60 protein-coding genes, 1 riboswitch and 1 other annotated feature (2 of these 62 cut by a window edge) are annotated in these 57495 nt (G+C 42.0%); of the genes, 42 read left to right on the top strand and 18 right to left on the bottom strand.

Annotated features, from left to right (window positions below):
- On the bottom strand, positions 1-158 hold the 5' end (the start) of the coding sequence (locus NSQ25_RS13830) for an ABC transporter substrate-binding protein (protein ID WP_070326296.1). It extends 844 nt beyond the left edge of the window; the window shows 158 of its 1002 coding nt (coding positions 1-158); its start codon is at positions 156-158; its stop codon lies off the left edge, out of view.
- 174 nt (positions 159-332) lie between these two features.
- Here NSQ25_RS13830 and NSQ25_RS13825 point away from each other — a divergent pair, with 174 nt between their 5' ends.
- The 6 genes from NSQ25_RS13825 to NSQ25_RS13800 are packed head-to-tail and all read left to right on the top strand — an operon-like array spanning position 333 to position 5469.
- Positions 333-1061 (top strand): carotenoid biosynthesis protein, encoded by a 729-nt coding sequence (locus NSQ25_RS13825; RefSeq protein WP_046312165.1) that lies wholly within the window; start codon positions 333-335, stop codon positions 1059-1061.
- Positions 1030-1776, top strand: a complete 747-nt coding sequence (locus tag NSQ25_RS13820) for a lysophospholipid acyltransferase family protein (protein WP_326136132.1) — start codon at positions 1030-1032, stop codon at positions 1774-1776. Before NSQ25_RS13825 ends, NSQ25_RS13820 begins: the two co-directional genes overlap by 32 nt.
- Positions 1761-2888: a glycosyltransferase gene (locus tag NSQ25_RS13815; protein WP_326136133.1), complete on the top strand. Its 1128-nt coding sequence runs from the start codon at positions 1761-1763 to the stop codon at positions 2886-2888. The genes NSQ25_RS13820 and NSQ25_RS13815 overlap by 16 nt, the downstream gene beginning before the upstream one ends.
- Complete coding sequence (gene crtI, locus NSQ25_RS13810) at positions 2885-4366, top strand: phytoene desaturase family protein (RefSeq protein ID WP_326136134.1); 1482 nt, start codon at positions 2885-2887, stop codon at positions 4364-4366. The genes NSQ25_RS13815 and crtI overlap by 4 nt, the downstream gene beginning before the upstream one ends.
- Positions 4367-4392: 26 nt before the next feature.
- Positions 4393-5187, top strand: coding sequence for a prolyl oligopeptidase family serine peptidase (locus NSQ25_RS13805; RefSeq protein WP_041107366.1), 795 nt, complete (start codon positions 4393-4395; stop codon positions 5185-5187).
- A gap of 39 nt (positions 5188-5226) precedes the next feature.
- Entirely contained in the window at positions 5227-5469 is a 243-nt protein-coding gene (locus NSQ25_RS13800) for a DUF2584 domain-containing protein (RefSeq protein ID WP_025092385.1), read from the top strand.
- Positions 5470-5511: 42 nt separating this feature from the next.
- Here the strand turns inward: NSQ25_RS13800 and pckA are convergent, their stop codons facing one another.
- A complete protein-coding gene (gene pckA / locus NSQ25_RS13795) occupies positions 5512-7098 on the bottom strand; it encodes a phosphoenolpyruvate carboxykinase (ATP) (RefSeq protein ID WP_024424910.1) in 1587 nt (528 codons plus the stop codon).
- A gap of 226 nt (positions 7099-7324) precedes the next feature.
- Positions 7325-7459: riboswitch (SAM riboswitch) on the top strand.
- 195 nt (positions 7460-7654) lie between these two features.
- Here pckA and metK point away from each other — a divergent pair.
- Positions 7655-8857, top strand: coding sequence for a methionine adenosyltransferase (metK, locus tag NSQ25_RS13790; protein ID WP_034279424.1), 1203 nt, complete (start codon positions 7655-7657; stop codon positions 8855-8857).
- Positions 8858-9005: 148 nt separating this feature from the next.
- Complete coding sequence (gene asnB, locus NSQ25_RS13785; RefSeq protein ID WP_046312154.1) at positions 9006-10904, top strand: asparagine synthase (glutamine-hydrolyzing); 1899 nt, start codon at positions 9006-9008, stop codon at positions 10902-10904.
- Between the two features lie 142 nt (positions 10905-11046).
- Here asnB and NSQ25_RS13780 read toward each other — a convergent pair whose 3' ends face one another.
- The gene (locus tag NSQ25_RS13780; RefSeq protein WP_024426216.1) at positions 11047-11562 is read right to left on the bottom strand and encodes a gamma carbonic anhydrase family protein; all 516 of its coding nucleotides are present in this window, start codon (positions 11560-11562) and stop codon (positions 11047-11049) included.
- 45 nt (positions 11563-11607) lie between these two features.
- On the opposite strand from NSQ25_RS13780, the gene NSQ25_RS13775 reads away from it, so the two are divergent.
- The gene (locus NSQ25_RS13775; protein ID WP_024424906.1) at positions 11608-12387 is read left to right on the top strand and encodes an alpha/beta hydrolase; all 780 of its coding nucleotides are present in this window, start codon (positions 11608-11610) and stop codon (positions 12385-12387) included.
- A gap of 30 nt (positions 12388-12417) precedes the next feature.
- Complete coding sequence (locus tag NSQ25_RS13770; protein ID WP_024424905.1) at positions 12418-13497, top strand: tetraprenyl-beta-curcumene synthase family protein; 1080 nt, start codon at positions 12418-12420, stop codon at positions 13495-13497.
- A 177-nt stretch (positions 13498-13674) separates the two neighbouring features.
- Here NSQ25_RS13770 and NSQ25_RS13765 read toward each other — a convergent pair whose 3' ends face one another.
- Together NSQ25_RS13765 and NSQ25_RS13760 are read right to left on the bottom strand one after the other, a co-directional pair.
- The gene (locus tag NSQ25_RS13765; RefSeq protein WP_034279434.1) at positions 13675-14247 is read right to left on the bottom strand and encodes a class I SAM-dependent methyltransferase; all 573 of its coding nucleotides are present in this window, start codon (positions 14245-14247) and stop codon (positions 13675-13677) included.
- The gene (locus tag NSQ25_RS13760; RefSeq protein WP_003217704.1) at positions 14244-15209 is read right to left on the bottom strand and encodes a TIGR01212 family radical SAM protein; all 966 of its coding nucleotides are present in this window, start codon (positions 15207-15209) and stop codon (positions 14244-14246) included. Before NSQ25_RS13760 ends, NSQ25_RS13765 begins: the two co-directional genes overlap by 4 nt.
- A 152-nt stretch (positions 15210-15361) precedes the next feature.
- On the opposite strand from NSQ25_RS13760, the gene NSQ25_RS13755 reads away from it, so the two are divergent.
- The 7 genes from NSQ25_RS13755 (at position 15362) to NSQ25_RS13725 (ending at position 20239) form a co-directional block, all read left to right on the top strand.
- A complete protein-coding gene (locus NSQ25_RS13755; protein WP_214755470.1) occupies positions 15362-15637 on the top strand; it encodes a YtzC family protein in 276 nt (91 codons plus the stop codon).
- A gap of 141 nt (positions 15638-15778) precedes the next feature.
- The gene (locus NSQ25_RS13750; protein WP_024426213.1) at positions 15779-15958 is read left to right on the top strand and encodes a hypothetical protein; all 180 of its coding nucleotides are present in this window, start codon (positions 15779-15781) and stop codon (positions 15956-15958) included.
- Positions 15959-15975: 17 nt separating this feature from the next.
- A complete protein-coding gene (locus tag NSQ25_RS13745; protein WP_024426212.1) occupies positions 15976-16368 on the top strand; it encodes a GntR family transcriptional regulator in 393 nt (130 codons plus the stop codon).
- Entirely contained in the window at positions 16361-17239 is an 879-nt protein-coding gene (locus NSQ25_RS13740) for an ABC transporter ATP-binding protein (protein ID WP_034279440.1), read from the top strand. Before NSQ25_RS13745 ends, NSQ25_RS13740 begins: the two co-directional genes overlap by 8 nt.
- Complete coding sequence (locus NSQ25_RS13735; protein WP_061109506.1) at positions 17233-18219, top strand: ABC transporter permease subunit; 987 nt, start codon at positions 17233-17235, stop codon at positions 18217-18219. The genes NSQ25_RS13740 and NSQ25_RS13735 overlap by 7 nt, the downstream gene beginning before the upstream one ends.
- A 21-nt stretch (positions 18220-18240) precedes the next feature.
- Positions 18241-18939, top strand: a complete 699-nt coding sequence (locus tag NSQ25_RS13730; RefSeq protein WP_024424897.1) for an ABC transporter ATP-binding protein — start codon at positions 18241-18243, stop codon at positions 18937-18939.
- Positions 18929-20239: an ABC transporter permease gene (locus tag NSQ25_RS13725; RefSeq protein WP_061109505.1), complete on the top strand. Its 1311-nt coding sequence runs from the start codon at positions 18929-18931 to the stop codon at positions 20237-20239. The genes NSQ25_RS13730 and NSQ25_RS13725 overlap by 11 nt, the downstream gene beginning before the upstream one ends.
- A gap of 65 nt (positions 20240-20304) precedes the next feature.
- Here the strand turns inward: NSQ25_RS13725 and NSQ25_RS13720 are convergent, their stop codons facing one another.
- Positions 20305-21003, bottom strand: a complete 699-nt coding sequence (locus tag NSQ25_RS13720; protein WP_061109504.1) for a hypothetical protein — start codon at positions 21001-21003, stop codon at positions 20305-20307.
- Between the two features lie 86 nt (positions 21004-21089).
- Complete coding sequence (locus NSQ25_RS13715; protein ID WP_024426208.1) at positions 21090-21893, bottom strand: STAS domain-containing protein; 804 nt, start codon at positions 21891-21893, stop codon at positions 21090-21092.
- Positions 21894-22315: 422 nt separating this feature from the next.
- Between NSQ25_RS13715 and NSQ25_RS13710 the strand changes: the two genes are divergently transcribed.
- The 6 genes from NSQ25_RS13710 to NSQ25_RS13685 all read left to right on the top strand — a co-directional run bounded on the left by NSQ25_RS13710 (position 22316) and on the right by NSQ25_RS13685 (position 29919).
- Positions 22316-22645, top strand: a complete 330-nt coding sequence (locus tag NSQ25_RS13710) for a DUF4257 domain-containing protein (RefSeq protein WP_008343006.1) — start codon at positions 22316-22318, stop codon at positions 22643-22645.
- Positions 22646-22748: 103 nt separating this feature from the next.
- Positions 22749-22970 (top strand) — a binding site (T-box leader).
- Positions 22971-23067: 97 nt separating this feature from the next.
- Positions 23068-25482 carry a leucine--tRNA ligase gene (gene leuS, locus NSQ25_RS13705; protein WP_046312139.1) on the top strand — a complete coding sequence of 805 codons (2415 nt, stop codon included), beginning with the start codon at positions 23068-23070 and terminating at the stop codon, positions 25480-25482.
- Between the two features lie 130 nt (positions 25483-25612).
- Positions 25613-26515 carry a dienelactone hydrolase family protein gene (locus NSQ25_RS13700; protein WP_326136135.1) on the top strand — a complete coding sequence of 301 codons (903 nt, stop codon included), beginning with the start codon at positions 25613-25615 and terminating at the stop codon, positions 26513-26515.
- Between the two features lie 46 nt (positions 26516-26561).
- A complete protein-coding gene (locus tag NSQ25_RS13695; protein WP_070326307.1) occupies positions 26562-27314 on the top strand; it encodes an NAD(P)-dependent oxidoreductase in 753 nt (250 codons plus the stop codon).
- Positions 27315-27533: 219 nt separating this feature from the next.
- Complete coding sequence (locus tag NSQ25_RS13690) at positions 27534-28394, top strand: carbohydrate ABC transporter permease (RefSeq protein WP_087976618.1); 861 nt, start codon at positions 27534-27536, stop codon at positions 28392-28394.
- Positions 28395-28419: 25 nt separating this feature from the next.
- Positions 28420-29919 carry an extracellular solute-binding protein gene (locus tag NSQ25_RS13685; RefSeq protein WP_070326308.1) on the top strand — a complete coding sequence of 500 codons (1500 nt, stop codon included), beginning with the start codon at positions 28420-28422 and terminating at the stop codon, positions 29917-29919.
- A 45-nt stretch (positions 29920-29964) separates the two neighbouring features.
- Here NSQ25_RS13685 and NSQ25_RS13680 read toward each other — a convergent pair whose 3' ends face one another.
- A complete protein-coding gene (locus NSQ25_RS13680; protein ID WP_034279459.1) occupies positions 29965-30807 on the bottom strand; it encodes an aldo/keto reductase in 843 nt (280 codons plus the stop codon).
- 10 nt (positions 30808-30817) lie between these two features.
- Entirely contained in the window at positions 30818-32005 is a 1188-nt protein-coding gene (locus NSQ25_RS13675; protein WP_070326309.1) for an MFS transporter, read from the bottom strand.
- Between the two features lie 155 nt (positions 32006-32160).
- Here NSQ25_RS13675 and NSQ25_RS13670 point away from each other — a divergent pair, with 155 nt between their 5' ends.
- Complete coding sequence (locus NSQ25_RS13670; RefSeq protein WP_003217763.1) at positions 32161-32532, top strand: winged helix-turn-helix transcriptional regulator; 372 nt, start codon at positions 32161-32163, stop codon at positions 32530-32532.
- Positions 32533-32570: 38 nt separating this feature from the next.
- Here NSQ25_RS13670 and NSQ25_RS13665 read toward each other — a convergent pair whose 3' ends face one another.
- The gene (locus NSQ25_RS13665) at positions 32571-34871 is read right to left on the bottom strand and encodes a helix-turn-helix domain-containing protein (RefSeq protein ID WP_034280716.1); all 2301 of its coding nucleotides are present in this window, start codon (positions 34869-34871) and stop codon (positions 32571-32573) included.
- Positions 34872-35102: 231 nt separating this feature from the next.
- On the opposite strand from NSQ25_RS13665, the gene NSQ25_RS13660 reads away from it, so the two are divergent.
- The 7 genes from NSQ25_RS13660 (at position 35103) to NSQ25_RS13630 (ending at position 40384) form a co-directional block, all read left to right on the top strand.
- Positions 35103-36068: a sugar ABC transporter permease gene (locus NSQ25_RS13660; RefSeq protein ID WP_024424886.1), complete on the top strand. Its 966-nt coding sequence runs from the start codon at positions 35103-35105 to the stop codon at positions 36066-36068.
- 18 nt (positions 36069-36086) lie between these two features.
- A complete protein-coding gene (locus NSQ25_RS13655) occupies positions 36087-37199 on the top strand; it encodes a glycoside hydrolase family 105 protein (RefSeq protein WP_326136136.1) in 1113 nt (370 codons plus the stop codon).
- On the top strand, positions 37196-37720 hold the full coding sequence (locus NSQ25_RS13650) for a lipoprotein YteS (protein ID WP_326136137.1): 525 nt from the start codon (positions 37196-37198) through the stop codon (positions 37718-37720). Before NSQ25_RS13655 ends, NSQ25_RS13650 begins: the two co-directional genes overlap by 4 nt.
- Positions 37721-37737: 17 nt before the next feature.
- Entirely contained in the window at positions 37738-39027 is a 1290-nt protein-coding gene (locus NSQ25_RS13645) for a Gfo/Idh/MocA family oxidoreductase (protein ID WP_326136138.1), read from the top strand.
- 24 nt (positions 39028-39051) lie between these two features.
- Positions 39052-39735, top strand: coding sequence for a YesL family protein (locus NSQ25_RS13640; protein WP_326136139.1), 684 nt, complete (start codon positions 39052-39054; stop codon positions 39733-39735).
- A 54-nt stretch (positions 39736-39789) separates the two neighbouring features.
- Positions 39790-40101 carry a rhodanese-like domain-containing protein gene (locus NSQ25_RS13635; protein WP_065214504.1) on the top strand — a complete coding sequence of 104 codons (312 nt, stop codon included), beginning with the start codon at positions 39790-39792 and terminating at the stop codon, positions 40099-40101.
- A 100-nt stretch (positions 40102-40201) separates the two neighbouring features.
- Positions 40202-40384: a sporulation protein Cse60 gene (locus NSQ25_RS13630; protein ID WP_024424881.1), complete on the top strand. Its 183-nt coding sequence runs from the start codon at positions 40202-40204 to the stop codon at positions 40382-40384.
- A 44-nt stretch (positions 40385-40428) separates the two neighbouring features.
- On the opposite strand, the gene NSQ25_RS13625 is transcribed toward NSQ25_RS13630, so the two are convergent.
- The 4 genes from NSQ25_RS13625 to NSQ25_RS13610 form a co-directional block, all read right to left on the bottom strand.
- The gene (locus NSQ25_RS13625) at positions 40429-40536 is read right to left on the bottom strand and encodes a CbrC family protein (protein ID WP_231122773.1); all 108 of its coding nucleotides are present in this window, start codon (positions 40534-40536) and stop codon (positions 40429-40431) included.
- Between the two features lie 130 nt (positions 40537-40666).
- Complete coding sequence (locus NSQ25_RS13620; RefSeq protein ID WP_034279475.1) at positions 40667-42199, bottom strand: BCCT family transporter; 1533 nt, start codon at positions 42197-42199, stop codon at positions 40667-40669.
- A gap of 140 nt (positions 42200-42339) precedes the next feature.
- A complete protein-coding gene (locus NSQ25_RS13615) occupies positions 42340-42537 on the bottom strand; it encodes a hypothetical protein (protein WP_024424878.1) in 198 nt (65 codons plus the stop codon).
- Positions 42534-43805: an NAD(P)/FAD-dependent oxidoreductase gene (locus NSQ25_RS13610; protein WP_034279477.1), complete on the bottom strand. Its 1272-nt coding sequence runs from the start codon at positions 43803-43805 to the stop codon at positions 42534-42536. The genes NSQ25_RS13615 and NSQ25_RS13610 overlap by 4 nt, the downstream gene beginning before the upstream one ends.
- Before the next feature lie 175 nt (positions 43806-43980).
- Between NSQ25_RS13610 and NSQ25_RS13605 the strand changes: the two genes are divergently transcribed.
- Both NSQ25_RS13605 and NSQ25_RS13600 read left to right on the top strand, forming a co-directional pair.
- Complete coding sequence (locus NSQ25_RS13605; RefSeq protein WP_326136140.1) at positions 43981-45603, top strand: polysaccharide biosynthesis protein; 1623 nt, start codon at positions 43981-43983, stop codon at positions 45601-45603.
- 16 nt (positions 45604-45619) lie between these two features.
- A complete protein-coding gene (locus NSQ25_RS13600) occupies positions 45620-46336 on the top strand; it encodes a pseudouridine synthase (protein WP_046312109.1) in 717 nt (238 codons plus the stop codon).
- A gap of 69 nt (positions 46337-46405) precedes the next feature.
- Here NSQ25_RS13600 and NSQ25_RS13595 read toward each other — a convergent pair whose 3' ends face one another.
- Positions 46406-46627: a DeoR family transcriptional regulator gene (locus NSQ25_RS13595; protein WP_008356419.1), complete on the bottom strand. Its 222-nt coding sequence runs from the start codon at positions 46625-46627 to the stop codon at positions 46406-46408.
- Positions 46628-46999: 372 nt separating this feature from the next.
- Entirely contained in the window at positions 47000-48298 is a 1299-nt protein-coding gene (locus NSQ25_RS13590) for an NCS2 family permease (protein ID WP_034279487.1), read from the bottom strand.
- A gap of 94 nt (positions 48299-48392) precedes the next feature.
- Between NSQ25_RS13590 and pepV the strand changes: the two genes are divergently transcribed.
- Together pepV and NSQ25_RS13580 are read left to right on the top strand one after the other, a co-directional pair.
- Positions 48393-49793, top strand: coding sequence for a dipeptidase PepV (gene pepV / locus NSQ25_RS13585; protein WP_326136141.1), 1401 nt, complete (start codon positions 48393-48395; stop codon positions 49791-49793).
- Between the two features lie 28 nt (positions 49794-49821).
- A complete protein-coding gene (locus NSQ25_RS13580; RefSeq protein ID WP_326136142.1) occupies positions 49822-50448 on the top strand; it encodes a Type 1 glutamine amidotransferase-like domain-containing protein in 627 nt (208 codons plus the stop codon).
- 48 nt (positions 50449-50496) lie between these two features.
- Here NSQ25_RS13580 and cysK read toward each other — a convergent pair whose 3' ends face one another.
- Complete coding sequence (gene cysK, locus NSQ25_RS13575) at positions 50497-51429, bottom strand: cysteine synthase A (RefSeq protein ID WP_183002042.1); 933 nt, start codon at positions 51427-51429, stop codon at positions 50497-50499.
- Between the two features lie 91 nt (positions 51430-51520).
- Here cysK and thpR point away from each other — a divergent pair, with 91 nt between their 5' ends.
- The 4 genes from thpR to NSQ25_RS13555 all read left to right on the top strand — a co-directional run bounded on the left by thpR (position 51521) and on the right by NSQ25_RS13555 (position 55096).
- Complete coding sequence (gene thpR / locus NSQ25_RS13570; RefSeq protein WP_034279495.1) at positions 51521-52072, top strand: RNA 2',3'-cyclic phosphodiesterase; 552 nt, start codon at positions 51521-51523, stop codon at positions 52070-52072.
- Between the two features lie 25 nt (positions 52073-52097).
- Positions 52098-53033: a hypothetical protein gene (locus NSQ25_RS13565; protein WP_326136143.1), complete on the top strand. Its 936-nt coding sequence runs from the start codon at positions 52098-52100 to the stop codon at positions 53031-53033.
- A 48-nt stretch (positions 53034-53081) separates the two neighbouring features.
- Positions 53082-54011 (top strand): YegS/Rv2252/BmrU family lipid kinase, encoded by a 930-nt coding sequence (locus NSQ25_RS13560; protein WP_034279500.1) that lies wholly within the window; start codon positions 53082-53084, stop codon positions 54009-54011.
- Between the two features lie 284 nt (positions 54012-54295).
- Positions 54296-55096: a phosphotransferase family protein gene (locus tag NSQ25_RS13555; RefSeq protein WP_024424868.1), complete on the top strand. Its 801-nt coding sequence runs from the start codon at positions 54296-54298 to the stop codon at positions 55094-55096.
- Here the strand turns inward: NSQ25_RS13555 and NSQ25_RS13550 are convergent.
- The gene (locus NSQ25_RS13550; protein WP_024424867.1) at positions 55093-55368 is read right to left on the bottom strand and encodes a YtzH-like family protein; all 276 of its coding nucleotides are present in this window, start codon (positions 55366-55368) and stop codon (positions 55093-55095) included. The two genes, NSQ25_RS13555 and NSQ25_RS13550, sit on opposite strands and share 4 nt — an antisense overlap.
- Positions 55369-55556: 188 nt before the next feature.
- Here NSQ25_RS13550 and trmB point away from each other — a divergent pair, with 188 nt between their 5' ends.
- From trmB to NSQ25_RS13535, 3 genes are all read left to right on the top strand, one after another.
- Positions 55557-56198: a tRNA (guanosine(46)-N7)-methyltransferase TrmB gene (trmB, locus tag NSQ25_RS13545; protein ID WP_024424866.1), complete on the top strand. Its 642-nt coding sequence runs from the start codon at positions 55557-55559 to the stop codon at positions 56196-56198.
- Between the two features lie 117 nt (positions 56199-56315).
- Positions 56316-57164: an MBL fold metallo-hydrolase gene (locus tag NSQ25_RS13540; RefSeq protein WP_326136144.1), complete on the top strand. Its 849-nt coding sequence runs from the start codon at positions 56316-56318 to the stop codon at positions 57162-57164.
- A 74-nt stretch (positions 57165-57238) separates the two neighbouring features.
- Positions 57239-57495 carry the 5' end (the start) of an NAD-dependent malic enzyme gene (locus NSQ25_RS13535; protein WP_081338903.1) on the top strand. 1441 nt of this gene lie beyond the right edge of the window, so 257 of the gene's 1698 nt are visible here — the first part of the coding sequence; it begins with the start codon at positions 57239-57241; its stop codon lies beyond the right edge, outside the window.

Raw genomic sequence — 57495 nt, 5'->3', positions numbered from 1 at the left:
TCCTCAGATAAGGCAACATAGAGCGGAGCATAAAAAACCGAATGGGTCACCTCGGCTACTTGTACGGTCTGCTCTTGTTCTTTTTTACAGGCGACAAATGGAATAAAGAGCAGGACAACGACGATGAATGCCAGTCTGACTTTGATGGAACGATTCAAGAGTAATTCGCCTCCTTTGTTCTAGATCACTAATTAAAGTATGTCAAAAGGGATTTTTGGTGAGTGCCTAGATGAAAATAAGAAGCGCATTGTTTATTTATAGAACGTGTCTTTTTTTCTATACTAGAAGCATGAATGCTTTCTTGAATTTGGAAGAAATAAAGGGGCGGTTTCGTGTATAGAGTGAGTTGGGTATTTCTTGGATGGTATTTAGTAGGGCTCATATTAATGGTCTCTTTTGAAGTGCCAGCATGGCTTCAGTTTGCAAATGGCATTTTCCTTGTGCTGTATGCCTGCTGTGTGATAGAGATTGGGCGAAATATTTATGGGGCATGGGTTGGTGTGATCAAAAGGGCAGCCATTGTCGGTGTGCTGACATTTACGGTTGAATGGATAGGGATCACAACTGGTTTTCCTTTCGGGGCCTATGACTATTATCCGACGTTAGGTTTTCTAGTGGCAGGAGTGCCTTTAACCATTGCTTTTGCATGGGTTGGTGTGTTTTTAAACAGCCTTTTTTTATCCACTCAGCAGTCGAAATGGAAACGAGCTGTCGAAACGGGGATATGGATTGTCTTGCTTGACCTCATATTAGACCCAGTAGCGGCTGAACGGAAATTTTGGGTGTGGTATGACGGCGGTGGTTTTTATGGTATTCCTTTTGAGAATTTTGTGAGCTGGGGTATGATTGGAGCAGGACTTTCCTTTCTCTTCCCGCTTGTTCAGGTTGGTCAAAAGGCCCTTAGCTGGACGAGCCGTATTTATCAGGCAATGGTGTTCTTTTTTGGTGTGCTGGCATTAAAGGGCGGGCTCGATGTCATTTTTTATTTAGCGCTAATCATTGTTATTTTGTGTGAAGGAAGGGTTCAATTTGAAAGAAAACGACAAAAGCCGATCGTTTAGACGTATATTTTCTCTTTATCTTGAGCGGTATTTACTTCATAAACATTTCCGCTGCGTGATGATGAAAGGCGCTGTGGACCCAAACGAGAAGCTGCCTGTTCTTTATCTCGCTAATCATAGCTCCTGGTGGGATGGACTGATCATCTTTCTTTTAACAGAAAAAGCGTCCGAACTCGATCACTATATGATGATGGAGGAGAAACAGCTGAAGCAATATGCCTTTTTCCGAAAGCTTGGTGCCTTTCCGGTTCAGAAAGAGAATCTGAAAAGTGTGAAGCAAGCATTAATGATGGCAAAAGAGAACATGCAGGCTGGCAGGGCTGTATGGCTTTTTCCACAGGGGAAAATCATGCATCAGGATGTGCGGCCGCTTGAATTGGAGGGCGGGGCTTCTTTTTTAGTGAGACAATTTGAGCAAGTTGTGGTGAAGCCTGTGACCTTGCATTATACATTTAATCAATTTCAAAAGCCGACAGTATCTGCTGTGTTTGGTGAAGATACCTTTGTATCTGGCGGAGAACTTCGAAGCAAGGACGTGACGTATCTGCTTAGGGATTTCCTTGAAACGCAGTTAAACGCACATCAAGCACAGGTCATCGCTGACCCTGATTTTTCAACCAATCAAGAATTTAGACAGATGACAAGGACAAGTCAATCAACAAGTGATGCGTTTGATTCCTTTAAAAAGTGGGTGAAAACATGGCGGTCTTCTTAATCGTGATCAGTGTACTCTTGCTCTGTCAGTTTATTTTCACCATATGGAATATGAGGCAGCTTCCTGTTTTAAAGCCAGCATCCTTTTCGCCGGGTGAACGTATTTCATTATCAATTCTGATTCCAGCGAGAAATGAGGAAAAACGAATAGAAGCCTGTCTTCAGTCGATCGTTGATCAACGTCTTTACCCGAAAGAGCTCATCATCCTTGATGACCATTCGACAGATCAGACAAGAGCGATGGTGGAGCGCTTCGCAGAAAAATACCCGTGGATCCGTGTCCAGTCAGGTCAGCCATTACAGCGGGGCTGGCTTGGTAAATCATATGCCTGTTCTCAGCTCGCAGAGGCAGCAGCTTCTGACTGGCTGCTATTTTTAGATGCGGATGTCCGGTTAAAAAAAGGGGCAGTTGAATCAGTATACAAGCAGTTATGTATGCAAAAAACGGGCATGCTGTCAGGTTTTCCAGAACAAAAAACAGGTACATTTTTTGAGCATCTTGTGGTTCCTATGATGATGTTTACCATTGGCTGTCATCTGCCAGTGAAATGGGTAAGAAAATCTAAGAATCCCGCTTTTGCCGCAGCACATGGCGGTTTTATTGCGATTGAAAAGAATTGTTATCACGACATTGGCGGGCATGAAGCGATCAAGGATTCATTAGTTGATGACATGGCTTTGGCTAGAAGGGTGAAGGAAAAAGGCTTTCCGTTCACACTTGCAAGCATTCATCCATTTGTGTATATGAGAATGTATGAGAGTGGACAAGAGGTTTGGGAAGGTTACCGGAAAAATTTGTTCCCGGGCGTGAATCGAAGCATTCCTCTGTTAAGCAGTGTCTTTTGTTTATACACCCTCCTTTATTTGGTTCCTGTCATTTGTTTCATGATCGCATTGTTTCAGCTGGATGTTTTGAGCATATGCTTAGCGATTCTTTGCTATGGGCTGGGTGTATCGATTAAAGCGGCAATTTATATTGAAAACGGGCGGACCTCTGCAATGGCTTTTTTATTGCCGCTCAGTATTTTAAGCCTGATCGCCATTGGCTTTGCTTCTATGAAAATCGGTCTGAAAAAAGAAGGGTATGAATGGAAAGGAAGAAGGTACCAATGAAAAAAGTGATCATCATCGGCGGCGGACTTGGCGGATTATCAGCCGCGATCCGTCTCCAGTCACGCGGGGTTCAGGTCACCATTTTAGAAAAAGAAGCGGCTTTAGGCGGGAAATTGCAGCGCCGTCACGAGGCAGGCTACTCTTTTGATTTAGGACCGAGTACCATTACAATGAAGGCATATTTTGAAGAAGTGTTTACATCCTGTCATAGACGGATGGAGGATTATGTGACCTTTTATCCGATTTCTCCGCTTACCAAAAATATTTTTCCAGATGGACATACGGTCGAGTTTACGCCGAATATGGAGCAAATGGAATCACAAATTGCTGCATTCAGTCCTGAAGATGCGAAGCAATACCGTGCATTTTTGCAGGAATCAAAGGCGCTTTTTCAAAAGGCAGAGGAGCAGTTTTTAAATCGTCTGTTATTGAGCTGGAAGGATAAGGCGGATTTAAAGCTGATGAAAGCACTTCTCGCTGTCAAACCGTTCACATCCGTTCAGCGCCTGCTGCGTCAATATTTCCGTCACCCCCATACATTGGCGATGTTTGGACGGTATGCTACTTATATTGGCTCCTCTCCCTACGAGGCGCCGGCTATTTTTAATATGATGGCGTATTTAGAAGGGGAGAAAGGGATTTATGGAATACAGGGCGGTACATATCGTTTAGTTGAGGCATTTGAGACACTGGCAAAAGAATTAGGTGTTCAGATTCACCTCAATGAACAAGTGAACAAGATTCATGTGAAGGATCGGCAGGTCAAAGGAGTGGAAACGGATCAGCAGATGTATGAGGCAGATCAAGTCATTGCAGGAGCAGATGCGCTGACTGTATACCGTCATCTCATAGATGAAAAAGACCGTCCTCGTTATTTAAATCAAAAACTGTCTGGCATTGAACCGTCGTTGTCGGGCTTTGTTCTCTTATTAGGTGTACCTAAAGTCTATGAACAGCTGGCCCATCACAATGTGTTTTTCCCTGAGGATTATGAGCAAGAATTCAAGGATATTTTTCAGAAAAAACAGCTGCCTCAAGACCCGGCGCTATACATATGCTATTCAGGTCATTCAGAACCAGCTTTAAGCGGAGGACCGGGAAGAAGCAACCTGTTTGTACTGGCCAATGCACCTTATGTGACAAAAGAGCAAGATTGGGACATGCTAAAGGATACATATCGTCAGCATGTAAAAAACAAATTAATGGAAAAAGGTCTTTTTGATTTGGATGAGCTTATCGAATATGAAGCGGTTCAAACCCCGCTCGATCTGCAGCAGAAAACGGGGGCATATCGTGGAGCCATTTATGGTATGTCTTCAAACTCGTTCAAACAGGCGTTCTTTCGCATCAATAATCAGTCAAAGGATATTGAAGGACTTTGGTTTGTTGGGGGAACAAGTCATCCTGGCGGCGGCACGCCGATGGTGACAAAATCAGGCCAGCTTGTCGCAGAAGCGATGCTGAAGCAATGGACGTAATCAAAGATGAAAAGGAGAGAAATCGAGTGATTGTGGAAAAAAGAAGGTTTCCGTCGCCCCATCCGCATATTCACTTATATACAGTGACCTATGAGGCAGATGGACTTCGGATGAAAGGGCTGCTCGCTGAACCAGCCGGAGAAGGTTTCTACGACGGCTTTTTGTATTTACGAGGCGGCATTAAAAATGTGGGGATGGTCAGACCGGGCCGGATTGTGCAATTTGCCGCGCAGGGCTTTGTCGTCTTTGCTCCCTTTTACCGGGGAAACCAAGGAGGCGAAGGGAACGAAGATTTTGCCGGAGAAGATCGAAAAGATGCGTTCGCTGCCTTTCAACTGTTAAAACAGCACAAAAAAGTGAAGAAGGACCGCATTCATATCTTTGGTTTTTCGCGAGGCGGTATTATGGGCATCTGGACCGCTGTTGAAATGAAACAGGAGGCAGCTTCCTTTGTCACATGGGGAGGCGTCAGTGATATGAAACTGACTTATGAAGAGCGTGTGGATATGAGACGGATGATGAAGCGTGTGATTGGCGGCCCGCCGCATAAGGTGCCAGAGGCATATGAGAACAGAACCCCTTTAAATGATGTGGACAAAATTGAAGCACCTGTCCTTATCATCCACGGAGAAGAGGACCAAAATGTATCGATTGAGCATGCGTATTTGTTAGAAGATGCGCTGCGCCAGCACGGGAAATCCGTGGAGACATGGTATTTCCACGGATACAACCACTATTTCCCGCCGCAGCATAATCGAGAAATTGTGAGAAGGCTGACCACATGGATGCACAGCCGAAAAAGCGGAAATGTGGTAAAATAAGCAGTATAACGAAATATAGAAAGTAGGGGGATTTTCATTATGGGAATGCCTGTTGAATTTAATACAATGATTGTCACAAAGGGAAAAGAGACAAGAATTGAAGAAAATGTATTTGAACTCATGAAGGATGGATACCGCATTTATCCATTAAATATTCCACTTGAGGTGCGCAAAACGAAAGACGGAGAAAAAACAGGGACTGCACATGTTGAAAAGCTGGAGCTGACAGACAATGTCACGAAGGTGACGTACCGTCTTGTGTCCCTGCATTCAACAAACTAAAAAAGCTGAGGGATTTTATTCTCCTCAGCTTTTTTCATTTGGTTATACGAGTGGACCGCCTTTGGCTTCAATGTCACTTGCCGCGTGGCTGAATTTTTGGAAGTTCTTTTTAAATTCATTGGCAAGGAAGTGTGCTTTTTCTTGATAAGCCTCTTGGTCATCCCATGTTTTAGCAGGTTGAAGCACTTCATCTGGTACACCAGGTATATGAAGCGGGATGTGTAAGCCAAAGATGTCATCAGTAATCATCTCGGCATTGTCAAGGTCACCTTCGATTGCTGCCTGCACCATTGCTCTTGTATGAGCGAGATTCATTCGTTTGCCTGTACCGTAGCCTCCGCCAGTCCAGCCTGTATTCACAAGGAATACTTTTGCACCGTGCTCATCAATCTTTTTGCCAAGCATTTCAGCATAGACGTGAGCTGGAAGAGGAAGGAATGGTGAACCGAAGCAAGTAGAGAATGTCGTTTCTGGTGATGTGACACCGCGCTCAGTTCCAGCTAATTTACTTGTGTACCCGCTCAAGAAATGGTACATTGCCTGCTCTTTTGTTAAACGGCTGATTGGAGGTAAGACGCCAAACGCATCCGCTGTTAAAAAGACAATGGCAGATGGATGTCCTGCGATACTTGGTTTCACGATGTTATCAATCATTTCGATTGGGTAAGCAGCGCGTGTATTTTCAGTAAAGAAAGTATCATCGTAATCCGCTTCACGTGTTTCTTCATCAAGCACAACGTTCTCAAGAACTGATCCGAAGCTGATCGCTTTGTAGATCTGAGGTTCTTTTTCTTCACTTAAGTTCACACATTTCGCATAGCATCCGCCCTCGATATTGAAGACCCCTGTGCCAGACCAGCCGTGTTCATCGTCTCCGATCAGCTTGCGGCTTGCGCTTGCAGAAAGCGTCGTTTTCCCAGTACCTGAAAGCCCGAAGAATAAGGCTACATCGCCTTCTTGACCTACGTTTGCTGAGCAGTGCATGGATAAAATATCTTGCTCAGGAAGCAGGTAGTTCATCACAGAGAAAATGGACTTTTTCATTTCTCCTGCATATTCTGTTCCACCGATAAGAATCGTGCGTTTTTCAAAAGAAACGATGATAAACGTTTCAGAGTTTGTGCCATCTGTTGCAGGATCTGCTTTAAAGTGCGGTGCAGATAAGATGGTGAAAGGTTTTTCGTTTGAAGAAGGTGTTGACCCGTCAGGTCTGATAAATAGCTGCTTGGCAAAAAGATTGTGCCATGCGAATTCGTTTACAACTGTAATCGGCATACGATATCTTTCGTCAGCGCCTGCAAACCCTTCAAAGACGAATAGTTCATCACGTTCTTTTAGGTATGACACAACCTTTGTATATAAACGGTCAAATGCTTCTTTGGAGATCGGCTGGTTTACTTGACCCCAATCGATTTTATGTTCAGAGCTTTCTTCTTTGACGATAAATTTATCTTTAGGCGAACGTCCTGTGTAGGCTCCAGTTGTGGCGCGGACAGCTCCAGTTGATGTTAAAACGCCTTCATTACGTGCCAAAATCTTTTCAACAAGTTTCGGAACAGATAAATTTTGGTGCGTATTTTCTAATGAGAGCAATGACTGCAAATCTTCTTTTAAATCCACTGAGTTCATAAAAAAACCCTTCCTTTACCGTTGAATTTGTTTGTTTCGATTAGTATAACACATTAATAATAATAGTCTATACTATTTAAAAATTTTTGTGTGTGTTTTTTCATTTCTGCTATGAAAATATGCTTTTTGGTGATGCTAATGGTGAGGAGAAAAAAGAGGGAGATAATTCTTATGAAGCATTGACATGACGCAAGGGTTTAAGATAAGATATCTTATTGAACGGATACTCTTATCCCGAGTTGGTGGAGGGACAGGCCCGATGAAGCCCAGCAACCGGTTTCTTATTTAAAAGGCATGAAAATGCTGAGAAACCAAGGTGCTAACCTGATGCAAGGTACAAGAACACCTTGAGCGATAAGAGTGAAAGGCATGCGATCTCAGACCCTTTCCTCGCAATGAAGGAAATGGTTTTTTTATTTTTGGGATATCATATGAACAAATTGCCAATAACATCTCTAATATAAACGTTTTCAAATATAAGAGGGAACGAGTTCCGTATCATATTGGAGGCCTCATCTTGGGATGATGTGGTCTTGTACAGGAGGAAATAGCCATTATGAGTCAAAATCGTCGTTTATTTACTTCAGAATCAGTGACAGAAGGACATCCGGATAAAATCTGTGATCAAATTTCAGACAGCATTTTGGATGAAATTTTAAAGAAAGATCCAAATGCACGTGTTGCCTGTGAAACTTCTGTTACAACCGGTCTCGTATTAGTAAGCGGTGAAATTACAACGTCTACTTATGTCGATATTCCAAAGACGGTGCGTGACACAATTAAGGAAATTGGCTACACACGTGCGAAATATGGTTTTGATGCGGAAACATGTGCTGTACTTACATCAATTGATGAACAGTCTGCTGATATTGCGCAAGGCGTAGACAAAGCGCTTGAAGCACGTGAAGGAACAATGACGGAAGAAGAAATTGATGCGATTGGTGCAGGTGACCAAGGATTGATGTTTGGTTTTGCCAATAACGAAACCGAAGAGCTCATGCCGCTGCCGATTTCACTAGCGCATAAATTATCTCGCCGTTTAACAGAAGTACGTAAGGATGAAACACTTGCATACCTTCGTCCAGACGGAAAAACACAAGTCACAGTTGAATATGATGAGCAAAACAAACCAGTTCGTATTGACACAGTGGTTATTTCTACGCAGCATGCACCAGAAGTGACGCTTGAACAAATTCAAAGTGACTTAAAAGAGCATGTCATCAGTCCTGTCGTTCCAAGTGAACTGATTGATGAACAGACAAAGTACTTCATTAACCCAACTGGCCGTTTCGTGATCGGTGGACCTCAAGGGGATGCTGGTTTAACTGGACGTAAAATCATCGTTGATACGTATGGCGGATACGCTCGTCATGGAGGCGGTGCTTTCTCAGGTAAGGATGCAACGAAGGTTGACCGTTCTGCGGCATACGCTGCTCGTTACGTAGCGAAAAACATCGTAGCTGCCGGCCTTGCAGATTCTTGTGAAGTACAGCTTGCTTATGCAATTGGGGTTGCACAGCCTGTATCGATTTCAATTGATACATTCGGGACAGGAAAAGCTTCAGAAGAAAAATTAATTGAAGTGGTTCGTGCAAACTTTGATCTTCGTCCAGCTGGCATTATTAAAATGCTAGACCTGCGCCGTCCGATCTACAAACAAACAGCTGCATACGGACATTTTGGCCGTCACGACTTAGATCTTCCGTGGGAAAAAACGGATAAAGCCGATACACTTCGCAAAGAAGCATTGGGACAATAACAACATAAAAAACCGCTTATTTTAAGCGGTTTTCCTTTTGATTAAAAAAAAATCTTCAAAAAGCGAAAAAATGTGAAACAAAATCGGACAAAATACTGTCTAATTATAGGTCTACTTTTAAGAAATAACATAACGTGGAGGCAATAATATGTGTGGGTTTGTTGGTGTATTTAATCACCGTCCATTGTCCGAAACTACTGAACAGGAAGAGCTAATTAAACAAATGAATCGTCTCATCGTTCATCGTGGTCCGGATGATGAGGGTTACTTTCATGATGAGCATGTAGGATTTGGATTTAGACGTTTAAGTATTATAGATGTTGAGCACGGAAAGCAGCCGCTTTCTTATGAAGATGAAAAGTATTGGATTATTTTCAACGGAGAAATTTATAACTATGTGGAGCTGAAGGAAGAGCTTGTGAAAAAAGGCTATACGTTCAGCACAGATTCTGATACGGAAGTACTTCTTGCTACATACCGTCATTATAAAGAAGAAGCGGCTTCTAAGCTTCGCGGCATGTTTGCATTTTTAATTTGGGATAAAGAAGCGCAATTATTATATGGCGCAAGAGATCCTTTCGGCATCAAACCGCTTTATTTTACACAAATGGATGAGCAAGTGTACTTTGCATCTGAACGCAAAAGCTTGATGGCAGTGAACGAGAACATTTTATTTGATGAGACTGCTTTGCAGCAATACATGTCATTCCAGTTCGTACCTGAGCCAAATACACTTGATCAAAAGGTGCACAAAGTAGAGCCTGGTCATCAGTTTACTTTACGCCCAGGACAGGAGATTGAATTTAAGACTTACTGGAAAGTTCAATTCAAGCCTGAGCAAACTCAAGAACAAAAGCTGATTGAAGAAGTCCGCGATGCAATCTATGATTCTGTGAAAGTTCATATGAGAAGTGATGTTCCTGTTGGTTCATTCCTATCAGGTGGTATCGATTCTTCTTTCATCGTATCTGTTGCAAAAGAATTTCATCCTGAGCTGAAGACGTTTTCTGTTGGTTTCCAGCAGGATGGCTTTAGTGAAGTTGATGTAGCGAAGGAAACGGCTGATAAGCTGGGCTTACAAAACTTCAGTGCGGTAATTTCTCCTGAGGAATATATGAACGAGCTTCCGAAAATTGTTTGGCATTTAGATGATCCTTTAGCTGATCCGGCGGCGATTCCATTGTATTTCGTGGCAAAGGAAGCGAAGAAACAAGTGACGGTCGTTCTTTCTGGTGAGGGAGCAGACGAGCTGTTCGGTGGATATAATATTTACCGTGAGCCGCTTTCTCTTAAACCATTTGAATCTGTTCCATCTATGCTGAAAAAGCTTCTTCTTCGTCTGGCGCGCTTAATGCCAGAAGGAATGAAAGGAAAAAGCTTTATCGTCCGCGGCTGTACACCATTAGAGGAACGTTATATCGGTAATGCGAAAATCTTTGAAGAGCCAGTAAAGAAAAACCTCTTAAAGCAGTATGATCCGAACATTACGTATCGTGATGTGACGAAGACATACTTCGAGGAAAGTGCAGGCTACAGTGATATTAACAAAATGCAATATGTTGATATTCATACGTGGATGCGCGGGGACATCTTACTGAAAGCAGATAAGATGACAATGGCGAATTCTCTTGAGCTTCGCGTTCCTTTCCTTGATAAGGTCGTATTTGAAGCGGCTTCTAAAATTCCAGAAGAGCTGAAAACAAAAGATGGCACAACGAAATATTTATTGCGTAAAGCAGCAGAAGGCATTGTGCCTGACCATGTGTTAAACCGCAAGAAGCTGGGCTTCCCTGTTCCAATTCGTCATTGGCTGAAAAATGAGATGAACGCTTGGGCGAAAGACATCATTAAAAACAGTCAAACTGACGAATATATTAACAAAGCGTATGTGCTTGATTTATTAAATGAACATTGTGCTGGTAAAGCAGATCATAGCCGTAAGATTTGGACCGTCCTGATTTTTATGATTTGGCACAGCATTTATGTGGAGCGCAGTATTGATCCAGAGCAATTGAATCATCAACCGAAAGAAGTCATCTTCAGTTAATGAAAAAAGGTTTTCAGCTTTGTGCTGAAAACCTTTTTTGTCATGATAGAAAGTGGCGGAAAAGGGTAAAATAACAAGCGGTTCATAGTTATTGCTTAATATCCTGAAAAAAACATGATAAAGTGAAGATACACGTATGATGTTAACGAGATAAAAGGGAACGATAGTATTGTCCTTTTTCTACATATTCTCTGCGGATTCGGTCCATGTCTTGGATATCTTCATCTGTTAACAGCCGAACGACTTTGGCTGGACGGCCAAAAGCGAGTGATCCTTTTGGGATGACCTTTCCTTGAGGGACAAGACTTCCTGCACCGATAAAGGCGCCTTCGCCAATCTCCGCACCATCGAGAATGATAGACCCCATGCCAATGAGGGCATTTTTTCGAATGATTGAGCTATGTAATGTGACTTGGTGTCCAATGGTAGCACCATCTTCAATAAGAAGTGTTTTTCCAGGACTTTGATGCAGGCACGATAAATCTTGAATGTTGACGTTCTTTCCAATTCTCACAGGTGCAACATCGCCTCTGATGACGGTTTGGAACCACACGCTCGAATATTCTCCAATTGTGACATCACCGGTAATGGTGGCGTTATCTGCGACAAAGACCGATTCATGAATCTCAGGTGTAAACTGATGATATGGATAAATCACTTTTTCGACTTCCTTTCTTAATACAACATTTGTGAGGTGTTTACTTTGTGGACTTGGCATGCTGAAAGACCAGTTGGTACAATTGTCATTGTACATGGTGCGAGTGAATATCACGGCCGATATAAATGGCTGATTGAAATGTGGCGGAATGCAGGCTATCACGTCGTTATGGGTGATTTGCCTGGGCAAGGCACATCGACACGTGCGCGAGGCCACATTCGTTCGTTTCAAGAATACATTGATACAGTCGATGAATGGATCGAGCATGCGAAATCATTCAGGCTTCCTACTTTTTTACTTGGACACAGTATGGGTGGACTCATTTCAATTGAGTGGATGAAGCAGTATACCCATACGAAGTTGAATGGCCTTATTTTATCATCACCTTGTTTAGGTCTGCAATTTAAACCGAAGAAGCTGATGGATTTTGCGTCAAAAGGTCTAAATGTGCTGGCACCGTCTTTTAAAGTGGAGTCAGGGCTGTCGATTGAACTAGCCACACGAAATCAGGCGGTCATTGAGGCAGACTCAAATGATTCTCTTTACGTAACAAAGGTGTCGGTTCGCTGGTATCGAGAGCTGATCAAAAATATCGATGCGGCGATGCAGCCGACGAATGTCTTTAAATCGATCCCGCTCCTTTTAATGCAGGCGGGCGATGATAAGATCGTGGATAAAACGAGGGTGATTAAATGGTTCAATGGCATAGAATCAACCAATAAATCATACCGTGAATGGGAAGAGCTGTATCACGAAATTTTTAATGAACCAGAAAGAGAAGATGTGTTTAAGGCGGCAAGAGCCTTTACAGATCAATATATTTGATTGTGAGCTTTAAGTTGGGGGTGGAGTGATTTGTCAGTACCAGAGCGTCCTTTTGCACTGATGACAAAGGTGTATAAAGATATTTTTCCGCTTGTTCATCAGGAGCTGAAAAAGTGGCGGGCTCATGCCGAAATGATTGAAAATGAAGAACTGAGAACGCAGGCACTAGCGAGCATATCGAGTAAAACGTTTCACTGTGAAGGCGGAGGTATTTTATCTCTTCTGGCAGGTGAAGAGAAAGAAACGTGCATTGAATTCATTGTGGCGTATCAAACCATCAGTGATTACTTAGATAACCTTTGTGACCGCAGCACGTCGCTTGATCCAAAGGATTTCCATATGCTGCATCAAGCGATGAGAGATGCGCTTGATATTCATGCTGAGCTCAAGCCATACTATCAATTCCGTGATGATCAAGAGGATCATGGATATTTACATGCGCTTGTCCGCACATGTCAAGATGTGCTTACGCGTGTTCGACATTATCCGATCATTCAGCCATATTTACACACGCTGTGTGATTACTATAGTGACCTGCAAGTACATAAGCACGTTGTTCCCCATGAGCGTGTACCACGGCTAGAGTCATGGTTCCGCCAGTATGAAAAAGATTTGCCGAAGATGGAATGGTATGAGTTTTCAGCTTGTGCGGGATCAACGTTAGGGATATTCTGTCTTGTGGCGTATGCGCTGCAGCCTGATTTTACAGAAAAGCAGGCGAAGCAAATTTACGAAAGCTATTTCCCTTATATTCAAGGTCTGCACATTTTACTCGATTATTTAATAGACCAAGAAGAGGACAGGCTTGGGGGAGATCTGAACTTTTGCTCATACTATGATTCTCATCATGAGATGATGGATAGACTTCAGCATTTTATTGAAAAAGCGGATGAGCAGCTGAAAGGCATTCCGCATGAAAACTTTCACAAATTGATTAACAGAGGATTACTGGCGGTCTATTTGTCCGATGAAAAAGTGACAGCCCAAAAAGAGATGAACAAGCTGGCAAAAAGACTGATCAAATCAAGCGGGAAAACATCGTTCTTTTTCTATATTAACGGAAGAGCCTATCGGACCTATCAGAAAATGCCTTGGATGAAATCATCATAAAAAAGCTCAAATCCATTAGGATTTGAGCTTCAGCGTGTAGACAAACCCTCGCATTCGGTGTCAGGTCTGCGCGCCGGTACTCACGAATGTCAAATTCGTCCGTTCCGGTGCTCGCCCGTTCCTAGACTGCAAAGGTTTTCTATCACGCTGAAAAGAAGAAAAAAGCTAAAATGCACATCATTTTAGCTTTTTTTCAATGGCGACCACAAAAGGCGGGTCGTTTTGAATATTCATGTATTGATATGATAAAACTTGTACCTCTTCATGAGGGAGTGATCTGCAATATTCGAGTAGCACTTCTTTTTCTCTTTTACCTTCGGGATGTCCATGGTAGATCACAAGGACGATCAGTCCTCCGGGTTTGAGCCATTCGAGGAGCTGCTTGATGGCTTCAATGGTTGTATGAGCCTGAGTGGTGACGGCTTTATCGCCTCCTGGCAGATACCCAAGGTTAAACACTGCACCAGATATATGTCCATAAACATCCTTCGGAAGATGATCCGCCAGTTTTTCATGTCCATCATGGATGAGGTGAACGTAAGGATATTGACCGCCAAGCCTTTTGCTTGTCTGCTGCAAGGCTTCCTCTTGCACGTCGAATGCAAACACTTGACCTTCAGTTCCTACAAGGTCCGCTAAATAGAGTGTATCATGGCCGTTGCCCATTGTTGCATCTATGACGATGTCGCCTTTTTGACAAGCGCGTTCTAACAGCTCTTTACTAAAAGGAAGCATGCGTTTCAAAATCATTTGGCTGCTTCTTCCAATCTGACGAAACGTTTCCCTTGGTAGCTGTTACGTCTTTCGAGCTCAGCATTAATGGCATTGAGCACTTCCCACTTGTTAACACTCCACATTGGACCAACCATTAATTCAATTGGGCCGTCCCCTGTAATACGGTGAATAATCATTTCTGGCGGCAGAATCTCCAGCTGATCACAAACAAGCTGAACATATTCCTCCTGGCTTAAAAACTCAAGCTTTCCTTTTTCATATTGCTTGACCATTGGAGTCCCTTTTAAAAGGTGAAGCAAATGAATTTTAATTCCCTGCACATCTAAATCCGCAACAGCTTTTGCTGTTTCCATCATCATGTCTCGGTTTTCAAGAGGCAATCCATTGATGATATGTGAGCAGACACGAATTCCGTGTTTTCTCAGTTTTTCTACACCTTCAACGTAGCATTCATAATCATGAGCACGGTTAATGAGCATAGCTGTCCGTTCGTGTACCGTTTGAAGACCAAGCTCTACCCATAGGTAAGTGCGTTCGTTTAATTCGGCTAAATACTCCACTACGTCATCCGGCAGACAGTCAGGTCTTGTTGCAATGGATAGACCTACGACACCATCTAGATTCATGACGGTTTCAAATTTTTCTTTTAGGACAGGAAGCGGGGCGTGTGTGTTTGTATACGCCTGGAAATACGCCATGTATTTTCCGTCTTTCCATTTTGTATGCATCCGGTCTTTGATTTCGTTAAATTGAGTGATGAGATCATCAGCCCGGTTTCCTGCAAAATCACCAGATCCAGCGGCACTGCAAAATGTACAGCCGCCGTGGGCTACAGTACCATCACGGTTTGGGCAGTCAAAGCCGCCGTCTAAGGCTACTTTAAATACTTTATGACCAAAGTGTTCACGCAAATGGTAGTTCCATGTGTGATAACGTTTTTCGCTGTTTGAATATAAAAAAGGGTTATGCTGATCCAAGTCAGTAACCTCCTTGCATAATAATAGGCATCCTTAAAGTTTAACAAAAATCACGAAGGAGGACAATTGAATCTGTCCAACATTTTCTTTAGTGAAAAAGCTTTACATGGGCAAAATAGGCGGGAGCGATGATGAAATGGAGGGAATGTAAGATGGCAACAAGGCAGTCGATCGATGAATTTATCCAAAAAAGTACGGAAACCCTTGAGTTTGCAAGTGAACAATTTGATTTGAGCTCACGTCAGGAACATTATAATGAGGAAGAGTTTTCTAAAGCACAGCTCATGCTTGAAAATACGGTCAACGAATTAGAAAAAATAAAAGATGTCGCCAATGACCAGCAAAGAGAACGATTAGACAGGGCGCGTGTTCAAATTCAGAGCTTGCAAAATCAAATGATTTTAGGGATTTCTTACGATAATGAATGATGAACAGATCCTTCTTTTAAGGGTCTGTTTTTTATTTTCTTAATAAGTTATTGACTTTTATGCTGGGTGTCTATATTGTATTAAGTGTACTACATCAACTAATACACTATAGACACTTAAAGTGAAGAAAGGTGTTCAACCATGAAAAAAGAAAAAAACCCAATTAATTTGAAGTGGATGGTGCTGGCTGTTGCGTTAGCATGTACATTTTTTTTCGTTCTTGTTTTCATTGGTTTTGAAGTTCAAAAAGATTTGATACCCAATTCAGTTCCTTTAATGCAAGGACATGAACAAGCAATAGGACTGCAAAAGCATGAATGAGGAAAGAGGGAGTCATCATGATTCAAATAGATCCAAGAAGCGCTGCGCCAATATATGAACAAATCATTGAGCAGCTCAAAATTTTATGTTTAAAAGGCGTGATGAAGCCAGGTGACAAACTGCCCTCTGTCAGAGAGCTCGCCACCATTATCATTGCCAACCCAAACACCGTCAGTAAAGCGTATAAAGAGCTAGAGCGGGAAGGGATTATTGAAACTCTGCGGGGCCGCGGTACGTATGTAACAGAAGGTGCTCAGTTAAAGCTGAATGAAGGGAAGGTGCTCCAGATGAAAGAACAGTTAAGACAACTCATCATAGAAGCTCATCATGCTGGTATTGATATTCATCAGCTCAAGGAATGGCTGGAAGAGATCGGCTCAAGTTTAAAAGGAGGAAAACAAGTTGATTGAGGTTAGAAATGTATCAAAGAAATTAAATGGACGCGAAGTACTCAGCGACGTTTCCTTCAAAATAGGCGAAGGTGAGATCTTCGGTCTGCTTGGCCGGAATGGCTCTGGGAAAACAACACTTCTCAGATTGATTCAGCAAATTCTTCTTCCAGATGAAGGAGAGATTTATTTTAAAGACGTACTGGTGAAAGACCACCCTTTAGTAAAGCAAAATATTGTATTCATGCCGGTCGTGAATCCTTACTTTGACAGATACAATTACGGACAGCTTGTCCAGCTGTTAAAGCATATATATCCAAAGTTTGATGTGACCTATGCAAATGAGCTTGTGAACCGCTATGAAATTCCGGAAAAGGTAAAGTATCGTGAATTGTCGACAGGGTTAAAGAAACAGCTGTCATTAATTTTAAGCTTTGCCATCAAACCAGCTGTCATTTTATTAGATGAGCCAACTGATGGAATTGATGCCGTCACAAGAAATGACGTTCTTCAGCTGATGATTGACGAGGTGGCAGAACGACAAACAACGATTTTAATTACATCTCACCGCTTAGAGGACATTGAACGCATGTGTAATCGAATTGGATTTTTAGAAGGAAATCAGCTCACAAGTGTCATGGATTTAGATGAATTAAAGAATGACTATGTCAAAATCCAAATGGCTTTTGAAGAAGATGTGAATTTAAGTATTCGAAAAAATGGCGTTGCGATTTTGGATCAAGCGGGCGTTTTCTATACAGCGCTTGTTCTAAAAACCGACGAAGAAGCTAAAGAGTACTTGAAGTCACTGAAGCCAAAAGTATGGCATGAACTGCCTGTGAATTTAGAAGAAGTATTCATTGCGAAGTTTGGAGGGAAACGCAGATGGTAAAGCGGCAATTATTATATAAGGAGTGGAAGCAATCAGAGCTGACATTCATTTTAGTGATGATTGTTGCTGCGCTTGCGACGCCCTTTGCATTCTTAATGGAATATTCGTCTTTTCAAACGTGCCTAAACGATACAGAATGTATTACGGATGCACCACGTTTTTCTTATATCTTTAAGACGGATCCTTTCCTCTCCCTTTCATGGCTAATGGGAATTTTCTTTGCTGTCATGCAGCTTGGATTTGAGAGAAATAAAGGGCAGATGGATTTTACCTTATCCTTGCCATTTAGCAGAAGTACAATCTATCACACAAAGTTTTTCTTAGGTGCTGGAATCATAGCAGTCGCTCATGCCGTTTCTTATGTTCTTACTTATTTACTTATTTTAGGACTTAACCCACTAGAGACACCTGGCTTTCATAGCGTTTATATCATTTCGCTTGTGTCCTCCTTGATGTTTTATAGTTTATTTTTTGCAGCGGGTACTTTAACCGGAAGTTCCATTGCGCAAGCAATCGTTGGGTTCAGCACAGCTATTTTACCCTTTTTAGTGATCGGATTACCGCTTGTTCATGTAGATTTTATCATCAAGACAAGTGGGAGTTGGTTAGATAAGAGCTTCGCTTATTTGATATCGCCTATATCTCCAATCAACTATATTATAGATGAACCTTTCCGATCTGATTATCCTCTTTGGTTCTCAGGCGAAAAAATCATTATACCTATTGTCATGGTGGTTCTGTTTTATCTAATTGGCTTAATTAGCTTTATAAAACATCCAATTGAAAGAAATGGCCGCTTCTTCCTTTACTCAAGTATGGATAGACCTATTCAGATTATGGTCATCGTCTTCGGTGTTCTAGGGTTTGGATGGTTTGGTTTTTCTTCAGATAATTCCATATTTGGTTATATCGTTGGCATGCTCATCGGTGGAGTCGTAGGCGCCTTAACGAGTTATTTCTTAATCTATCGAAAAAGATAAACAGAGAGCAGGGGAGTAGAGATGATTCAGATTCAAGCATTAGATCATGTATTTAAAATTGGTAAAAAGGGCAGGGAAAATGAAATTCCTGTGCTGAAAGGGATTGACCTGTCCATCAAAAGAGGCGATATTGCTTGTATTGTTGGACGAAGTGGTTCGGGGAAATCGACTTTATTGAACTTAATATCAGGCTATATTACGCCAACGAGCGGAAAAATTGTCATTGATGGCACCGATGTGACCGGCTTTAATGAAAAAGAATGGGCAGACTTTCGCTTAGATCACTTTGGCTTTATCTTTCAAAGCTTTCAGTTGATCGGGAGCTTAACAACGTATGAGAATGTTGAACTTCCGCTCACTTTAAAAGGAGTGAAGCCGTCTGAACGAAAGGCGAAAGTAAAAGAAATGCTGAAACGAGTAGGACTTGAACATCACGCAGGACATTACCCAAATGAGCTGTCAGGCGGACAGCAGCAGCGTGTGAGTATTGCAAGAGCCTTGATTTTAAATCCATCAATTATTTTAGCAGATGAACCAACAGGCAGTCTGGATTCAGAAACTGAAGGAGAAATTTTAGCCTTTATCCAGCAGCTCAATCGCGAAAAAGGAATTACATTTGTCATCATTACACATGACGATGAAGTCGCTTCAATCGCAGACACAACGTTCCAGCTTCACGACGGTGTATTAAAGAAAGGGGAACAATCCATTGAAATTTAGAGATCAGGTCAAATTCATTAGAAGAAATATGAAGAAAAATAGATTGCGTGTGTTTATGACCATTCTTGCGACGACAATGGCATGCTCTTTCTTAATCGTTCTAGCGTCTGTCGGTTTTGGTTTGCAAAAATCAGCTCAAGATGAAATTATGAAGCAGCAAATCATCACAGAAATTAAAGTGTTAGGAAAAGAAAAAGGAGACGTTAAGATTGATGATTTAAAGAAATATGATCATGTGAAATCTGTCGTCTCAAGAACGGCAATCAATCCTTCGATTAACGTCGAGCTCGATAACCGTTCAAGTGAAACGCAGGCTGCTTTGACTGATATGAAAGAAGAAAAAGAAGCAGGTCTTGAACTAGACCGAGGAAAAGTCCCAACATCAGCGAACGAAATTGTGGTTGGGTATCATATGGCGCAGCAACTGTGGACAAAAAAAGAACGCGAAGCCTATGAAAAAGAATTAAACCAGACGTCAAATGGGGAAGAAACACCGAAGGAGCCAAAAGGCTACACGAAGGATATTTTAAATAAAGTGATTCAAATCAAAGTGCCAAAACTAAATGAAGAAGGTGAAGTCGTTAAAGAAAAAACATTTGATTTCCGTGTAGTAGGCGTTTTGAAAAAGCCGAATTTGGAGTGGCAGGAGGATCATAAAATTCTGATTCCGAATGCTTATGAAAAAGAATTTGGTCAAATACTCGACCTGTCTCCTGAAGCAGGAAATGTCGAGAAAATGACCTCTGTTTATGCAGATAAATTCGACAATGTCGGTACGCTCACGAATAAACTGACAGATGAGGGCTATCAAGTCATCTCTGTGACGAACCAGCTTGAAGGAATGGATATGTTCTTTACGGTCTTCAAAATTGGACTCATTTTTGTCGGATGTATTGCAGTCATTATTTCTGCCATCGGAATTTTCAATACGATGACCATGGCGGTAACAGAGCGAACACAAGAGATTGGGATTATGAAAGCCATTGGCGCGAATCCATCCATTATCAAGCGGATGTTCCTAATGGAAAGTGCTTATATTGGAGTAATCGGATCAATCATCGGTATTATCATCTCATATTTGATTAGTTTCGCCGTTAATTTAATCATCCCAGCCATTTTGTCGTCCATGTCTGAGGGAGGATCAAGCGATCAATTCTCGATTACTTTTTCCTATATTCCACTCAGCCTTGTCATTACAGCGACAGTGATCAGCGCAGGGGTAGCGATCATCTCAGGGCTTAACCCGGCACGTAAGGCAACAAAAACGAATGTATTAGCAGCTTTAAGAAGAGAAATCTAAAAAAGAACCTCCTGTAAACCCGATTGGGTGCTCAGGAGGTTCTTTTTTATCTTAATTAAACATCGCTATTGCTTAGGTGCCCTGTATCCGGCACGCTCTGCTTCTTCTACTGAGCAGAACATTTTGGTTACATTCTTTGTTCTAGAGTAGTATCTGCTGCTTGGTGTGTGGTAAATACCGTTGACACTCCCTTTAATGTTACAGGCAGCCGATTCTTTTTTTGTTTCCTTTTGTGATTCATGACCGCCTGTGCTTTTTCCTTCATCTTTAGGTGCGGAGCGCTGGACGGTGGAAGAACTCGTATCGCTGCTACTATTCTTGATTTCTTGTTTGAGTGTTTCATTGCTGGAGGTGAGCTTGTCTATTTTCTCTTCAAGCGATTGAATGGTCTTTTCTTGCTGTTTGACCGTTTCTTTTTCTGAGGTGATGGTTTCTAGCTTTTTTTCCAGCTTTTCTTTTTCCTTCTCCGCATCTTCTAAAGAGGAGGTAAGCGACTCTTTATCAGCTTTTAAGCGCGAAATGTCAGATGAGAGTTCCTTTTGATCCTTTAACAGCTGTTCGGAAGATGGATCGGCTTGTGCCTTTGGCGCATTTCCAGCAGTAAGCGGTAATGACATAATGGAAAAGAAGAGACCAATGATCAAAAAAGGATAAAAAAGTTTCTTTGAAAAAATCAGCTCGTTCTGGTGTTTGAGTAAGAAGAAATTGACAGCATATCCGATGGCAAAACAAACACATAAAAGACCTAATATGAGTAACAGCATATCTAACAGCCCCCCTAAATTGCTATTTACACCTATCATACCTCATTTTTCCATTTTGGGGAGCGGTTCAATTAAAAAAACCCTGTTTACACAGGGTTTTCAGCTAATGGTAATCCTTTTATGGCTTCTTTTACTGTCAAATAAGTGATCGTATTCTGGAAATCTGTATCCAGGTCTTTCATTTTCAGCGCAAGCTGCGGCTTAATCCCAGTGATGATCAGTTCGGTTCCAGTTAGATTGAGAAGATGATGCAGTTTGAAAATACGTGCTGCGACGGAATCATCGACCTCGATTAAACCAGAAAGGTCGACAATTAAATAATCATCCTTTGAATCATCTAATATACAGGTTAACTTAGCGACAATAGCATCAAAGCGTTCTTCAGATAATTTTCCGATAAGCGGAAGAGCAGATACACCATTTTTAATTGGGACGATTGGCGTCGAAAGAGAGGTGACTTCCTGTAAGGAATCTTCTAGGAGCTGTTCATATTCTTTCTGTTTCGTAATATCCTTTTGAAAACCAATGAAAAATGTTTTGTCATCTTGTTCAATGTATAGAGGATCTATATTGAGTTCATTCCAAAAAAAAGTGCCGTCTTTTTTATAATTTTTTAGCTGTGTGGTAATAGGTGTTTTGTTTTGAATTCCATGACGAATTAAAGCAAGCTGCTTTTGATCCGTGTCTTTTCCTTGAAGGAATCGACAATTACGACCAAGAATTTCATCTGGTTTGTATCCAGTCATTTGTGTAAAGCCGTGATTCACATAAACGATAGGGTTATCCTCTAAGGAAGGGTCTGTAATGACAACACCGATCCGCGCATGATCCAGCGCTTTTTTGATGAGTTCAAGCTGTTTTTGCAAGCCGAAAATGTTCGAGCTGACCATATTACCCTCCTTTGCTGCTATAAGACATATCAAATGGTTGTCTTTTCAACCAAATGAATCCTTTTAAACGTAACATAACATATGTTCTGTTTCAACGATTGCAAACGCTTTGTTAAATTTGTCATCATAGTTTGTCCTCCATTAGAATAGAGTAAGTAAGGAGACTTTTCATTAGAAAAAGAAGGAATCAATTACTCATCATTCATAAAATGACAAAAATAGTTAATATGGATTAGGTAAAAATGATTCCAATGCATCAAGATTGTTTTTAGGTCATTCACATATAATGGAAGAAACAAGCTTTTTTTCTTCGTTAGAGAGAATAGACCTTTTACATGGATTATGACGGAACAGCAGAATGGCATTACAGGGGGCTGGACAGCCTGAAGTCGCTTTACTATTCTAAGGGCTTTAGGAAGGTGATGAAAATGCTGCAACAAGTCATTATTGCTTGCGCCATTGGAGGGGTCATGGGCATTCTCGGTCACGTAAAGAAAAAAGGCAGGCTAGAGAAGCCCAGAATGACAAAAAAGTTTATTTACTTAGGGTTTATTGAAGATTGGCTCGTTGGGATGATTGCCGCTACACTGCTTGTCTTATCCTCAAATCCCGAATCTAGTCTGCACTTGATCATCTTATCCATTATTTCAGGTTACGGAGGAGAAGCAGTTCTGCGAAGCTTCGATTTTGTGAGAGAAGAACGTTCACAGGATGCAGGCTCCAACCGTCATAACCGATCTCCACACGAATAATATCCTCTACTTTACCCTAGTCTAGGGTACATTCCCATTGTATACAAACCTGCTTGCACTTATGATCATAATTCTATAAAATACTACTTAGATGACGGTTACGATAAGAACAGTGAAGAGGAGTAGTAGGAAAGCAGTATTTGTCTTTAGAGAATTGACGGCTGGTGAAAGTCAATCAAATCTGCTTCTGAACTCGCCTCAGAGTTGCAGTTGCGTTAAAGCTTCTGTCGCATGTCTGCGTTAAAGATATTAAGTGAGCGTACGAACAGCATGTTACGCTAACAAGGGTGGTACCGCGGGAACCAAAAAATCTCTCGTCCCTTTCCAGGGATGAGGGTTTTTTGTTGATTTTAGAAAAATCTGAATTCTTGCAGTGGCCATCTAAGCAGATAAAGCCGTACATATTAAAGGAGGTTTTCACATTGAGTTTTCAGCATCGGGAAATTGAAAAGAAGTGGCAGGATTATTGGCTGACACATAAAACATTCGCCACATCTGACTCGGAAGATAAACCGAAGTTTTATGCACTTGATATGTTTCCATATCCATCAGGAGCAGGGCTTCATGTCGGGCACCCTGAGGGCTATACAGCAACGGATATTTTATCACGCATGAAACGCATGCAGGGATATGATGTTCTTCATCCAATGGGATGGGACGCATTTGGTCTCCCAGCAGAACAGTATGCACTTGATACAGGAAATGATCCGGCGGCTTTTACAGAAGAGAACATCAATAACTTCCGCCGCCAAATTCAATCACTAGGGTTCTCGTATGATTGGGATCGAGAAATCAACACGACAGATCCGAATTACTACAAATGGACACAATGGATTTTCTTAAAATTGTACGAAAAAGGATTGGCCTATATCGATGAAGTACCAGTGAACTGGTGCCCAGCGCTTGGCACAGTGCTTGCAAATGAAGAAGTCATTGATGGAAAAAGTGAACGCGGAGGGCATCCTGTTGAAAGACGTCCTATGAAGCAGTGGATGCTAAAGATTACAGCATATGCGGACAGGCTGTTAGAAGATTTAGAGGACATTGATTGGCCTGAAAGCATCAAAGATATGCAGCGTAACTGGATCGGACGCTCTGAAGGTGCGCACGTTCATTTTGAAGTAGAAGGACATGACGAACAGTTTACGGTTTTCACAACGCGTCCTGATACACTATTTGGCGCAACATATGCAGTGCTTGCACCAGAGCATGCACTTGTTGAAAAAATTACATCAGATGCTCAAAAAGAAGCTGTCGAAGCGTATATCAAAGAGATTCAATCAAAGAGTGACTTAGAGCGGACAGATCTTGCTAAAACGAAGACAGGTATTTTCACAGGAGCGTATGCCATCAATCCTTTAAATGGTGAAAAGATGCCGATCTGGATTGCCGATTACGTGCTGGCGACTTATGGAACTGGAGCCATTATGGCGGTTCCGGCCCATGATGAACGTGACTATGAATTCGCCAAAACCTTTGATCTTCCAATTAAAGAAGTTGTAGAAGGCGGAGACATTGAGAAAGAAGCCTACACAGGTGATGGAAAGCACATTAACTCTGATTTCCTAAATGGCTTAGGAAAAGAAGAAGCGATTGAAAAAGCGATTGCATGGCTTGAAGAACATCAAAAAGGTGAAAAGAAAGTCACATATCGTTTAAGAGACTGGCTGTTCAGCCGTCAGCGCTACTGGGGTGAGCCGATTCCAATCATTCATTGGGAGGACGGAACATCTTCAGCTGTTTCAGAAGAAGAGCTTCCACTGATCTTGCCTAAGACGACAGAGATTAAGCCAAGTGGTACAGGTGAATCACCATTAGCCAATATTAAAGACTGGGTTGAGGTTGTAGATCCTGTTACAGGTAAAAAAGGCCGCCGCGAAACGAATACAATGCCGCAATGGGCAGGCAGCTGCTGGTATTTCTTACGTTATATTGATCCTCATAACACAGAAGAGCTTGCCTCTCCTGAGAAGCTGAAGAAATGGCTTCCAGTTGATGTGTATATCGGCGGAGCAGAACACGCTGTACTGCATCTTCTATATGCACGCTTCTGGCATAAGTTCTTGTATGATATCGGTGTTGTTCCAACAAAAGAACCTTTCATGAAATTGTTCAATCAAGGTATGATTCTTGGGGAAAACAATGAAAAAATGAGTAAATCAAAAGGAAATGTGGTCAACCCGGATGATATCGTAGAATCTCATGGTGCGGATACATTACGACTTTATGAAATGTTCATGGGACCTTTAGATGCGTCAATTGCTTGGTCTGAAACAGGACTTGATGGCGCTCGTCGTTTCCTTGATCGTGTATGGCGTCTCTTTACAAATGAAGATGGCTCACTCAGTGATAAAGTGACAGAGCAATCTGGCGGCGCATTAGAACGCAGCTATCATGAAACAGTCATGAAGGTAACGGATCATTATGAAGGCTTGCGTTTCAATACAGGCATTTCACAATTAATGGTGTTTATCAACGATGCCTATAAAGCTGATACACTGCCGAAAGAATATGCAGAAGGCTTTGTAAAGCTTCTTTCTCCAATTGCACCGCATTTAGCAGAAGAGCTTTGGAATAAACTTGGTCATGAAGGATCTATTTCTTATGAAGCATGGCCTCAATATGATGAGTCAAAACTTGTCGACGATGAAGTAGAAATTGTCGTACAGCTTAACGGTAAAGTAAAAGCAAAATTAACCGTTCCTGCTGATGCAACAAGGGAGCAGTTAGAAGAGCTCGCGAAAAATGATGTACGTGTAAAAGAACAGCTTGAAGGGAAAACCATTCGTAAAGTGATTGCAGTTCCTGGGAAGCTTGTCAATATTGTTGCGAACTAATGATGACACCCATCGGTATGAACCGGTGGGTGTTCTTTATTTCCCGGGACATAATTTTGTCGAAAACAAGGTGATTCCCGCATCGGTCTCGTATTTTAACAGGTGATCAAGAAAATGAGGAGTGACGTCAATGGAAAAGGAAAGCAAACGTGAACAACTGCTCAGTCTGTTAGGAGAAATGCCAGAACGTCATCGCGTGGAGGCTTATACGTTAAAAATGGAAGAACGTGAATCATATGTAGTGGAAACTCTCATTCTCTCCATGAATGGTGAAGAGGAAGTCCCTGCTTATTTCGTGAAACCGAAGGATACGGTGAAAAAAAGACCCGTTGTACTGTTCCAGCATTCACATGGGGGGAATTACGTGAATGGGAAGGACGAGCTGTTAAAAGGTGCTCATTATTTGCAAACGCCTTCATATGCAAAAGAGTTTACGTCTAAAGGATATAGTGTACTGGCCATTGATCATGCAGGGTTTGGTGAGAGAAGAGGAAGAACAGAAAGTGAAATTTTTAAGGAAATGCTTTTAACAGGAAAAGTGATGTGGGGCATGATGCTGTATGAAAGTATGTGTGCGATTGATTATTTGCTGTCTCGATCTGATGTGCTGGCGGACAGGTTAGCTGTCTTTGGGATGTCAATGGGCGGTCTTCTTTCCTGGTGGACGGCTGCACTTGATGAGAGGGTCAGTGTGTGTATTGATCTTTGTGCACAGGTGGACCATCATACATTAATTGAAACGAACAATTTGGACAGACATGGCTTTTATTACTATGTACCGAGCTTGGCGAAGCATTTTACAGCAGCGGACATTCAAGAAATGATTTTTCCAAGACCGCATTTAAGCTTAGTTGGAAAACTTGATCAGCTCACGCCTGCTGAAGGCATTGAAAGGATTCAAAAGGTATTGAGTCAAACCTATGAAGCTGCTTCATTGAAAGAACGATATCAGCTTACCCGTCTTCATGCAGGTCATTTTGAAACAGCCGCTATGCGTCACGAGGCGACACGATTTTTGAAAAAGTGGCTGTAATCAAGAAACGCTTGGACATACTACGTCAAAAGAAAGGAGGAGACAGATGAAAAGAATCACCATCATTGGCGGATGCGGTGTGATTGGACGTCTTTTAACAAAAGCGCTCTCTGATGAGTACAGCGTCACGATTATTGATCTAACGAGCTGTGTAGAAGGAGTCATTTTAGCCGATGCAGCGAATGAACAGAATGTATATGAGGCAATTCCGCGGGATACAGATGTCATCTTGCATCTTCTAAACATGGACATGACGCATGATGTGATGGATCATGAAGAATTTGCAAAAATGACTGATATTTTTTGGAGGAGTACCTATTATATGTTTCGTTCAGCCGCCCGGCATGGCATACGAAAAGTCATTTTTGCAAGCAGCAACCATGTGACGGATCGTTATGAAGAGGATGGACGCTCCTTACTTGGGCGGCAGATTACAACTGACGATGTGCCTGCGACTAAAAATGTCTATGGCATATTAAAGTTTGCTTCCGAACAGCTGGGACGTTTGTTCCACGATCAATCGGGAATGTCTGTCATCAATTTAAGAATTGGAACAGTTGTAACAGATGAGATGAAGGCATTGCACAAAAAGCAAAGAACAAAAAGAACTCTGCTGTCACACGAGGATCTTACAGGTATGATAAAGGCAGCGATTGAAACGAATATCTCCTTTGGGACCTATTATGCTGTATCAGAGAATGAAGAAAAGCCGTGGTCTACTGAGAAAACGAAGCAGGAGTTAGGCTATGAACCAGATGTCAATACGACGGAGATCCTCGGAGACAATGATCAAGCATAGGGCATAATCATGTCATGAGCTAATGATCTTATTCTTTTGTTTCATGAGCATAAAAGCACGGCTGATATGATCTATCCAGTTGGTCTGTCAAAATGATTATAGACGCTTTCTTCCCCCGTTTGTTACATTTTAATCACGATATCGTCACAGGCTGCAGCTTACTTTCAGATGAAATGATAACGCTTTCAAAGAAAGGGCGTGATGAACATAGATCGTTCTATTAAAGGCCGATTGTTCAATTTATTTAATTACTCTTTTCTACTCATGTTCGCATTAATATGTGTGCTTCCGTTCATCCATGTCATTGCCGCCTCTTTTGCAACAGTAGAAGAGGTCATCACGAAGAAGTTTATCTTGTTCCCGACGACGTTTTCTTTAGAGGCATATCGGTATATTTTTTCTACAGATATTGTGTATCGCAGCCTCATTGTGTCCATTCTTGTGACGCTCGTTGGAACAGCTGTCAGCATGTTTTTGTCCTCGCTTATGGCATACGGTCTGTCTCGCCAGGAGCTAAAAGGCCGGAGAACACTGATGTTTCTCGTTGTTTTCACGATGCTGTTTAGCGGAGGGATGATTCCGACGTTTATTGTGGTGAAAACACTTGGTCTGCTTGATACGTATTGGTCACTTATTCTACCGGTTGCAATCAATGCGTTCAATTTAATCATTTTGAAAAACTTTTTTCAAAACATACCAGCAAGTCTTGAGGAATCAGCGAAGATGGACGGCTGTAACGATTTAGGGATTTTCTTTAAAATTGTGCTGCCACTTTCTTTGCCAGCCATTGCAACCATTTCACTTTTTTATGCCGTGACGTATTGGAATACGTATATGACTGCCATTCTGTATTTAAATGATTCAGTGAAGTGGCCGATTCAGGTGCTGCTGAGACAGATTGTCATTGTCTCAAGCGGAATGCAGGGAGATATGTCGGATATGGGCTCATCCACACCACCGCCAGACCAGACGATTAAAATGGCTGTGATCGTTGTGGCAACCATTCCGGTTCTGCTTGTCTATCCATTTATTCAAAAGCATTTCAACAAAGGGGCATTACTAGGTTCTGTAAAGGGTTAAAAAGAAGGAACAACGGAGGGATCTTATGGGGAGAAAGAAATTATGGCTGATTGCGTTTGTCCTGTTATTTGCAGCAAGCGGTATTCTGTCAGCATGTTCAAGTAAAGGGGCAAACTCATCAGATGAGAAGGTTGATCTAGACAAAAAGGTAAAGCTGACATGGATGGCGATTTTATATCATCAGCAGCCGCCGAAGGATTCCGTTTTAAAAGAGATTGAAAAACTCACAAATACAGAGCTTGATATTACATGGGTGCCTGATGCTGTGAAGGAAGATCGGTTAAATTCCGCACTTGCAGCAGGGAATTTGCCGCAAATTGTGACGATTCAAGACATTAAAAATTCGTCTGCGATTAATGCGTTCAGATCAGGCATGTTTTGGGAAGTCGGTCCGTATTTAAAGGATTATCCAAATTTAAGTAAGATGAACGAATTGATTAATAAAAACGCCTCTATAGACGGGAAGCTTTATGGCATCTATAGAGAGAGACCACTTTCAAGACAAGGGATTGTCATTCGAAAGGATTGGCTTGAAAATTTAAATTTGGATACACCAAAAACATTGGATGATCTATATGAAGTAGCCAAAGCCTTTACTGAAAAAGACCCGAATCAAAATGGAAAAGCGGATACAATTGGCTTTACGGATCGGAACGATTTAATTTATGGCGCATTTAAAACACTTGGTTCATATGAAGGAATGCCCACAGACTGGAAAGAAGAAAACGGGAAATTCACGCCAGACTTTATGACAGATGAGTACATGAATACAATGAAATACATGAAAAAGCTGCGTGACAATGGCTATATTAACAAAGACTTCCCAGTGACAAGCAAAACACAGCAGCAGGAATTATTCTCACAAGGAAAAGCAGGCATCTATGTTGGAAATATGGTAGATGCCGTGAACCTGAGAGATGATGCGACAGATAAAAACATGAAAGTAGATATTATCAACCGAATCAAGGGCCCAGATGGCAAAGAACGTGTGTGGGCATCAGGTGGTCATAATGGCATCTTCGCATTCCCTAAAACAAGCGTGAAATCAGAGGCAGAATTAAAGCGGATTTTGGCCTTCTTTGACCGCATTGCCGAAGAAGATGTATATGGTCTCATGACGTACGGTATAGATGGCCAGCATTATAAGAAAGAAGAAGGAAATACATTTGTCAGGGAAGAAAGCCAAGTGAAAAGCTGGCAGACAGATGTACAGCCGCTTGTCAGTCTTGTAGGAATTGATAAACGTTACTTGAAAAATAAAGGGGATGCAGTTCGTTCTAAATATGAAGAGCTAGAAGAAGACAATCAAAACATCATCGTTGCCAATCCTGCTGAAAGCCTGTATTCAGAAACAGCATCAGAGCGTGGAAACGAATTGAAGAAAATCATCGATGATGCGACCTATAAGTTCATTCTTGGAGACATCAGTGAAGATCAATTTAAGAAAGATGTAGAGAAGTGGAAATCCAATGGTGGGAATAAAATCATAGAAGAATATGAAGCTTCCTTTAAAAAATCAAAATGACCAATAGGAACACCCCCGCAAAGCAAAAAAGCGGGGGTGTTTTCATTAAAAGTCGAAGTTATCTGGATCTGGACCGATACGTTTGTTTTCATTTAAGTCAGAAAGACGTTTCATATCTTCATCAGATAAGACAAAATCAAATATATCAGCGTTTTCCTTTAAACGATGTGCTTTCGTTGATTTTGGGATGGTGATGACACCTTTTTGTACATCCCAGCGCAAAATAATTTGAGCAGGTGTTTTACCGTATGTGTCTGCGAGCTCTGTAATCAGCGGGTGATGCAGCAGTTCACCCTGCATCAGCGGTGACCAAGCTTCCATTTGAATGCCATGAGAGTTCAAATACGTAGAGAGTGTTTCCTGCGTTAGTTTTGGATGAAATTCTACTTGGTTGATCGCTGGTTTGATGTCTGCATCTTTTAATAGTTCGTCTAGGTGATGCGGCTGGAAGTTGCTCACGCCGATGGCTCTGACCTTTCCTTCACGATACAAGGTTTCCAGTGCACGCCAAGCTTCTTTGTATTTTCCTTCAACCGGCCAATGGATTAAATACAGATCAAGGTAGTCAAGCTGAAGCTTTTTTAAGCTTTCTTCGTATGCATTTAGGGTAGATTCATATCCTAAATCGGCATTCCACACTTTTGATGTGACAAAGATATCCTCGCGGCGCAGTCCTGTTTCTGCTAAACCAAGCTGTATGCCTCGTCCAACACCTTCTTCATTTCCATAAATAGCCGCTGTATCAATACTGCGATAGCCTAATTGAATGGCTGTTTTGACAGCATCAACTAATTCTGCTCCATCTTCCACCTTGAATACACCAAGGCCAAAGCCTGGCATGAGGACCCCATTGTTTAATGTTTTTGTACTTTGTAAATGTTCCATCATAAAAACTCCTTTAAATGGTTTGTGTTTGTTCTTTTTGTTCCATTTGATAACTGATCATCGTAAGAATGGCTGCGATGAGGACCATGATGCCGCCGACCCAGCCTGTATGCACAAGACCAAGTGTATCTGTCACGATGCCTCCTAAAAATGAGCCAATGGCAATCCCGGCATTAAAGGCAGCGATATTCATAGCAGATGCGACGTCGACCGCTCCGGGTGTGTATCTTTCTGCAAAATCAACGACGGCTACTTGCAGCCCAGGTACATTCATGAAAGCAAACAGTCCCATCAGCATGACGGTTCCAATGCCTAACACTGTGAATCCAGCAGTGAAGCTAAGGATAAACAAGATAATGCTTTGGATGATAAACATATAGATCAGTGCTTTCATTGGCTGTTCATTAGCAGCTTTTCCGCCAATGACATTTCCGGCTGCGATCGTGATTCCGTATAAAAGCAGGATCAAGGCCACAGCCCCAGGCGCAAGACCTGTCACATGCTGCAAGAGAGGAGATAAATACGTGAAGACGACAAAGGTTCCTCCATACCCTGTGGCTGTAATGACGAATAAAAGCAAAATTCTTTTTGTTTTTAATTGAACAGCTTGATCCTTAAAAGATGTTTTCACCCCCTGCTTTAATTGAGACGGCACAAGAAAATAGTTGGTTATCAGTGCGGTCAGACCAATGATCACAATCACACCAAATGATGTCCGCCAGCCGAGCTCATGACCAAGAAATGTCCCGAATGGCACACCTGTCACAGTCGCTACTGTTAAACCAGTGAACATAAAGGCAATGGCGCTTGCCCGTTTTTCTTTCACGACAAGGCTTGCAGCAATTGTAGAACCGATGGACATGAAGATTCCATGGGACAAGGCTGAAATCACTCGGCCGATTAACAGCACTGAAAAAGTCGGGGCAATGGTGGCAAGTGTATTACCAATCAAAAAGACGAGCATAATGAGCAAAAGCAATGTCTTTCTTTTCATCGTGGAAGTAAGGGAAGTCAATATAGGCGCGCCAAATGTCACACCAAGTGCATATAAAGAGACAGTCCAGCCTGCCTGACTGACGCTCACTCCAAAGTCCTCTGAGATCATTGGCAAAAGACCGACACTAATGAACTCAGTTGTTCCTATAGCAAAAGCACTAATCGCTAGTGCGAGAAGAGCAAAATGGTTTTGCTTTTTCTTCATAAGTAAGTTCACATCCTTCTGTGATGACATTTTGATAGACGAAGCCGATCGGCAAGAGTTATTATCTAACATAGATGACGAAAAAAAAAGTACGTACTTTTTTGTAATATAGGTACTAAAAAGTGCCTGTTCGTACAAAGAGGAGTGAACATTCGATGGAAAAGAAAAAATATAATATCTCTGTGGAAGCAACGCTTGAGGTCATAGGCGGGAAGTGGAAGTGTGTGATTTTATGTCATTTGACACACGGGAAAAAACGGACGAGCGAATTGAAGCGGCTCATGCCAAACATCACACAAAAAATGCTCACGCAGCAGCTGAGAGAGCTTGAAAGTGATGGGGTCATTAACCGGATCGTCTATGAACAGGTGCCGCCTAAAGTGGAATATGAATTAAGTGAATACGGACAGTCGCTCGAAAGAATTCTCAATGCGCTATGCGATTGGGGGGCAGCTCATATTGAACGTGTGTATGGAGAGCCGCTTTCCGTGCTGGAAGACAGCATCTTAAATGAACAGTTTAAATAAAAGAGTCCCGCTTTCTTGTGAGAGCGGGACTCTTTGTCTTACATGCCTTTTTTCTGGTCGCGGTATTTCCCAGGAGTAGTACCTTCCAGCTTTTTAAAGGACCGGATGAAATTTTGCGGGTTTTTATATTTCAGTTTTTCCGAAATTTCTTTGACGGACATATCGGTTTCTACTAGCCAGTTTTTAGCGACATGGTGTCTGTAGGAAGAGAGATACTCACTAAAGGAGATATCCATTTCCTTTCTGAAAATGCTGCTTAAATAATTGGGATTGTAATGCAGACGTGTGGCGATTTCATCCAATGTGAGATCTGAGTCGAATTCTTGATGAATGATATGAATGATTTTTTCTGAGATGTTTTTGTATTGTGAGTCTTCACGTGCAGCAAGCTGGTCAATAATTGGCCGAATGATTTCATGTTTCAGCCATGCTTCCGTATCTTCAAAGGTTTTAAATTCAAAAATCGTATCATAGAGCATTTTGTTATCTTCGACCTCAAATAATTCAATGCCCAGCAAATGCATCAGCTCAATTAAATTGTTTAAAAAACGAGCGAGGGCAATATGATATTCGTGCGGTCCTGCATTTTTAGAAAAAATGGATTGCAGGAGCACATGTAAATAGTGATCCGCTTTGCCTTGATCGCCAGCTTTCATCGCATCAAATAAATCATGCTGCAGCTGCTTTGGAAAATGGGTTTTGAACGTCTTTCCTTGCTGGATATGCTCATATAAGATAATGGACTTTTTCTCTGCTTTGAGTCTGTATTTTAAGGCTTCTTTTCCTTCAATGTAAGCATGTTTTGCCATCGTGAGCTCCTTAAACTGGCGGCTGATCCCAATGCTGATCGATAAACCGAGCTCTTCTTCAATACGCTGCTGAATGCTTTCTGCTAATTGATTTAAATATTCAGTAAACTCTTCATCTGACTTTGAGTGGTTGAGGATAATCGTCGTTTGATGCTGATTGACAACGGTTGGCTGAAGGTGCTCCTCTTGCGGAATAATCTGCTCGATCAGTCCATTGATCGCAAATAAAAGCAAGTCAGCATCTTTTTTTTCATAAGGTGTTCCTTTTAACGTATCGATTTGGGTCACAAGCATAGACAAATGAGACCAGCCCTGAGGAAAGCCTAAGCTTTGGAACCGGTTGTTAACTTCTTCATCTGTCAGCTTTCCAAGCAGCAGCCGTACCATAAAGTATTGCTGTAAGTGTGTCACTTGCTGCTCAATCCGTTCCTCTAAATCATTGTTTTGATCTTTCATTTGTTTAATACTCGATTCAATCAACTCAAATTCATTTTGAAAAGGCTGTTTTTGCAAAAATGATTCATTACGTGCAAATGACTCGTATAATAAGCGGATTGGTTTATAAAAGTGTCTGGAACCAAACCATGAAAATAGTAATGAAAGCGCTAACAAAATAGTGCAGATAATAAAGGTAATCCACCCAATTGATTTCGTTTGCTGCTTAAGTTCTGGAATAGAAACAAAGGATAGGTACGTCCATTCATTATAATCTGATTTTTGAAATGTGATTTGATAGTTGAGTTCGTCGATCTTCATATCAAATTGCCCTGATCGTTTTTCAAGTGAGAGCACATGCTTGACGAAATCCTGATGTTTCAGCGATTCCCCAATTTGTTCTTTGCGGTTATGTAGCAGCACTTTTCCGTTGGTATCGATGACAAACATACTATCTGATTGAGAGAAGTCAGGCATGTTATCAGCAATTACGCAGCTTGGAATGCTGGCGACAGCGATTCCCTTTTTTTGAACGCTGTTCATAGGCAGTTGTTTGATTAAATTCACATTGTACTTACAAAAGGATGCTTTTCCTTCTTTTGTCGCAACAAGTGGATTATTCTCTTCAAGTGCCCAGCTGGAGTGACTTGGTATATTGAGGTAAGAGGTCAGCGCTTTTTCTTGGTCTTCGCTTGTGACATGATAAAGCCCCGAATTGTTCATGTACCAGTCTTCCATTTTACTGACGAGTGTAATATTGGAAAGGTCGGTGTCAAAGGTTTGCAGGTAGTTCAGTTCCTGCTGTACTTGATTATAAAGCTGAAATTGGTCTGGATTTAAAGGTTCTGCCAGTGTTTGAAGGAGAGGCGGCGAACTGACATAGTGAGTGAGAGAATGATCAACAGTTTTTAAAATATGCTCAATATTGGATTGCGTTTGTTTGACGCTGTCGAGCTTTTCATTTGAGATATTTTCAAGTGCTGTTTTTTGCGAATGCTGATAAGAAAAAATGCCGACAATGATAACAGGAATCGTACTAAGTATGAAAAAAAACGTCACTAGCTTGTAATAAAATTTGTACTGCCTTCTTTTCATAAAACCCCCCATTTCAAACAAAACAATCTTTTCCCCTTAATTTATTAATCCAAAAATCTGGTAGGTTTGTCAATAATCATTTTCTGAGATTAGGATCATTTTCTTATGTTTTATGTAACGTTTTGATCAGCATCACCTATGAAAATATGATCTGTTGATATGATTGTAGACGGATTTTTCATCCTTAAGATACAGTTAACACATGCATTAGCATGAGGGGAGGCTTTATCAATGAAAACAGAGGATGTCACTGCCAAGGGTGTGCCTGCGGCAGCTTTGAAAAGTGAAAAAAGAAAGCGCTTACTTAATCAATTGCTAAGTCAAAAGTTTTTGTATTTAATGATTTTGCCGGGGCTCATTTATTTTATTGTTTTTAAATATGTGCCAATGTGGGGGCTCATCATTGCCTTTCAAGATTACCAGCCGTTTCTCGGCATTCTTGGCAGTGAATGGGTTGGCTTCAAACACTTTATTCGATTGTTTACAGAACCAACATTTTTCATCTTATTAAAAAATACACTGATTTTATTTGCCATGAATGTCGTGATTTTCTTTCCAATTCCGATCTTATTAGCGCTTCTTTTAAACGAAGTGAGATTGGCATTGTTTAAGAAATTTGTACAGACGATGATTTACATTCCTCACTTCATGTCATGGGTGATTGTCGTGTCCTTATCTTTTGTTTTGTTAACAGTAGATGGCGGGTTAATGAATGAATTGATTGCTTTCTTTGGTGGAGAAAAGATTAACTTCCTTCTTAGTCAGGAATGGTTTAGACCGATGTACATTTTACAGGTCATCTGGCGGGAAGCAGGATGGTCAACAATCATTTACCTTGCGGCGATTACAGCGGTAGATCCGCAGCTATATGAAGCAGCAAAAATGGATGGGGCCGGGAGACTGAGACAAATGTGGCACATCACACTTCCTGCCATTAAAAGTGTCATTGTGGTTCTGCTTATTTTAAAAATCGGTGATACGCTTGAGCTTGGCTTTGAGCATGTCTATCTATTACTGAACGCAACGAACCGGGAAGTAGCAGAGATTTTTGATACGTACGTTTATACAGCAGGTCTTAAGCAAGGACAATTCAGCTATAGTACCGCTGTTGGTTTATTTAAAGCAGCTGTTGGACTTATTTTGGTCATGCTGGCAAACCGTTTAGCGAAGAAATTCGGGGAAGAAGGTATTTATTAAAAAGGGAGATGAGGAAGAATGACTTTATCGATTGCAAAGGGATCACCGCTTGAGCATGCAGAGAAATTAGCACAAACCATTATGAAAGCGTATACACCAATTGAGCTGCCGCCAGCTGGAAGATGGCATTATCATCAAGGCGTTTTCCTTTGCGGCGTCATGAAGCTATATGAGGCAACAGGGAACGAGGCGTATTTCGATTATGTGAAAAACTATGCGGACTCCCTCATTGATGAGTACGGTAATCTGTTATTTCGCAGGGATGAGCTTGATGCCATTCAAGCAGGACTCATTTTATTCCCTCTTTACGAACGAACGAGAGAGAAGCGGTATGTGCTGGCGGCGGAGAAGCTGCGCGGACTATATCGTACGCTAAACCGCACGTCTGAGGGCGGATTTTGGCATAAAGACAATTATGCTTATCAAATGTGGCTCGATGGTCTCTACATGGGCGGTCCTTTTGCCTTAAAGTATGCACAGCTTAAAGGTGAAGAGTCACTAGTGGATATGGTCATCCATCAAGAGCATCTCATGAGAAAGCATACGAAAGATGAACAAACAGGTCTGTATTATCACGCGTGGGATGAACGAAAAACGATGCCATGGGCTGATCAAAAGACCGGCTGTTCCCCAGAGTTTTGGGCAAGATCGTTTGGCTGGTATGTCCTTGCATTAGCAGATATGATCGAGGACTTGCCCGAGCATCATGAAAGGCGGAAGGTGTGGAAGGAAACGCTGACAGACATGCTGGAAAGTGTGGCAAAGTACCAGGATCAAAAGACAGGTCTCTGGCATCAAATCATTGATAAAGGAAATCACAGTGACAATTGGCTTGAAAGCTCGGGATCGTGTTTATTCATGTATGCCATGGCAAAGGCCATGAATGAAGGGTATGTGAGCCTCCGTTATGTTGATCATGTGGTCAGAGCATATCAAGGCTTGATTCAGCATAAGACGGCTGAGAAAGAAAATGGTGATTTTACCATCAATGATATTTGTATTGGAACATCTGCGGGATTTTATGATTACTACGTTGGAAGAGAGCGGAGCACTAATGACTTGCACGGGGCAGGCGCTTTTATTATGGCGTTAACTGAGCTAGAAAAGCTGTCTGTTTTTCAAAAGGCATGAGGAGGCAAAAAAGAGCCGCCGTATGGCTCATCAGTATCATCTCTGCCCTTTGTTTATCTGCCTGTCAGGGGAAAACAAACGGGATCGATGTTCTGATTTTTTCTGATATGTCAAAGGGGATGAAGGATCAATTAGTGGCGAAGGCTTTTCAGCCGGAACAAGAGACGTATAGCGTCCACATCTTTCCGGCGATTCCTGAAAAGCTTCTTGTTGAAATTACCTCAAAAGAGGGGGACGTGATGCTTGTTCCAGAAGAAATGTTCAGAACATATGATGATCCTGAAAGCTTTCAGCTGCTTGAAGAGATGGAAATAGGCGGTCAAGCAGCAGGACCATATACGGTCGAGGACAAAAAGACAGGGAAAACGGTCGATTATGCGGTTCAAATCAATAAAGGAAAGAAAAAACTCAACGGCTATACCTTTCAATTACACCGGGATATGGTCGCTTTCATTCCCGTGTATGCTGATAAGACGGAAGAGGCGCTGTCTCTTATGAAACAGCTTCGTGAAAACCAATAGAAAATGGGGTGGGGAATGTGAAACGGGTCGTGATTTGCGGGCTGAGTCATCGTGCGTTCAATATGTTTATTCAACCGCTCATAGAGGATTTCAATGAGCATTATCGGATTACAGGGCTCCTAGATATAGATCATCAGCGGTATATACTTTGTCAGGAGCGTTTTCCGTCACTCCGGGGCGTTTCGTTTTTTCATGAAGATGCATTTGATCAGATGGTCAAAGAAACAAAACCAGATATCGTCATTGTGGCAGGCAGGGATGACACACATGTCACATATATCATGCAGGCACTTGACCATGATCTAGATGTCATCACTGAAAAGCCGATGGTGACAACAGCAAAAGACGCCAAAAAAGTGATGGAAAAAGAGGCGGAAAGTAAAGGGAAGGTCACGGTCACCTTTAATTATCGCTACAATCCTTTCCATCGAAAAGTAAAAGAACTTATTTTAGACGGGAAAATTGGAAGGGTCACATCTGTTGAACTGAGCTGGCTCATTGATACGTACCATGGTGCTAGTTATTTCAAAAGGTGGAACCGCACACGTCAATTTTCTGGCGGGCTGTCCATTCATAAGTCGACGCATCATTTTGATTTGGTCAACTGGTGGATTGATCAAAAGCCGAAGCAAGTATTTGCTTACGGGGCGCTGAACTATTACGGCAGCGAAAGCCCTTGGAATCCCTTGCAGGGGGAGGAAAATAGATTTTGCGGAACATGTCATGTGAAGGATATATGTCACTATGAAGCAAGGTGGAATCCGCGGGTTGAGCGCTCGAAGGTGGAGGACGACCATATTGAATCCGGTCAGGAGCAAACGCAGCAGTACTCAAACTATCGCCCTGATGCCTGCATTTTTGATCAGGAAATTGATATTGAGGATACATATGTGGCGTCAGTCGCTTATGACCAAGGGGCTTTGCTCAGTTATTCGATTCAATTCTCAGCCCCATATGAAGGCTATCGTCTTGCCATTAATGGGACGAAGGGGCGTATTGAAACAAATGAGTTTCATGTGCCATCAAGAATTCCTTTTCAATTCCCAGAACAAACAATTTCTTATTACCCGATGTTTGGATCAAAGGAGACGATTGAAGTCGTAAAGCAGCCAGGCGGACATGGCGGAGGAGATCCTCTGCTTTTGGCTGATTTATTTATAGGAAAAGATCCCTTGATTCACTATGACATCTTAGCAGGAGCAGAGGCTGGTGCTTATTCGATTGCTCTTGGGGAAGGCATGTGGCGCTCTGTCGCAGAAAAGCGCCCAATTGAAATCGATGAATTGTTCCATAAAGAGACGGTGTAAAGAGAAAGAGAGGAGGGGAAAGAGATGGATCATGATGGTTCAATGAGCAGAATGCTGAGGATGTGTGAGTGGGTGATGAGGCTCGCCTATACGAATTTGTTATGGCTTTTGTTCACCATCCTGGGGCTTGGCGTATTTGGCTTGATGCCTGCGACCACTGCGTTATTTTCCGTGATGAGAAAGTGGATTCAAGGGCATGAGCAGGTCAATGTATTCCGCACTTTTTGGAAGGTATTCAGGGAGGAGTTTATACGCTCTAACATCATTGGAGTGGTGCTATGCATCATTGGAACGATTATTTATGTCGACCTTGCTTATATCTATCCGGCGAGCTGGCTCTTACATGTGCTTCGCTTTGCTATATATATTTTCGGCTTTCTGTTTATTGTGAGCTTATTTTATATTTTTCCGCTACTTGCGCATTACGATTGGAAAAAACGTCTCTATCTGAAATTCTCTCTTCTGCTCGGTATCTCATACTTGCAATATACACTCTCTATGCTTGTTTTCTCGGCTGTGCTGTTTGTTCTGTTTGCTTATTTACCAGGAATCGTGCCGTTTTTCAGCGTAAGCATACTCGCCTACGGTCATATGTGGCTGGCCTATCAAGTTTTTAAAAAGGTAGAGTTTGAAATTGAGTACGAGACAGCCGAAATGAAGAAGCGGCTGCCGTCTTTCCTTCAATCAAAGCGGGTGAATACGCAGTGAAGTGAATCATTTGCTATAATGGTGTCACTGTAATGAAAAGGAGAGATGAGAGTCGTGTCAGTGAAAGAAATTTCAATAGAAGAATTAAAACAAAAGCTGGAGCAGGAAGACGCCATTCAGCTTATCGATGTACGTGAGGATGAAGAGGTAGCAGAAGGTATGATCCCGGAAGCCATCCACATTCGAATGGGCGATATCCCTGAGAAGCTGGATGCATTCGATCAAACGCAGGAATATTATATTATTTGCCGTTCTGGTAAACGTAGTGAAAATGTCTGCTATTACCTAGAAGATCAAGGCTACCAAGCGACAAATGTCGTTGGCGGGATGCTTGCTTGGACAGGAGAAACAAAACCGAAGCTGTAAATAGAAGGCCTTTCATCTTAACGATGAAAGGTTTTTTTGTTCATATGCCTCTTTCTATTTGCATAAAGATAGAGTAGCGAGAGAAGGGAGAGTGGCATAGGTGCTAAAGGTAGCTGTATTTGATGAAGAGCATGAGAAAGATTTGCAGAGTGAAATCAATCATTTTTTAAAAGGAATGGATGACGACCAAATCATTGACATCAAGTACAATGTAGCGGTGATCTGTGAGCAGGGAGGGGAACAGCTCTACTGTTTTTCTGCACTCATTTTATATAAAAAATAGACGGCTTCAAAAAAGGACCTGCTTGAAGGGTCCTTTTTCTTTGGTTAGCTGGCGTCTCTTTCTTTCTCACAAACAGGACATGTCGTATGCTCTTTTTTGATCACGTTTAACGAAACTGGATCTGGGTTGTACTTGAACATAGGTAACGTCATATAAACCTCCATTATGTAGAAAGTGATGATTCATCACTATTTTAAAGGAATCCTCAAGCTCGCGACAATCTTAAATTGTATATATAGAAAAAAGCCGTTCGGATAAGGAACGGCTTTTTCTCGCTTGCGATTATGCTTTTTTTACTCTTGGACTTCTTGGTTTATTGACTTGATTGGTTTGTTTGATGATTCTTCGTTCATCATTTAGTGATTTATACAGCGAGACAATCATCAATATAATGACAACGGAGAACGGTAAGGCTGCGAGCTTGGCTGTATTTTGCAGGGCTTCAAGTCCCCCTGAAAATAAAAGCACAGCAGCAACAGCCGATTGGATAATGCCCCAGCTGACTTTGACACTGCCAGAAGGGTTCAATGATCCGTAGGTTGTCTGCATTCCAAGCACAAATGTAGCTGAATCAGCCGATGTAATAAAGAATACGGCGATTAAAATGAGTGCCAGTATCGATGTAATCATCGCCAGCGGATATTCATTCAGTACACCGAAGAGCATCGTTTCAGTTGAAAGACCTGCAACATCGACAATATTCTTTTGCTGTAAGTCCATTGCAGATACACCGAAAATCGAGAACCATAGGAATACTAGGATGGAAGGAGCGACTAAGACACCCACTAAAAATTCACGAATTGTCCGCCCGCGTGACACTCTAGCGATAAAGATCCCGACAAATGGAGCCCAAGAAATCCACCATGCCCAATAAAAGATCGTCCATCCATTAATCCATTCTCTCTTTTCAGGATCATTGGGAGATAGACGAAAGCTCATTTGAACGATATTGGATAAGTATTGTCCAATCGAATCAGTAAAAGAATTTAAGATAAAAACAGTTGGACCTACCAAAAGTAAGAAAAACATCAGAACAGCTGCTAATACCATATTGATATTACTTAAGTATTTAATGCCTTTTCCAATCCCGCTTAAAGCAGATGCAAGGAAAAGCACTGTCACAATGATAATAATGATCAATTGTGTGCTAAAGGCAATTGGAATATGAAAAAGGTAATTCAATCCACCATTTATTTGTGCCGCGCCTAATCCTAGGCTTGTTGCAACACCAACCACAGTTGCAAATACCGCAATACAATCGATGGTTTTACCGATCCATCCGTGAATTTTATTTCCTAAAACGGGCTGCAGCGTTGCACTGATTAAGCCAGGTGCATCTTTTCTAAATTTAAAGTAAGCAATGCAAAGTGCAACAATGGCATAAATAGCCCATGCATGAAGCCCCCAGTGGAAAAATGTATAGCGAAGGGAATCGCGGAAGGCCTGAGCTGTTTCAGTCTCCCCTGTTGGTGACTGAATAGCATAGTGGCTGATCGGTTCAGCTGCTCCGTAAAAAACAAGACCAATTCCCATACCGGCACTAAATAGCATAGCAAACCAAGAAAATAAACCAAATTCAGGCTCTTCCCCGGGTTTTCCTAGCGTAATCTTACCGATTGGGCTAAAGATAAAGAATAGACAAAAGCCGACAAGCAGTGATACCACTAACAAGTAATACCAGCCAAAGTCATTTGTAATGTATGTTTGAATTTGATCTGTGACATTTTGCAATGTGTCTGGAGAAAACGCTCCCCACATCACGGCAACAAATGTGATCGCAATCACAATCCAAAATACACTTGATACGTTTTTCACACCATCTCACTCTCCTGTTGTTCTACACGTTTAAGCAGAGGACTTCGCTTAATATCCCCTAACTCAACTTATTTCAAACAAAAAGAGGCGAGCTTCTCACTCGACCTCTACTTTACCGTAACATGTTTTGCTTTCATTTATCAACTATCGATATGGGAAGACGATTTTTCCTCAATTCGTTTACGAAGACGGTAGACATATTCTTTTAAACATACTGCGAAAATGGTAAACGCCAAAACAATGGCGACTTTTAACGGGGTAATGGACAGCTTCAAGAAAACAGCAGCTGTCAAACTGATAACGACCGCAAGAACAATCGGTAATGCACGTCTGATCATTGATCTCTCTCCTTTGCTTCTAGTGCAGCATTCATGCCGGCAAGCCTGCCTGTCACAAGTGCTGATGTGATATTGTAGCCGCCTGTGTAGCCATGGATGTCTAAAATTTCTCCGCAGAAATAAAGACCGGGCATTTTTTTAGACGCCATTTTCTTCGGTTCAATTTCCTTCACAGAAACGCCGCCTCCTGTCACAAACGCTTTGTCCAAGGATAGCGTACCATTTGCATGCACAATAAAATGTTTGCAATCATGGGCAAATGCACGCAGTTTATCCTTGGCTAGACCAGAGAATGTGTCTTGTGGATCAATCCCGTTCCGTTCTAACAGAAACAATAAATAGCGTTCTTGCATCCAAGACTTTAGGACATTTTTAATGGCTTTCTTCGGTTCATCTTTTAGGTCGCGATGAAGCTTTTGGAACAGCTCCTCGTCATTCAGCTTCGGATATAAGTCAATTTGAAGACGTACACTCGGCTGTTTTTTCAATTCCTTCACAACAAATCCACTGCATCTAAGAACAGCTGGACCTGATAAACCAAAGTGAGTAAAAATCATATCCATGACGTGTGTGACGACGGGTTTCCCTTTTTTATTTAAAACACTGACAGCCACACTTCTTAAAGAAAGACCTTGAAGCACTTTTTCTTTAATAAATCGTTCATCGGATGTGACCGGTACCTCTGTTGGGAAGAGCTCTGTAATGGTATGACCGGCTGCTTCTGCCCATGCATAGCCGTCGCCAGTAGAGCCGGTATGCGGCACACTTTTTCCGCCGACAGCAATGACGACAGACTTACTTGAAATTTTTTCATCATTATTTGTAACAATTCCAGCTGCTTGTCCGTCTTGATACAGAACTGTTTTAATTTTTTCGTTCGTTCGAATGGTGACATTGAGGGCTCGGAGCCTGTCTAGAAGGGCATCCACAACAGATTGTGCTTTGTTTGAGACAGGGAACATACGTCCATGGTCTTCTTCTTTTAGTTCAATGCCAAGGTTTTCAAAAAACGAAATAATATCCTCGTTGTTGAACTCAGAAAATGCACTATATAGAAAACGGCCGTTTCCGGGTATATGCTTGATGATTTCTTCTACTGGAAGGCGATTGGTGACGTTACAGCGTCCGCCGCCAGAAATGGCCAGCTTTCTGCCAAGTTTGTTTCCTTTGTCAATTAACAAAACAGTAGCGCCGTGCTCTGCTGATGCAATCGCGGCCATCAGCCCAGAAGGTCCGCCGCCAATGACAATGACATCATAATGTTTCATGTTACATTCCTCTTTCTACTTTCAGTCATTTTTCTATTATATCGAAGATTAGGGAAGGCTGAAATATGAATTGATTGGTTTTGTGACTTCCGTATTGGATTTGTTACCTGTGTGTTGAATTGATGTGGTAAAATAGTTAAGTTGAATATTCATTAGAAAAATGGTGGTTAAGCGCATGTCTAATAAACTGCTTCGTGGTACGTTGGTTTTAACGATAGGGACGTATCTCTCTCGTATTCTGGGTATGATTTATTTAATTCCATTTAGCGCAATGGTTGGAGCAACTGGTGGAGCGTTATTCCAATATGGATACAATCAATATACGATCTTTTTAAGTATTGCTACGCTTGGTTTTCCAACAGCGGTATCAAAATTTGTTTCCAAATATAATGCGATCGGCGATTATGAGACAACAAGAAAAATGTTCAGGGCGGGTATGTCGGTCATGCTTGTCACCGGGATTATCGCCTTTTCTATTTTATATTTGTCCGCACCGATTTTTGCCAAAATTCAGCTTGGCGGATCAAATGAAACAGGCGGTTTGACTGTCGATCAAGTAGTATATGTGATTCGAATGGTCAGCTTAGGTCTTTTGGTTGTACCGATCATGAGTCTTGTACGCGGGTTCTTCCAAGGACACTCCATGATGGGGCCGACAGCTGTTTCCCAAGTGATTGAACAGCTTGTCAGAATCATCTTCCTATTAACGGCGACGTTTATTATTTTAAAGGTGCTTGACGGCGGGCTTGTCATTGCTGTCGGATATGCAACATTTGCCGCACTGATCGGTGCATTCGGCGGTTTATTCACGCTTTATTTATATTGGCTGAAGCGGAAAGACCGACTCTTAGCTATGCAGCCGAATACAGGCTCTCACTCTGAATTATCTTATAAGCAAATGTTTACAGAGCTGTTTAGCTATGCAGCGCCGTATGTATTTGTTGGACTTGCGATTCCAATTTATTCTTATATCGATACAAACACAATTAACAGAGCCATGATTGCATCAGGACATCAGGATATTAGTACAGCGGTATTGTCCATTGTGACGTTATATTTACCGAAGCTCGTGATGATTCCTGTGTCACTTGCAACAGCGTTTGGCTTAACCTTGATTCCGACGATAACGGAATCATTTACAGCACGTAATTACAAGCTGCTCAATAGACAAATTGATCAGACGATGCAAGTCATTTTATTTTTCGTGCTGCCTGCTTCATTTGGTATCTCTGCATTGGCTGGACCGGTTTATTGGTTTTTCTATCCGTCTGTTCATCCTGAGATTGGGATCTCCATTTTGTTCTGGTATGCACCTGTTGCATTATTGTTTTCTTTATTCACCATTAATGCAGCGATTCTGCAAGGGATCAACAAACAAAAATTTGCCATCGTCAGTCTTTTGTTAGGGATCATTATTAAAACGGTTCTGAACATCCCGCTGATCAGCTGGCTGCAAGGAAATGGTTCTGTACTTGCAACAGCATTAGGCTACAGTGCGTCCATCTTGTATATGTTTATCATGATTAAACGCCATGCCGGCTATTCGTTCCGCAGAATTTTCAAACGTTTTATTCTCATTGGTATTTTAACGGCGATCATGGCTGTCGTGGCATATGTGACAAGTCAACTTGTGAGCCAAGTGATTTTTTATGAAGGCGGAATTGTACAAGCGGGTATCGTCATTTTGATTTCCATGATCACTGGCGGCGGTGTGTATATGTTCTTGTCTTATAAGGTGGGATTACTAGAGCGTGTACTTGGCAGCCGTATGCCGAAATTTTTAAGAAAAAAGAGTTAAGAAGAGGTAGATATTCATGAGGCTTGATAAATTACTTGCTAACAGCGGCTTTGGTTCAAGAAAAGATGTGAAAAAGCTTGTCAAGGCCCGGGCGGTCACAGTGAATGGAGAAGTGGCAAAGCAGGTGAAAGATCATGTTGATCCATCAAATGATGAAGTGCTCGTACACGGAGAGCGTGTAGAATATAAAGAATTCATTTACTTAATGATGAACAAGCCAGACGGGGTGATCTCAGCAACTGAAGATCTGCGGGATGAAACGGTAGTCGATTTACTTGAGCCGGAGGATATCGCAAGGGAGCCATTCCCTGTGGGGAGACTGGATAAGGATACGGTCGGTCTCCTTCTCCTCACAAATGATGGACAGCTTGCTCATCAATTACTTTCTCCAAAAAAGCATGTGCCAAAAACGTATGAGGTTCATTTGAAATATCCTTTAGGAGATCAAGACATTAAGCGTCTTGAAGAGGGCGTTGTCATCTTAGATGATTATCACACGAAGCCGGCGAAGGTGGAAGTAGATGCGAATGAAGACGAAGATACACGCATCCGTTTAACGATTACTGAAGGGAAGTACCATCAAGTGAAGCTGATGGCGCAAGCAGTGGGAAATGAAGTGATCTTTTTAAAAAGGCTCTCGATGGGGGCTGTCTCTTTAGATGAAGATCTAGCACCTGGAGAGTACCGTGAATTGACGGATGAAGAATTAGACAGCTTAATGAATCGTGAATAACATAAGAACAAAAGAAAAGAACCGGCATATCGCCGGTTCTTTTTGTTATATGGACAATTCATTATACGCTTAAGATGATATTTTTACTTTTTTTCTCGTTGTTTCCCATTTGCCTCTGCTCGGACTATGAACAAGATCGTTATAGGCAAGCACGTTTAAGTCTCTTTGAATGGTTCTAGGTGTGATCCCGAATTCATCAACCAGCTCTTGTGTCGTCACAAGACCTTTCTCTTGAATGAACATATAGACTGATTTGATTCGAGTCATCATACGGTTTGTTGAAGGTTTCAAAAAACCACTCCCTATCAATAAGATCGGATGGACTTGACTAACCACAACTTACTACACTAAAACTGCGAAATAAGGACATGCAACAATGGTAAATGTTCGTGTTTGTTAATGTTTTATTCTATTATACACGTTATTATGCATCTAGTTCCACCAAAAAGTCAACTTTACGTGTTTTTAAACTTGTCTTCATGAAATGAAATATGGTATATATCATGATTTGAATCCGGTTACAACCCAATAATGATAAGGGATGCGATTGGAGCTGACATTTTCAAATGTCCGAAAAATAAACACAGAAAATTTACAAAATAAAAAATTCAGTGAAAAGCAAAAAGACACATTCCATGTGAGGATGTGCCTTTTTTGTTTCTGTTATCCTTCTAAGAAAAAGAGCTGAATGAAAAATAAGACCGCAAAGATGAGAACAAGCACATGTACTTCTCTCCATTTCCCTTTCGCCAATTTCACAAGCGGATATGAAATAAATCCAAGTGAAATCCCTGTAGAAATACTAGAAGTCAGCGGCATCGAAAGAATGACAAGAAAAGCAGGGAATGCTTCGTCTAGTTCGTTCCAGCGAATGCGTGACACTGAGTTCATCATCAAACAGCCAACAATGATTAAAACAGGTGATGTGATGGATGGTAAAGAAGAAATCGCTTGAACGAGCGGGCCAAAAAATAATGCCACAATAAACAGTGCAGCGACCGTTAGAGACGTCAGCCCAGTTCTTCCGCCAGCAGCAACTCCTGATGATGATTCAATATAAGCAGTGGTTGGGCTTGTACCAAACATAGAACCAACCGTCGTTGCAGCCGAGTCAGCGAGCAGGGCTCTGCGCACTTTTGGCAGCTGGCCATTTTTCATTAATCCGGCTTGTTCTGCAACGCCGATCATCGTGCCTGTTGTATCAAAAATCGTCACCAGTAAGAAGGAGAAGACGACGGCATACAAATGATGAGAGAACACGTCACCAAAGGCAGAGATTGGATTTGTAATCAGCATGCCTTCAGGCAGTGCAGGGATGTCCATCAGCGTTTTAGGGAAATGAAGCTGGCCAGTTGCGAGCGCAATCAATGTGGTTGCTAACATACCGATAAACAGTGCACCATTTATTTGCAGAACCATTAAAATAACCGAAATCATTAAGCCGACAAGCGTTAAAATGACAACAGGCGAGCTTAAATTGCCAAGCTTCACAAGGTTTTCTGGATCAGCAGCGATGATCCCAGACTGACGGAGGCCGATGAACGCAATGAAAAGCCCAATTCCTGCTGTAATGCCGTACTTTAAATTATCTGGGATGGCTTGAATCAGTTGTTTTCTAAGGGATGTTAACGATAAAATAATAAAGAGTATACCAGCAACAAATACCGCACTAAACGCTGTTTGATAGCTGATGCCGCCACCGCCGACAACGGTAAAGGTGAAATAGACATTCAGCCCCATGCCTGGTGCAATGGCAATCGGATAGTTTGCAAATAGTGCCATCCAGAGCGTACCGACAACAGCAGCGATGATTGTTGCAGTAAAGACTTGGTCAAAAGGAATACCTGCTTTTGAAAGAATTCCCGGGTTGACGGCAACAATATAGACCATAGTAAAGAATGTCGTCATACCAGCGATTATTTCTTTCTTTATGTTGGTTTGATTTTCTTTTAACTGAAACATAAAATCCTCCATTTACGAACATTATTACAAAACAATTAATATAATATTCGTTTTAAGGGTGGATTGCAACCTTTTTTCAAGGAGGAATGGAAAAATGAATTGGGAAGCTGAAGTAATACGAAAAAAAGACGATTTGATCAAGGACACACAATCTTTTTTACAAATTGAAAGTGTCCTTGATGAAGAAGGCGGCAAAGAAGGGAAGCCATTTGGTGAAAAAGTCGATGATGCCCTGCAGTATATGCTGAAAAAAGGGGAAGACGAAGGCTTCACAGTCAAGAATGTCGACGGCTATGCGGGTCATATTGAATATGGGGAAGGCGATGACATTGTAGGTGTGCTTTGCCATGTGGACGTGGTGCCTGCTGGTGACGGCTGGACAACCCCGCCATTTTCAGCTGACATCAGAGAAAATAAAATCTTTGCACGCGGGGCTATTGATGACAAAGGCCCAACAATGGCGGCATTTTATGCGCTGAAGATCTTAAAAGATTCTGGTCTGCAGCTGACGAAAAGAATCCGAATGATCATTGGAACAGATGAAGAAAGTGATTGGCGCTGTGTGGATCATTATTTCAAGCATGAGCCAATGCCGCAAATTGGATTTGCACCAGATGCCGATTTTCCGATTATTCATGCGGAAAAAGGGATCATTGATGCGGTTGTGTCATTTACATATCAACAAACAGCGAATCATCCGCGCTATACGCTGAAGCAATTTACATCGGGTATGAGGCTCAATATGGTACCAGATGAGGCAGCTGCTACTATGACTGCTGCACAGGAACACGATGCTGAATCATTAAAAACAGCCTTCGAAGCCTATCTTGCTGATCATCAATTATCTGGCGAGGTAAAAAGCGCAGCAGATGGACTGCATTTTACATTAAAAGGGGTGTCCGTACATGCCATGGAGCCGGCGCATGGGACAAATGCGGGCATTCATATGGCGAATTTCTTATGCGGACACGAATTAGATGAGCAGGGACTTGCCTTTACTTCCCAAATCAACGCTTTATTTGATCAAGATACAAGAGGACAAAAGCTGGGAATTGCTTGCAAAGATGAGATTAGTGGAGATTTGACGTTGAATGTTGGGACAATCCGCTATAAACAGAATGAGGAAGCAAAGCTAGGGTTAAATGTCCGCTATCCAGTAACAGCAGACGGCAAGGACGTCAAAAAAGGAATTGAAAGCATTAAAGGGGCAGCCCTGCTAAAATTCGAAGATAGCCCTCCGCACCACGTCTCAAAAGATCATCCGCTTGTGAAAACCTTGCAGCGGGTATATGAGGAACAAACGGGAGATCCTGCAACCCTTATTGCCATTGGGGGAGGAACGTATGCAAGATCTTTAGAAGCAGGCGTTGCCTTTGGACCTTTATTTCCTGGCAGGCCAGACTGCGCCCATCAAAAGGATGAATATATTGAAATTGATGACTTACTGAGAGCAACAGCTCTTTATGCACAAGCCATGTATGAATTAGCAAAATAGAAATGGAAAAGAGAAGAGGGGATTCATAGTGAAAAAAATGTTCTTATGCTCTTCATTCAAAGACAGCTATTCTCTCTTGTGTGACTTTGCGGGTGAATCTTTAAAAGGGAAGCGCGTGACTTTCTTTCCAACGGCAAGTGCTGTAGAAGAAGTCACGCACTATGTAGAGGCAGCGAAGGAAGCCTTTCAGCAATTAGGGATGCTGCTTGAGACTGTGCAGATAGATAAACAGTCCGCTGAAGAGATCTCGCAAATGATCAAACAAAATGATGTGATCTACGTGTCAGGAGGCAACACGTTTTATTTATTGCAGGAATTAAGAAAGCATCGTCTCGATGACGTGTTGAAAGAAGAAATCAACAACGGCAAGCTGTACATCGGAGAGTCTGCTGGGAGTATTATCATGGCGCCAAGCATTGAATATATCTCTCTGATGGATGATCAAAAGAAGGCACCGGAGCTTTCATCATTTCAAGGTGTCAATGAAATAAGCTGCTATCCAGTACCTCATATGCATAATGCCTATTTAGGCGAGGCTGCGCAGCAAATCACAGAGAAGCATCAGCAGACGCTTGATTTATGTCCGCTTACTGATGAACAGGCTTTACTTATCAGAGGGGAACAGGCTGAAGTGAAATCTGTCAAAGCATCTTAACCGTGAAATGAAGAAAAAGGAACAGGGATTCATCGCCCTGTTCCTTTTTTAATCTTGAAAAACATCACTTGATAAGTATCGTTCGCCCGTATCTGCTGTCATACAGATCACAATTTGATCTGCCGGCAATTGCTTGGCTGTTTCAATGGCTGCATAGCAAGCCGCCCCAGAGGATGGGCCTACTAAAATTCCTTCAAGCTGAGCGAGCTGCCGTGTGATGTGGTACGCATCTTCGTCACTTACCTGAACGATGTCATCATAGACGTGCTCGTTTAAAATATGGGGGATAAATCCTGGGCTTGTGCCAACGAGTTTATGCTTCCCAGGTTTCCCGCCAGATAAGACAGGGGAACCCTTAGGCTCTGCCACACGGATGGTTAAATGAGGGAATGCCTTTTTTAATTCCTCTCCAGTTCCTGTAATAGTACCGCCAGTTCCAGCTGTTGCGACAAAGGCTCCAAGAGGCTGTCCAAGTTGTTTCACAGCTTCCATAATTTCGACTGCTGTTGTGCCTCTATGCGCATCTGGGTTCGCCCTGTTGTCAAATTGCATGGGAATAAAGCTGTGAGGAATTTGAGCAGCCAGTTCCTCAGCTTTTCGGATGCAGCCTGGCATTTTTTCTTCTCCTGGGGTTAAGACGACCTGAGCCCCGTATGCCTTCAAAATATTGATTCTTTCCTTTGTCATCGTATCAGGCATGACAAGAATGGCTTTATAGCCTCTTGCGGCGGCATTCATGGCTAAACCAATCCCTGTATTCCCGCTCGTAGGCTCAATAATGGTTGCTCCTTTTGTGAGTTTCCCTTGTTTTTCTGCCTCGACGATCATATTGTAAGCCGCGCGGTCTTTTACACTTCCGCTCGGATTAAATGATTCCAGCTTCAAGTAAACAGCCGCCGCATTTTCTGGCTGAAGCCGCTGTAATTTGACAAGTGGTGTATCGCCAATCAGCTCAGCTATATTTTGTGCTACTTTCATCAGATGACACCCTTTCTTCTCATTCCGCATTTCTTTAGTTATACTATCATCAATGGGGATTCGTAAAGTTTGTTAAAAAAGGACAGGTGATATTGTGTCAGAAAGCCGTCATTATTTTATAGGGATTCACATCCCTGAACAACTTGCGCATCAAATCAAACAAGACATTGATCAAAGGAGCGGACTGTTCTTTCAAAAATGGACAGCACCACATGATTATCATGTGACCCTTATCTTTTTAGGCGCCATTCCAGAAGAGCGTTTAAAAAAGATCATCCAGCTGCTTGACATTCTTTCAAATGAAGCGTCTGCATTTCCACTAGAGCTGAATGAGGTAGGGCAGTTTGGTGCGAAAGAACGCCCAAGAGTCTTTTTTGCAAAGCCTCATGAAAGTGAGCCGCTCATGCATTTAAGAGAAAAGGTAAAGGAAGCCGTTTTGTCAGCAGGACACCCTGTTGAAAAGAGACCGTTTCATCCGCATATGACGATTGCGCGCAAATGGAATGCGGATGACCCTTATGAAAAGCAAGCACCTTTACGCAAAGAGCCATATGTGATGGAGGTTTCTCGTATCACTTTATTTGAAATACGTCCGAAGGAAACCCCTCGTTATCACGCAATCAAACAATTTACACTACATAAATGATTCTAGAAGTTGGAGTGAGCAGCAGATGGCGCAAATTATCAAAATTCAAGATTATATATCACGATATGAACAAGACCCGCATCACTACATCAATCAATTCAATCGGTTGAAAAAACAAAGATGGGACGAGTTAAAAAAGGCTTCAAAAGAGGAGGCGCAGCAACCGTTTGATCAAATTCCTCAACAAGCGCCAGAACAAGAGGAAGAAAAGAGAAAGAAATTCTCCTTAAAGAGAAAGCTAAAAGAAGCCGATATGAAAAAGGAACGGGACCTGAGTCTTTTTAACGAGCCGACAGATATAGAGCAAGGGGTTTTCAGAAACGTTCCTACCGATGAAACGAAGCTGATTCACTTTTTTAAGGACCATCTCTTTGAAGTGCAATTAAAATGGGCGAGTTCGACGATTTCCCATATTTCAACCGTTTCCCATCATATTCGGTATGATGAAAAGCTGCGGATGCTTGCAAGGCAGCTTCCGGATTCTTATTTTGTGATGTACAAGCCGGTGCTGCTCATTCAAAAAGCTGAGATGGAATTATGTCCGATACTCATCACGCCGCTCGAAGTGATCTGTTTATCCTTCTTAGAGGCCGAGCCAGACAGCGTCTATATCGGAACGAAGGAACGTTTTTGGGAAAAACGGGCGACTGGGAAAGCTGTTCAGTCCGTCTTGAATCCTTGTGCAAGCCTTTTGCGATCTGGCACCGTCGTGTCAAAGATCTTACAGCAAAGTGGTGTAGACCTTCCTGTGAAAAAAATCCTCATCAGCCGAACCTCTTATATTGATTTACCTGAAGTTCCATATGGGATGGAGGTTATCGATAAGAAGAAGGCAGAAGAGTGGTTTGAAAAGCAGCGGAAAAATACGGCGCCGACAAAGCATCAGCAATTTAAGGCGACAAAGGCATTGCTTGCTTATGGTGAATCAGACAGCAAAAGAAGACAGGAATGGCTCGATTAAAGGCATGATGGAAGGTCACGAAAAATGAGACCTGAGTGGAGCTAATATATGAATGAATGGTACTTTATCGTTAATCCAGAAGCAGGACATGGAAAAGGACTCCGCACATGGAGGAGCATAGAGAAAGAATTACAAAAGGTGGAGGTCTCTTATCGATCATTTCTCACCCAGCATGAAGGCCATGCAGAAGTTTTGGCAAGACAAATCAGTGCCATGCAGGATGACAGGCTAAAACGCTTGATTGTTATTGGCGGTGACGGCACCATTCATGAAGTACTGAATGGCTTAAAGGAAATCGATCATGTGCAGCTTAGTTTTGTCCCTGCTGGTCATTGGAATGATGCTGCGAAGGGTCTCGGTATCCATCGTCATGATGTCCTAAAAGAAGTGAGAAAGCAAAAGAGAATGCTCACCAAAACATTTTCTCTCGGCTCCTTTCAAGATCATGCCGAAAGTCCGCAATCTGTTCTCTTTCTCAATCATATCGGTGCGGGGTTTGACGCACATGTACTGAGGAAAACGGTGCATTTTAGAGGGAAAAAGTGGCTGAAACGGCTGGGGCTTGGCTTTATCATCTACCCTCTGTCATTTCTCCATTCTTTATGGTCGTTTAAGCCGTTTGATCTTGCGTTATTTATTGAAAATGAGAAGAAAGTTTTTCGCCAAGTGTGGTTTGTGATCGTCTGCAATCACCCGTATTATGGGGGAGGGCTGGAAGCGGCACCGGAAGTGAGTGCGAGGCAGCCAGGTTTTCAAACGTTGGTTGTCACAGATTTGAATCCATTCAAAGTCCTCTTGTTTCTAAGCGCGATGGTGTTCCGAAAGCACCTTGGGATGAAGGGGGTTACCCTGTTTCAGCATGAGGAAGCGTTTTTAGAAGCAGATGAAAAAATCTTATTTCACGCAGATGGAGAAGTGATCGGCGCAACGCCTGTCTTTGTAAAGGCAAGTGAACGATCCTTAAAATTACGTGCTTAAATAACTTGCGGTATATCCTTAGTCAAAGAACCATGAAAAAAGCCTTCTTTTTCGTAAGGTTCTTGTCCTGATTTTTTAGTTTTGCTTGACGAGTATAAGAAGGTAACGATAAAATCTATAGGACGGCTATTGTTTAGCATCTCATTCTCAATAGCTGTCCTTTTTGTTTTTATGATCATATAAATAAAAAAAGAAACAGCCAATTGATCCTCAATCGGCTGAATTTTGTCGACTAAAAAAGCAAGATTTAAAATATTTTAAGAAATGATGGGTTGAAAATTGATATGAACTGGTTGGGACAAATATTAGGTAGCGAATGGCATATCTCTCCGGCTGGAGGCGCTACGGGAGATGCGTACTTCGCAACACACAATGACCAAAAGCTATTTTTAAAACGCAATACGTCACCGTTTCTTGCGGTTTTGTCAGCTGAAGGCATTGTGCCGAAGCTTGTCTGGACAAAACGGATGGAAAATGGAGATGTGATTACTGCACAGCACTGGCTGAGCGGCAGAGAGCTGAAGCCAAAGGACATGAATGATCGTCCTGTAGCAGAGCAGCTAAGAAAAATCCATACATCAAAAGAATTGCTCGATATGCTGAAACGATTAGAGAAGCACTCTCTAGACCCAGAATCCATTCTGATGCATCTGAAACAGTCCATATTAAACGAGCAAATTGATTCACAAGACATTTCGCGTGCCATCCAGTATTTAGAGAAGCATGTGGAGGCTGTCCATTTTGAGGACAAGGTCGTCTGTCATTGCGATCTCAATCATAATAATTGGCTGCTGACAGATGAAAACCAGCTCTATTTGATCGATTGGGATGGGGCGATGATTGCAGACCCAGCGATTGATCTTGGACCGCTTTTATACCATTATGTTGAGGAAGAGAACTGGGAAAGCTGGCTCTCTATGTACGGCGCCCCGCTGACGGACAATTTGCGAAAGCGCATGGCGTGGTACGTGCTCGCTGAAACCGTATCGTTTGTCGTTTGGCATAAACGAAAAGGGAATGAAAAGGCGCAAAAAGAAGTGCAAGCGGAGCTAAATGCACTCTTAAAACGGTTAAACATCCATTAAGACAGTGGAATGTTCTCGACCCACTCAGACAGATGTGATTGATGCTCCTCAATATGTGCATCAATTGAACTGACAGAGGTGCCCTTTTGGCTGTAATCATAAATATCTGTTAACAGCTGACGAATGTCGGCATCCAGATCTTCTTTTGCCAGCATTAATTGAATCACGCGTCCCACCTGTTCATATTCTGCAACAGTCCCGCAGCAATCCAGCTGGTGATCGGTTAAAATATCTTTGATTAATTGAAGCTGATGTTGACGGTTTAAACCCATACAAATGCTCCTTTCCTGCGTGTCATTTATGAGGTTAAACTGTGCATTCAGCGTCCAATTTATACATGCGGCAGACCAGCTCAAGCGAAGGGCTGGTCTTTTTATATGGACATAGAAGATGCTGTCTTGCGGGTCTTTATGTTTCATGGTATCTTGATAAAATGTAAAGAAAATAGAGGTGTATCAAATTGAGAATGCGACATAAACCATGGGCGGATGATTACTTAGCTGAGAATGCTCATATTGCTTTAGCAAGTCCCGAGCAATATAAAGGGAAATGGCATGAGCTGTTTGGAAATGATCATCCAATCCATATCGAAGTTGGGACAGGAAAAGGGAGCTTTATTGCTGGAATGGGCAAGCTTCATCCTGATATCAACTATATTGGCATTGAATTATTTAAAAGTGTTATTGTGACGGCAGTAGATAAAATCAAAGAGACAGATGTTGAAAATGTAAAGCTTTTGAACATCAATGCTGAGACGCTGACAGATGTGTTTGCGGAAAATGAGATTGACCGGGTGTATTTGAATTTCTCTGATCCGTGGCCAAAAGCAAGACACGAAAAGCGCAGATTGACGTTTAAAACCTTTTTAGAGCGATATGAACATATTCTTCGTCCAGGCGGTGAATTACATTTCAAAACAGATAACCGCGGGTTATTTGAATATTCCTTAAAAAGTTTTTCTGCATATGGCCTTCTTTTAACGTATGTCAGCCTAGATTTACATGAGGACGGCTTAGAAGGAAACGTGATGACTGAATATGAAGAGAAATTCTCGTCTATGGGACAACCGATCTATCGATCAGAAGTCAAATTCCCAGAATAACAAGTGATATCAAGCTGGCTGCAATAGAAAAATGGCAGTCAGCTTTTTTTATGAAAAGATTGGTGCATGCGATTTTTGGCTGTATTTGCTACGATAGAAAAAGGAGGGATGACAGCAATGGAGACAATGAAAATAGGTGAAATGGAACTGTTTTGGTTAAACGGGGGAGATACGCACATGGACGGCGGAGCGATGTTTGGTGTCGTGCCAAAGCCATTATGGTCAAAAAAATACCCGGTAAATGACCGCAATCAAATTGAATTACGATGTGATCCAATTCTCATTCGGTGGAAGGGTCTTCATCTGTTAGTGGATTCCGGCATCGGATCAGGGAAGCTGACAGATAAACAAAAACGCAATTACGGCGTGACAGAGGAAACCAAATTGGAAGAATCTCTAGCGGCGCTTGGCCTGCGCCCATCAAATATTGATTACGTATTAATGACACATCTGCACTTCGATCATGCCAGCGGATTAACAAAACGTGAAGGCGATAAGCTCGTGTCTGTTTTTCAGCAGGCAAAAATCATCACATCGAAAATCGAATGGGATGAAATGAGAGCGCCAAACATTCGCTCAAGAAATACATATTGGAAAGAAAACTGGGAGCCTGTGGCAGACCAAGTGGTCACATTTGAAGAAAGCATCGAAGTGACAGAAGGAATCGAGCTACATCATACAGGCGGCCATAGCAATGGTCATAGCATTTTAACGCTCACAAGTGAGGGCGAAACAGCGATTCATTTAGCTGATATCATGCCAACACATGCTCATAAAAATCCACTTTGGGTTTTGGCATATGATGATTACCCAATGACCTCGATTCCAGCCAAGCAAAAGTGGCAGACATTTGCAGAAGAAAAAAATGCATGGTACTTGTTTTATCATGATGCCATTTATCGTGCTGTAAAATGGGACGAAGACGGGCAGATCACACACGAAATCAAAAGAGAAACAGGAAGATAAAAGATCATCTGTATGTTTTTTTCACCTTTCACACAAAATAACGACAAAATGAACTTGTGAAAGGAAGAGTGCAGGTGAACCAATTTTATCGTGTACATGGTGATGTGATCGAAACACCATTAAGAGGAATGGAAGTCATGTCAGTCCCTTATTTAAACAAAGGGGTTGCATTTACAAAGGAAGAGCGGGAGGAGCTCGGGTTAAAGGGATTTCTTCCGCCTAAGGTCTTAACCTTAGAGGATCAGGCAAAGCGTGCATATGAACAGTTCAAGGCACAGCCTGATGAACTGGGGAAAAATGTGTATTTAACAGCGCTTCATGACAGAAATGA

It is taken from the genome of Bacillus sp. FSL R5-0512 (genome assembly GCF_038593295.1).
In the GTDB taxonomy this organism is placed as follows: Bacteria; Bacillota; Bacilli; order Bacillales; family Bacillaceae; genus Bacillus; species Bacillus safensis.
Note: the sequence above shows the minus strand (reverse complement) of the source record. Positions and strands in the feature narration are given on the sequence as shown.

Excerpts from the sequence above, each read along its gene's own strand:
- NSQ25_RS13815 (WP_326136133.1), top strand. The coding sequence starts at position 1,761 with ATGGCGGTCTTCTTAATCGTGATCAGTGTACTCTTGCTCTGTCAGTTT.
- crtI (WP_326136134.1), top strand. The coding sequence starts at position 2,885 with ATGAAAAAAGTGATCATCATCGGCGGCGGACTTGGCGGATTATCAGCC.
- NSQ25_RS13800 (WP_025092385.1), top strand. The coding sequence starts at position 5,227 with ATGGGAATGCCTGTTGAATTTAATACAATGATTGTCACAAAGGGAAAA.
- pckA (WP_024424910.1), bottom strand. The coding sequence starts at position 7,098 with ATGAACTCAGTGGATTTAAAAGAAGATTTGCAGTCATTGCTCTCATTA.
- metK (WP_034279424.1), top strand. The coding sequence starts at position 7,655 with ATGAGTCAAAATCGTCGTTTATTTACTTCAGAATCAGTGACAGAAGGA.
- asnB (WP_046312154.1), top strand. The coding sequence starts at position 9,006 with ATGTGTGGGTTTGTTGGTGTATTTAATCACCGTCCATTGTCCGAAACT.
- NSQ25_RS13765 (WP_034279434.1), bottom strand. The coding sequence starts at position 14,247 with ATGATTTTGAAACGCATGCTTCCTTTTAGTAAAGAGCTGTTAGAACGC.
- NSQ25_RS13755 (WP_214755470.1), top strand. The coding sequence starts at position 15,362 with ATGGCAACAAGGCAGTCGATCGATGAATTTATCCAAAAAAGTACGGAA.
- NSQ25_RS13750 (WP_024426213.1), top strand. The coding sequence starts at position 15,779 with ATGAAAAAAGAAAAAAACCCAATTAATTTGAAGTGGATGGTGCTGGCT.
- NSQ25_RS13745 (WP_024426212.1), top strand. The coding sequence starts at position 15,976 with ATGATTCAAATAGATCCAAGAAGCGCTGCGCCAATATATGAACAAATC.
- NSQ25_RS13735 (WP_061109506.1), top strand. The coding sequence starts at position 17,233 with ATGGTAAAGCGGCAATTATTATATAAGGAGTGGAAGCAATCAGAGCTG.
- NSQ25_RS13730 (WP_024424897.1), top strand. The coding sequence starts at position 18,241 with ATGATTCAGATTCAAGCATTAGATCATGTATTTAAAATTGGTAAAAAG.
- NSQ25_RS13720 (WP_061109504.1), bottom strand. The coding sequence starts at position 21,003 with ATGCTGTTACTCATATTAGGTCTTTTATGTGTTTGTTTTGCCATCGGA.
- NSQ25_RS13715 (WP_024426208.1), bottom strand. The coding sequence starts at position 21,893 with ATGGTCAGCTCGAACATTTTCGGCTTGCAAAAACAGCTTGAACTCATC.
- NSQ25_RS13710 (WP_008343006.1), top strand. The coding sequence starts at position 22,316 with ATGAAAATGCTGCAACAAGTCATTATTGCTTGCGCCATTGGAGGGGTC.
- NSQ25_RS13700 (WP_326136135.1), top strand. The coding sequence starts at position 25,613 with ATGGAAAAGGAAAGCAAACGTGAACAACTGCTCAGTCTGTTAGGAGAA.
- NSQ25_RS13695 (WP_070326307.1), top strand. The coding sequence starts at position 26,562 with ATGAAAAGAATCACCATCATTGGCGGATGCGGTGTGATTGGACGTCTT.
- NSQ25_RS13685 (WP_070326308.1), top strand. The coding sequence starts at position 28,420 with ATGGGGAGAAAGAAATTATGGCTGATTGCGTTTGTCCTGTTATTTGCA.
- NSQ25_RS13680 (WP_034279459.1), bottom strand. The coding sequence starts at position 30,807 with ATGATGGAACATTTACAAAGTACAAAAACATTAAACAATGGGGTCCTC.
- NSQ25_RS13675 (WP_070326309.1), bottom strand. The coding sequence starts at position 32,005 with ATGAAGAAAAAGCAAAACCATTTTGCTCTTCTCGCACTAGCGATTAGT.
- NSQ25_RS13670 (WP_003217763.1), top strand. The coding sequence starts at position 32,161 with ATGGAAAAGAAAAAATATAATATCTCTGTGGAAGCAACGCTTGAGGTC.
- NSQ25_RS13665 (WP_034280716.1), bottom strand. The coding sequence starts at position 34,871 with ATGAAAAGAAGGCAGTACAAATTTTATTACAAGCTAGTGACGTTTTTT.
- NSQ25_RS13660 (WP_024424886.1), top strand. The coding sequence starts at position 35,103 with ATGAAAACAGAGGATGTCACTGCCAAGGGTGTGCCTGCGGCAGCTTTG.
- NSQ25_RS13655 (WP_326136136.1), top strand. The coding sequence starts at position 36,087 with ATGACTTTATCGATTGCAAAGGGATCACCGCTTGAGCATGCAGAGAAA.
- NSQ25_RS13650 (WP_326136137.1), top strand. The coding sequence starts at position 37,196 with ATGAGGAGGCAAAAAAGAGCCGCCGTATGGCTCATCAGTATCATCTCT.
- NSQ25_RS13640 (WP_326136139.1), top strand. The coding sequence starts at position 39,052 with ATGGATCATGATGGTTCAATGAGCAGAATGCTGAGGATGTGTGAGTGG.
- NSQ25_RS13625 (WP_231122773.1), bottom strand. The coding sequence starts at position 40,536 with ATGACGTTACCTATGTTCAAGTACAACCCAGATCCAGTTTCGTTAAAC.
- NSQ25_RS13615 (WP_024424878.1), bottom strand. The coding sequence starts at position 42,537 with ATGATCAGACGTGCATTACCGATTGTTCTTGCGGTCGTTATCAGTTTG.
- NSQ25_RS13610 (WP_034279477.1), bottom strand. The coding sequence starts at position 43,805 with ATGAAACATTATGATGTCATTGTCATTGGCGGCGGACCTTCTGGGCTG.
- NSQ25_RS13605 (WP_326136140.1), top strand. The coding sequence starts at position 43,981 with ATGTCTAATAAACTGCTTCGTGGTACGTTGGTTTTAACGATAGGGACG.
- NSQ25_RS13600 (WP_046312109.1), top strand. The coding sequence starts at position 45,620 with ATGAGGCTTGATAAATTACTTGCTAACAGCGGCTTTGGTTCAAGAAAA.
- NSQ25_RS13590 (WP_034279487.1), bottom strand. The coding sequence starts at position 48,298 with ATGTTTCAGTTAAAAGAAAATCAAACCAACATAAAGAAAGAAATAATC.
- pepV (WP_326136141.1), top strand. The coding sequence starts at position 48,393 with ATGAATTGGGAAGCTGAAGTAATACGAAAAAAAGACGATTTGATCAAG.
- NSQ25_RS13565 (WP_326136143.1), top strand. The coding sequence starts at position 52,098 with ATGGCGCAAATTATCAAAATTCAAGATTATATATCACGATATGAACAA.
- NSQ25_RS13560 (WP_034279500.1), top strand. The coding sequence starts at position 53,082 with ATGAATGAATGGTACTTTATCGTTAATCCAGAAGCAGGACATGGAAAA.
- NSQ25_RS13555 (WP_024424868.1), top strand. The coding sequence starts at position 54,296 with ATGAACTGGTTGGGACAAATATTAGGTAGCGAATGGCATATCTCTCCG.
- NSQ25_RS13550 (WP_024424867.1), bottom strand. The coding sequence starts at position 55,368 with ATGGGTTTAAACCGTCAACATCAGCTTCAATTAATCAAAGATATTTTA.
- NSQ25_RS13540 (WP_326136144.1), top strand. The coding sequence starts at position 56,316 with ATGGAGACAATGAAAATAGGTGAAATGGAACTGTTTTGGTTAAACGGG.